This is a genomic window from Streptomyces sp. NPDC054834 (assembly GCF_053611185.1).
Genome location: NZ_JBSGZV010000033.1, coordinates 1 through 56,073, shown reverse-complemented (window position 1 = coordinate 56,073; position 56,073 = coordinate 1). Strand labels below are relative to the sequence as shown.

The window sequence follows — 56,073 nt, the reverse complement described above, 5'->3', positions numbered from 1 at the left end:
GCCATGGCCCAGAGGTTCATCACACCGAACGCGGTGAGCAGCAGCATCAGGGACCAGCAGCATCCCAGGCAGAACGCGCCATGATGTGCTCCGGCCCGTACGTGGCGTGAGGGGCCGCGGTACGACGCGTAGCGCAGCAGCAGGCCGATCGGTGAGCGGCACTTGGTGAGGCAGAAATCCTTGAACGGGGTGAGCTGGTAGAGACCGTTGATCGCGAAAACGGCGGCGGCCACCGCTGTTCCTGCCGTGGGACGCGTGGTCGCGACCTGATTCGCGCCGACGGCCAGGGCGTATGCGGGCAGTCCGGCGGCGGCCCAGACCAGCACGTAGCCGGCGGTGAACGCGATCATGCGCGGCGCCTGGTGAACGGGACCTGTCCGCGCGTACAGCGAGGCGACGGGTGCCGTGGCAGGCAGCATCATCGCGGTCATCATGATCGTCCAGGCCGCCATGAAGGCGAGCAGGTCCCCCGCCATGGCTCCCGGCCCCATGTGGCCCGACCGAAGTGCCACCCATGCCCAGGCCGCGGCCGCCGTGAGCAGTACGAACCCGGTGCAACGCGCCCTGTGGCGGACGGTGATCGTTGTCCTGGTCACGCCGACCATGAGAAGGGCGCCGAGTGCGCGTTGCTGCCGGTGAAGTCCCATGAGCGGCCGTGGACGCCGTCGCCGACGGCCCGCGTCGACCGGGCGATGGTCAAGGTGCTGTTCGCCGGGTGGAACATGCCGGTGAGCCCCATCACGGGACCGTCCTCGCCGAACTGCGGGGCCACCTGGTCCTCGATCGCGATGTCGATGGCGTCCGCCACCCGCACCGTGTGGCGGCGACCGTCGTCGTGGAAGTCGATGGGGACGCGTTCGACGCCGAGGACCTGGCCGATGAGGGGGACGACCGCCGCCATCGGTCCGCCCGCCTGCCCGGAGAAGACCTTGCCCAGTGCGTCCGCCTGGCCGTCGTCGGCGGAGGCGTCGATGTACAGCGCCACCTGCCAGTCGCCGTCGGTCATCACGCGGGGTGCGTCGACGAAGACGACGACGCTGTGGTCCGAGACGTCCATGCCGTCGACCTCTCCCCGTGCGACGTGGAACGCGAAAGTCACCTGGCAGCGCTCGTTGTCGGCGGGTGCCGTGAGGCCCGAGGTGGTGCAGGGACAGACGCTGTCGCAGTTGCAGCTCTCGAAATATGTGCCGTTCACATTCCAAGTCATGGTGGTTCTCCTGCCTGGTGCACAGGCCTGTCAGCGATGCGAAGTGGCGCCAAGCCGGCAGAACGAGAGGCCTGATGCGGGCGCCGGCCTGATGCGGCGCCTCGATCGCACGCGGGAAAGGGGGCCGCGGACGTGAGCCGCGCGCCCGCTCGGCCACGAGATCGACATCGGGAGAGCTCCTTGGCCCGGACGGCCGCCCCGGTACTTCCCAGGCTAGTCCTCAGGCCGACGCCGTGCCCCGGCAGGCCAGAGGGGAAGGGAGGCCTGCGGCTTCCGGTGCCGCCGGGAGTCGGATGGTGAACTCCGTGCGGCCGGGGGCGCTGGTGGCGTCGATGCGGCCGTCGTGGGCCGTCGTGATCGCCGCCGCGATGGCCAGGCCGAGTCCGGAGCCGCCCTCGGTGCCCGAGGAGCGGGCGCGGGAGGCGTCCGCGCGGGTGAAGCGTTCGAAGACGGAGGGGAGGAGGTCGGGCGGGATGCCGGGGCCGTTGTCGCGGACGCGGATGACACGGTGGGTGTCCGTGGACTCGACGGAGGCCACCACCGTCGTGCCCACCGGAGTGTGCACCCGGGCGTTGGCCAGCAGACTGGCCACCACCTGGTGCAGCCGGGCCTCGTCGCCGACGACCAGGGCCGGGGCGTCCAGCCGGAGCTCGAGCTGCCAGACGTGGTCGCCGCCCGCGGCCCGCGCGTCCCACACCGCCTCGGCGACGAGCGCGGCGAGGTCCACCTCGGCGGAGTGCAGAGGGCGTCCCTCGTCCAGGCGGGCGAGCAGGAGGAGGTCCTCCACGAGGCCCGTCATCCGCGCCGACTCGGCCGACACCCGGCGCCAGGCCAGGAGGGGTTCGATCCGCCCCGTGCCGCGGTTCATCAGCTCGGCGTATCCGGCGATGGAGGCGAGCGGGGTGCGCAGTTCGTGGCTGGCGTCGGCCAGGAAGCGCCGCATGCGCTCCTCGCTGCGGCGGCGTTCGGCGAGGGAGGCCTCGACGTGGTCGATCATGCGGTTGAGGGCGGCGCCCACCTGGCCGGCCTCCGTGCCGGGGTCGGTGTCCTGTTCGGGCACCCGGGTCAGGCCGGTGACCTCGCCGCGGCCGAGCGGTGCGCGGGAGACCTCCACGGCCGTGGCGGCGACCCGGCCGAGCGGGCGCAGCTGGCGCCGGATGACCACCGCGCAGACGCAGCCGGCCACCACGAGCCCGACGCCTGCGACCGAGGCCTCGACCTCCACCAGCCCGCCGATGGTGTCGAGTACGTCGTCCATGGGGAGGCCGGTGAGGACCCGGACCCCGTCCGCGTCGAGGGCGGTGACCCGGTACCTGCCGAGTCCGGGCACCGTACGGGTGTGCGTCGAGCCGTCGGCCGTGATGCCGCGCAGGGCGGTGCGCTGGGCGGAGGTGAGGGTGCGCGGCGGCTCGTCGTGACTGACGACGGCGGCGGAGAGGATCGTGCCGTGGGTGTCGAGGCGGGCGGCGAGCATGCCGGCCGGGTGACCGTTCTCGTTGAGGAAGGCCAGGTCGGCGGTGAGCTCCGGGTGGAGCGCGGCGCCGCCCACGCTGCGTTCGGCCGCGTCACTCACCCGGTCGTCCAGATTGCCCATGAGGTAGGCGCGCTGGGCGAAGACGGTGGTGAGGGCCATCGCGGCGCACACGGCGACCAGGGTGACGGTGACGAAGACCAGCATGCGGGTGCGCAGCGAGCGGCCGCCGGGCCGGGTGCGCGGTTCGGCGGTCATCTGCCGTCCTCCCCGGCCCGGATGACGTATCCCATGCCGCGCACCGTGTGGATCATCGGCGCCCGGCCTTTGTCGATCTTCCGGCGCAGGTTGGAGACGTAGACCTCGACGAGGTTGCCGCCGCCGTCGAAGGAGCTGCTCCAGACGTGGTCGAGGATCTGCGCCTTGCTGAGCACCTGGTGCGGGTGGTCGAGGAGCAGGCCGAGCAGGTCGGACTCCTTGGCGGTGAGCCGGATCGGGGTGCCCGCCCGGTTCACCTCGCGGGTCTCCTCGGCCAGGACGAGGTCGCCGAGCACGCGGACACGGTCGTCACCCGGTGTCTGCTCGGTACCGGCCCGGCGCAGCAGTCCGCGCAGCCGCAGTACGACCTCTTCCAGGGAGAAGGGCTTGGTCACGTAGTCGTCGGCGCCGGACTCGGGGCCGTGGAGGCGGTGTTCGAGGGTGTCGCGGGCGGTGAGCATGAGGACGGGCGGCCGCGGCATCTCGTGGCGCAGCCTGCGCAGCACCTGGATCCCGTCGAGGTCGGGCAGCATCCCGTCGAGCACGACGGCGTGCGGGGCGCAGCCGCGGGCGAGCCGCAGCGCGCTGTGCCCGTCGGCCGCCGGGTACGGCCGCCGGCCCGCCTCGGTGACCGCGACGGAGAGCAGCTCGGTGAGGCCGGGCTCGTCGTCGACGATCAGCACGCGGACGCGGCCGGTTCGGGGGCCAGGGGTGCCGGTCATGTACCGATCCTGTCCCGGTCTGCTGAGGGAACGCTGTGTTCACCCTGAGGGTCGGTGATGACCTGGGACGGATACGGCGAAGGGCCGCACCCCCGTGTCCGGGGATGCGGCCCTCGACGGCCGTGCCGCAGTCGCTTACTTGCGGATCAGGCTGCGCAGCACGTACTGCATGATGCCGCCGTTGCGGTAGTAGTCGGCCTCACCGGGGGTGTCGATGCGGACGACCGCGTCGAACTCGACACCCGTGTCGGTGGTGACCTTCACCGTGCGCGGCGTGGTGCCGTTGTTGAGCTCCTCGACACCGGTGAAGGAGAAGGTCTCCTCGCCGGTCAGACCGAGGGACTCGGCCGAGGCGCCCTCCGGGAACTGAAGCGGAAGGACACCCATGCCGATGAGGTTCGAGCGGTGGATGCGCTCGTACGACTCGGCGATGACGGCCTTGACGCCGAGCAGCGCGGTGCCCTTGGCCGCCCAGTCGCGGGACGAGCCGGAGCCGTACTCCTTGCCGGCCAGGACGACCAGCGGGATGCCCTGCTCGATGTAGTTGCGGGAGGCGTCGTAGATGAACGACACCGGCGCGTCGGCCTGGGTGAAGTCGCGGGTGTAGCCGCCCTCGGTGCCCGGCGCGATCTGGTTGCGCAGGCGGATGTTGGCGAACGTGCCGCGGATCATGACCTCGTGGTTGCCTCGGCGGGAGCCGTAGGAGTTGAAGTCGGCGCGCTGGACGCCGTGCTCCGTGAGGTACTTGCCGGCCGGGGTGTCGGCCTTGATGGCGCCGGCCGGGGAGATGTGGTCGGTGGTGACCGAGTCGCCGAGCTTGGCCAGGACGCGGGCGCCGGAGATGTCGGAGACCGGCTCCGGGTCCATGCCCATGCCCTCGAAGTACGGGGGCTTGCGGACGTACGTCGACTCGGCGTCCCACTCGAAGGTGTTGCCGGTCGGGATCGGCAGCGCCTGCCACTGGGCGTCGCCCGCGAAGACGTCGGAGTAGGACTTGTTGAACATGTCCTCGCCGATGGCGTTCGCCACGACGTCGTTGACCTCGGCCTCGGAGGGCCAGATGTCCTTCAGGAAGACCGGGTTGCCGTCCTGGTCGGTGCCCAGGGCGTCACGCGTGATGTCCACCTTCATGGAGCCCGCGAGCGCGTACGCGACGACCAGCGGCGGGGAGGCCAGGTAGTTCATCTTGACGTCGGGGTTGATACGGCCCTCGAAGTTCCGGTTGCCGGAGAGGACCGAGGTGACCGCGAGGTCGTGGTCGTTGACCGCCTTGGAGACCTCCTCCGGCAGCGGGCCGGAGTTGCCGATGCAGGTGGTGCAGCCGTAACCGACCAGGTTGAAGCCGACCTTGTCGAGGTACGGGGTCAGGCCCGCCTTGTCGAAGTAGTCGGTGACGACCTTGGAACCCGGGGCGAGGGTGGTCTTGACCCAGGGCTTGCGGGTCAGGCCCTTCTCGACCGCCTTCTTGGCCACCAGGGCGGCGGCGACCATGACGTACGGGTTCGAGGTGTTGGTGCAGGAGGTGATGGCGGCGACGGTGACCGCGCCGTGGTCCAGCTCGTACTTCGTGCCGTCGGGGCCGGTGACGGTGACCGGGTTCGACGGGACGGCCGCACCGGTGCCGGCAGCGTGCTGCGGTGCGCCGGCCCCGTTCTCCTGGTGGCCGTAGGCCGGGGCGTCGGAGGCCGGGAAGGACTCGTCGCTTGCCTCGTCGACCGGGGAGGTCGTGGCGGCGGCCTGCTGCGCGGGCGCCTCGACGTAGTTGAGGACGTCCTTCGCGAACTGCTGGGCGGCCTCGGCGAGGACGATGCGGTCCTGCGGGCGCTTCGGGCCGGCGATGGACGGGACGACCGTGGAGAGGTCCAGCTCGAGCTTCTCGGAGAAGTCCGGCTCGGCCTTCGGGTCCAGCCAGAGGCCCTGCTCCTTGGCGTAGGCCTCGACGAGCGCGACCTGCTGCTCGGAGCGGCCGGTGAGCTTGAGGTACTTCAGGGTCTCGTCGTCGATCGGGAAGATCGCGGCGGTGGAACCGAACTCCGGCGACATGTTGCCGATGGTGGCCCGGTTGGCCAGGGAGGTGGCGGCGACGCCCTCGCCGTAGAACTCGACGAACTTGCCGACCACACCGTGCTTGCGCAGCATCTCGGTGATGGTGAGCACCAGGTCGGTGGCGGTGGTGCCGGTGGGCAGCTCGCCGGTCAGCTTGAAGCCGACGACGCGCGGGATGAGCATGGAGACCGGCTGGCCGAGCATGGCGGCCTCGGCCTCGATGCCGCCGACGCCCCAGCCGAGGACGCCGAGGCCGTTGACCATGGTGGTGTGCGAGTCGGTGCCGACGAGGGTGTCGGGGTACGCCTGGCCGCCGCGGACCATGACGGTACGGGCCAGGTGCTCGATGTTCACCTGGTGGACGATGCCGGTGCCGGGCGGGACGACCTTGAACTCGTCGAAGGCGGTCTGGCCCCAGCGCAGGAACTGGTAGCGCTCCTTGTTGCGGCCGTACTCGAGCTCGACGTTCGTCTTGAAGGCGTCGTTGGTGCCGAACTTGTCGGCGATCACGGAGTGGTCGATGACCAGCTCGGCCGGGGCGAGCGGGTTGATCTTCGCGGGGTCGCCGCCGAGCTCCTTGACAGCCTCGCGCATGGTGGCGAGGTCCACGACACAGGGCACGCCGGTGAAGTCCTGCATGATCACGCGGGCCGGCGTGAACTGGATCTCCTGGCTGGGCTGCGCCTGCGAGTCCCAGCTGCCGAGGGCACGGATGTGGTCGGCGGTGATGTTCGCGCCGTCCTCCGTGCGGAGCAGGTTCTCCAGCAGGACCTTGAGGCTGTACGGCAGCCGGGCCGAGCCCTCCACCTTGTCCAGCCGGAAGATCTCGTACGACTCGTCGCCCACCTGCAGCGTGCTGCGGGCGTCGAAGCTGTTCGCCGACACGACAGTCTCCTTCATTGATGTGCGCGTACCACCGTCAATCCTGCCGCCACGCCGGCTTGGCCGATCCAATAAGGTAAGGCTAAGTTAGGCATCCCTTACCGGAGTGGCGGCTACGGTGCGCCTCGGCAGATATCTCGATGTCGAGATAACTCTAGTACATGGGGGCCGGATGGTCATGCCCGGACCACCCGGGGGTATCCGGGTTGAGCGGCACTCAGTCCGGCGACCGTCGAAGGAGGCAGACATGCCGCTCACGTTCCGCAAGAGCTTCCGGATCCTGCCCGGGGTGCGACTGAACATCAACCGGCACTCCTGGTCCATCACGACCGGCGGCAGGCACAGCCCGCACCACACGCACAGCAGCAGCGGACGTAGTACGACATCGGTGGATTTGCCGGGGCCTTTCGGGTGGCGTCGCACCCGTTCGCGCAGGGAACATTGACGGGGCATCACCCGAACGGACCCCCCAACAGGCGCCATCTCATATCTGAGATAACCTCAACCCCATGGCAGACGACTACCTCGTACGCATCGGCAAGCTCATCCGTGACGCCCGGCAACACCGAGGCTGGACACAGGCGCAGCTCGCGGAGGCGCTCGGCACCAGTCAGAGCGCCGTCAATCGCATCGAGCGCGGCAATCAAAACATCAGCCTTGAGATGATCGCCCGAATCGGTGAAGCCCTGGACAGCGAGATCGTGTCGCTGGGCTATGCGGGTCCGATGCATCTGCGCGTGGTCGGCGGCCGCCGGCTCTCCGGCGCCATCGACGTGAAGACCAGCAAGAACGCCTGCGTGGCCCTGCTGTGCGCCTCACTGCTCAACAAGGGGCGCACGGTGCTGCGCCGGGTGGCGCGGATCGAGGAGGTGTACCGCCTTCTGGAGGTGCTCAACTCCATCGGGGTGCGCAGCCGCTGGATCAACGACGGCGTCGACCTGGAGCTGGTCCCGCCGGCCGAGCTCGACATCGCGGCGATCGACGCCGAGGCGGCGGTCCGCACGCGGTCCATCATCATGTTCTTCGGTCCCCTGCTGCACCGCATGGACCACTTCAAGCTGCCCTACGCCGGCGGCTGCGACCTGGGCACCCGGACCATCGAGCCGCACATGATCGCGCTGCGCCGGTTCGGGCTGGACATCGCGGCCACCGAGGGCCAGTACCACGCGCAGGTCGACCGCTCGATCCGCCCGGACCGGCCGATCGTGCTGACCGAACGCGGGGACACCGTCACCGAGAACGCGCTGCTGGCCGCCGCCCGGCACGACGGCGTCACGGTCATCCGCAACGCGTCCTCCAACTACATGGTCCAGGACCTCTGCTTCTTCCTGGAGGCCCTGGGCGTCAAGGTCGAGGGCATCGGCACCACCACGCTCACCGTGCACGGCGTGCCGGACATCGACGTCGACGTGGACTACTCCCCCTCCGAGGACCCGGTCGAGGCGATGAGCCTGCTGGCCGCCGCCGTGGTCACCGAGTCGGAGCTGACGGTGCGCCGGGTGCCGATCGAGTTCCTGGAGATCGAGCTCGCCGTACTGGAGGAGATGGGCCTCGACCACGACCGCAGCCCGGAGTACGTCGCCGACAACGGCCGCACCCGCCTGGTGGACCTGACCGTCCGGCCCTCCAAGCTGGAGGCGCCCATCGACAAGATCCACCCCATGCCGTTCCCCGGCCTGAACATCGACAACGTCCCGTTCTTCGCGGCGATCGCGGCGGTCGCCCAGGGCAAGACGCTGATCCACGACTGGGTCTACGACAACCGCGCGATCTACCTGACCGACCTCAACCGCCTCGGCGGACGGCTCCAGTTGCTCGACCCGCACCGCGTCCTGGTCGAGGGCCCGACCCGCTGGCGCGCCGCCGAGATGATGTGCCCGCCCGCACTGCGCCCCGCCGTGGTCGTGCTGCTGGCGATGATGGCCGCCGAGGGCACGTCGGTGCTGCGCAACGTGTATGTCATCAACCGGGGTTACGAGGACCTCGCCGAGCGCCTGAACTCGATCGGGGCGCAGATCGAGATCTTCCGGGACATCTGACGGAGCGGATGCCGCCGCGGGCAAGGGGTGCGTGCGGCGGCGTCCGTCGATGGTCAGCTCGGCCGGCGCAGGCCCGCGATGAGGAGGGCGACCAGCCGGCGTGCGTCGTAGCGGGGATCGCTGTCCGCGCCGATGCAGAGGTTCCCTACGCCCCGCATGAGTTCGACGGCCGCCACCTCGCAGTGGATCTCGCCGGAGGCGGTCGCGGCTTCGAGCAGTTGGGTGCACACGGGCACGAGGCGGTCGAGGAAATAGGCGTGCAGCGTGTCGAAACCGGCGTCGCCGGACTGGAGCACGGCGGCGAGTCCGTGCTTGGTGACCAGGAAGTCGACGAAGAGGTCGATCCATTGCCCCAGTGCGGCGTACGGAGTCGCGCTGGTCGCCAGCAGGGCCGGACCGGCCTCGGCGCAGGCCTCGACCTGGTGCCGGTAGACGGCGATGATGAGATCCGCCCGGGTCTGGAAGTGGCGGTAGATCGTGCCCGTGCCGACGCCGGCCTCGGCGGCGATGTCGCGTACCGGCGCGTTCACGCCCGACGTGACGAAGACCGCGGCGGCCGCGTCGAGCAGCGTCTTCTCGTTGCGGCGGGCGTCCGCCCGCTTGGACCGGGCCGCCCGCCTCGCGCCCTCGTCGCCGTCGTTCACCGCATCGCTCCCTTCGCCGCCGCGCCTGCCACGGAACAGTGTTCCTCATCGCCCTGCCGTCGATTTCGGAACAAGGTTCCGTTTTGCCTCATGATGTCAGAGCGCGGCCGGCCGACCAAACGGCGGGGCGCATTGCCCTCTTGACGCCACGGCGCCCGCTTTATGCCCATACGCCATCCTGTTTCTTAGTAAGGAGGCCGGAGGGATGGCAGGAATCGGGGAAGGGGAACCAGTCAAGCAGGCTCAGCTTCCCGGCCTGCGCCAACGCCTGCGCGCCGAGTTGGGCCGCATCGACGATCAGTTGCGCGCCCTGCTGGACGCCATGGACCGGTTGCAGGGCCTGCTGGACGCGGTGGTGGCCATCAGCCGGGAGGTCGAGCTGCCCGCGGTGCTGCACCGCATCGTGACCACCGCCATGGAACTGGTCGGCGCCCGCTACGGGGCTCTCGGCGTACTCGACGAGTCCGGAGACCACTTGCAGCAGTTCATCTCCGCCGGTCTGTCCGAACAGGAACACACCGCGCTCGCCGAGACCGACTCCCCTCTCGGTCCGGGAGCCCTCGGGCACCCGATCCACGACGCCGGGCCCCTCCGGCTGGAGAACATCCCGGCCCATTCGCCGTCCTCCGGGTTTCCGCCCGGCCACCCGCTCCCGCACGGCCTGCTCGGCGTCGCCATCAGTGTCCGTGGCGAGACCTACGGTGACCTCTATCTCTCCGAGCGGCGCGAGTCGCCGGTCACGACCTGCTCACCGACATGATCACCCTTCAGGCGTTCAACGGCTCCTCGGCGCTGACCGCCCTGCTCCTCGCGGCGGCCGTCAGCGAGCGCAACCAGTCCCAGAGGGAGATCGCGCGAGCCTGCGGACAACTCGCCGAGATGGTGGCCAAGGTCGCCACGGGAGGCCACCTCGCCCCGCTCCCCGACGGTGTCGGCAACAAGGACGGGGAGGAGGAGCACGACGGACGGACCAGACGACCGAGGTAATCACGGTCACTGCTGGACCAGGGTCACGTCCCGCTGCCGGACGGCGTGGAAGTACGGCAGCGGGAGGCCGTTCTGGGGGCGCAGTTCCAGGATGGTGGCCTCCACGTGTGCCACGCCGGGCCGGACCGCGTCCCCCGGGATCCGGCCGGAGTTGTTCCAGCGGTGCTCCGCGCCGTCGCAGCGGGCGACGGTCCCGCCGATGCCGTGTGTGACGGACAGGGCGCTCTGGCCGACGGACGAGCTGACGAAGACCGGACCCGTGCCGGCGGTGCAGCGGTAGGTGCCGGAGAGGCTGACGGTGCCGTCCGCGGCGACGCGGCCCGTCGGGTCGACCGTGACGGTCTCGTACGGGTCGGCGGCCGCGGGGGCGACGGCCGCGGCGAACAGCAGCACCGGGGCGGCGGCCGCGGTGAGCAGCAGCACGGCGGCACCGGCGGCCGCGCCGAGGACAGGGCGTACGGGCATGGGCTGACTCCCGGATCGTGCGGTGGGGTTCCACTGGTACCTGCATCGGGTGGGCCCGGGCGTGACCGTCACCCCATCGGTGGCGCGTCACGACATCGGTGGCGCGTCACGACGGTTGTGGAACGGTCCCGGAGCCGTCCGCGTGTTGACACACTTCGCGGCGGGCCGTTCCGGCCGGGCCCCGGGAGGGCGCATGGTCTCTTCTACCGGGCGAACGGATGTGCCGCCCCGGCACCCGTTCCGTCCGATGCGGAGGTGCGCCATGTGTTCCCACCAGTGCCCGTCCCACGACAGCGGCGCCCCCCATGTGGTGGCCGCACATCCGGAGCAGGGCTGGAGTCTCCTGTGCGACGGGAAGATCGTCTTCGACGACACCGGTGAGCTGCTGCCCGACGGCCGGATCGTCGCGCCCCACCGGGTGTCGGCCGAGCGGCTCACCATGGCGGCCTGACCGGCTCGGTCCCCATCGTCACGGGAGCACGGCGAACCCGTCGAGTTCCACCGTCGCCCGGTCGTCCCACAGTCGTACGACCTCCACGACGGCCATCGCGGGGTAGTCGCGGCCGGCCAGCCTCCGCCAGACGCGTCCCAGTTCGGGCGCGTGGCGGCGGTAGGCGGCGACGTCGGTGGTGTAGACGGTGACGCGGGCGAGGCGGTCGGGGGTGCCGCCGGCCGCGCGCAGGGCGGTGAGCAGGTTGCCGAGGGCCTGCTCGAACTGTTCGGGGAGGGTGTCTCCGAGGACCTTGCCGTCGGGGTCGAGCGCGGTCTGGCCCGCGAGGAAGACGATCCGGGCGCCGGTGGCGACGACCGCGTGGGAGAAGCCGGTGGGCGGGGAGAGCTCGGGCGGGTTGACACGCTCGACGGTCATCGGGCCTCCAGGTGGGCGTACAGCTCCTTGGCGATGATCCCGCGTTGCACCTCGCTGGCGCCCTCGTAGACGCGTGGGGCGCGCACCTCGCGGTAGAGGTGTTCGAGGAGGTGGCCGCGGCGCAGGGCGCGGGCGCCGTGCAGTTGGACGGCCGCGTCGACGACGTACTGCGCGGTCTCGGTGGCGAGCAGCTTCGCCATCGCCGAGCGCTTGGGGACGTCCGGGGCGCCGGCGTCGTACGCGGTCGCCGCCGCGTACACCATCAGGCGTGCCGCGTCCGTGCGCAGCGCCATCTCCGCGACCCGGTGGGCGACGGCCTGGAGATCGCCGAGTTTGCCGCCGAAGGCCTCGCGGCGCGCGGTATGGGCGAGGGTGGCGTCCAGCGCCGCCTGTGCCATGCCGACCGCGAAGGCGCCCACGCTGGGCCGGAAGAGGTTGAGGGTGCCCATGGCCACCCGGAAGCCGCGGTCCGGCTCGCCGAGGACGTCGTCCGCGGTGACGGGTACGGCGTCGAAGTCCAGGCTGCCGATGGGGTGCGGGGAGAGCATCTCCAGCGCGGCGCCGGTCAGTCCGGGGCGGTCCGCGGGCACCAGGAAGGCGGTCACGCCGCGGGCGCCCGCTGCGGGGGTGGTGCGCGCGAACACGGTGTAGAGATCCGCCTCGGGTGCGTTGGAGATCCAGCACTTCTCGCCGGTGAGCCGCCAGCGCCCGGGACCGTCGGGCCGGGCCGTGAGGGACAGCGCCGCCGCGTCCGATCCCGCCCCCGGCTCGCTCAGGGCGAACGCGGCCACCGCGCTGCCGTCGGCCACACGGGGCAGCCAGTGCTCCCGTTGGGCCGGTGTGCCGTGGGCGTGGACGGGGTGGGCGCCCAGGCCCTGGAGGGCCAGGGCGGTCTCGGCCTCGGTGCAGACCTGGGCGAGCGACTCGCGCATCAGGCACAGGTCGAGCGCGCCGGAGGTGAACAGGCGGGCCGGCAGACCGAGGCGGCCGAGTTCGGCGACGAGCGGGCGGTTGACGCGGCCTGGCTCGCCCTTCTCGGCGAGCGGGCGCAGCCGTTCGGCGGCCAGTGTGCGCAGTTCGGCACACCAGGCCGTCTGCTCCGGTTCGAGCGAGAATGCGGGCATTCGCCGGTCTCCTCTCCCGTGTCTCTCCTCGCCTCTCCCCCGACGGTATCGCGTCAGGTTGACTGTCGTCACCAACGCGATACGCTCGCTTGCGCGAGCCCACCGTCAAGGCCTGTCCGGCAAGGGGGCGAACCGCCATGCATGTCTCGGCCCACGTCGACACCTTCGCGCGCGACCACCTCCCGCCGCCCGGCGAATGGCCCGAGCTGCGCTTCGATCTGCCGGAGCTGCGTTACCCCGATCGGGTGAACTGCGCGGCCGAGCTGCTGGATCACGCCGCCCCCGGCCGCCCGGTGTTCCACACCGTCGAGGGCCCGTCGTGGACGTACGGCGACCTCCGCGCCCGCGTCGACCATGTGGCCCACGTCCTGACCCGCGACCTCGGGGTGGTCCCGGGCAACCGCGTCCTGCTGCGCGGCCCGACCACGCCGTGGCTCGCCGCCTGCTGGCTGGCGGTGCTGAAGGCGGGCGCGGTCGCGGTCACCGTGCTGGCCCAGCAGCGGCCGCACGAGCTGGCGACGATGTGCGAGATCGCCCGGGTGGGGCACGCCCTGTGCGACATCCGCGCCGTGGACGACCTGGCGAAGGCCGAGATACCGGGCCTGCGGATCACGACGTACGGCGGAGACGCGCCGGACGACATCCTCCACCGTGCGACGCCCGCGGCGCCGTACCGGGCCGTGGACACCGCCTGCGACGACGTGGCGCTGATCGCGTTCACCTCCGGCACCACCGGTCGCCCCAAGGGATGCATGCACTTCCACCGGGATGTGCTCGCGATCGCCGACACCTTCTCCAGGCATGTGCTCAGACCCCGGGCGGACGACGTCTTCACCGGCAGTCCCCCGCTGGGCTTCACCTTCGGCCTCGGCGGGCTGGTCGTCTTCCCGATGCGGGCCGGGGCCAGCTCCCTGCTCCTCGAACAGGCGGGCCCCAGGCAGCTGCTGCCCGCGATCGCCGGGCACCGCGTGTCGGTGCTGTTCACCGCGCCGACCGCGTACCGGGCGATGCTCCAGGAGCCCGCCGGCCACGACCTGTCGTCCCTGCGGCGCTGTGTCTCCGCCGGCGAGAACCTGCCCGCCGCCACCTGGCGGGCCTGGCAGGAGCGCACCGGCCTGCGCGTCATCAACGGCATCGGCGCCACCGAGCTGCTGCACATCTTCGTCTCGGCCGCCGACGAGCACATCCGGCCCGGGACGACCGGCCTGCCGGTACCGGGCTGGCAAGCACGGGTGCAGGACGAGCACGGCGACCCCGTGCCCGACGGCGAGCCCGGTCTGCTGGCGGTACGCGGACCGATCGGCTGCCGCTATCTCGCCGACCCGCGGCAACGGGAGTACGTGCGTGACGGCTGGAACCTCACCGGTGACACGTATGTCCGGGACGGCGACGGATACTTCCGTTATGTGGCCCGCGCCGACGACATGATCATCTCCGCCGGTTACAACATCGCCGGCCCGGAGGTGGAGGACGCACTGCTGCGTCACCCGGACGTGGTGGAGGCGGCGGTCGTCGGACGGCCGGACGAGGCGCGCGGACAGATCGTGGTGGCGTACGCCGTGGTGCGGGAGGGCGCGGCGCGGGACGCGGAGGCGCTGCGTGCCTTCGTCAGGTCCGAGCTGGCGCCGTACAAGTGCCCGCGCGAGTTCGTCTTCCTGGACGCGCTGCCGCGCACCGCCACCGGCAAGCTACAGCGTTTCCGGCTGCGCACCAAAGGTGACCAGCAGTGATGTCGAAGACCTAAAATGATCAACGTGTCCGAGCAGCACGCCCCCCGGTCCCTCATCGTCACGCTCTACGGCGCGTACGGCCGCTTCATGCCCGGCCCGGTGCCCGTCGCCGAGCTGATCGGACTGCTGGCCGCGGTCGGCGTGGACGCGCCCTCCGTGCGCTCGTCGGTGTCGCGTCTGAAACGGCGAGGACTGCTGCTGCCGGCCCGCACCGCCGGAGGCGCGGCCGGGTACGCGCTCTCACCCGAGGCCGTGCAGCTGCTGGACGACGGCGACCGGCGCATCTACGCCACGGCGGCCCCGCAGGACGAGGGCTGGGTGCTCGCGGTGTTCTCGGTGCCGGAGTCGGAGCGGCAGAAGCGGCACGTGCTGCGCTCCCGGCTGGCCGGCCTGGGCTTCGGCACGGCGGCCCCGGGGGTGTGGATCGCACCGGCCCGGCTGCACGAGGAGACCCGGCACACCCTCCAGCGCCTCGGGCTCGATCCGTACGTCGACTTCTTCCGCGGCGACCACCTGGGCTTCGCGCCCACCGTCGAGGCGGTCGCCCGCTGGTGGGACCTGGCGGCGATCGCCAAGGCGCACGAGGCGTTCCTCGATGTGCACGCGCCCGTGCTGCACGCCTGGGAGCGGCGCTCGGACACCCCGCCCGAGGAGGCCTACCGCGACTACCTCCTCGCCCTCGACGCCTGGCGTCACCTGCCCTACACCGACCCCGGTCTGCCCGCCCGGCTGCTGCCCGCCGACTGGCCGGGGGCGCGCTCCGCGGCGGTGTTCCAGGGGCTGCACGAGCGGCTCAGGGACGCCGGGGCAGCCTTCGCCGCAGTATGACCCTGGTCACATCATGCGCCGCTAACGGAACCCTCAGGTTCCTCTGTCCCTCTTCTCAAGTTTCTTACCTAGCGTTCAACGATCGCCGGCCGGGTAAGAAAGAGGACTGTTGCGCATGACCACCACGGCAAGGGCTCAGGGAGCCACCGTCTGGCTCACGGGGCTGCCGAGCGCGGGCAAGACGACCATCGCCCGTCTCCTCGGCGACCGGCTGAAGGCCGCGGGACACCGCGTGGAGGTCCTCGACGGCGACGAGATACGCCGCTTCCTCTCCGCCGGCCTCGGCTTCTCGCGGGCGGACCGCAACACCAACGTGCAGCGCATCGGCCTGGTCTCCGAGGTGCTGGCGCGCAACGGCGTGCTGTCCGTGGTCCCGGTGATCGCGCCGTACGCCGACAGCCGCGACGCGGTGCGCGCCCGGCACGACAAGAGCGGGACGCCCTACCTGGAGGTGCATGTCGCCACCCCGGTCGAGGTGTGCGGCGAGCGGGACGTGAAGGGCCTGTACGCCAGGCAGGCCGCGGGCGAGCTGACGGGGCTGACGGGGGTCGACGACCCGTACGAGCCGCCGAGCGACCCGGCGTTGGTGCTGCGGACCGAGCGGCAGACGCCCCGGGAGTCCGCGGACGCGGTGTACGCGCTGCTGGCGGAGCGGGGGCTGGTGTGAACCACCCCCTCTCCCACCTGGACGCGCTGGAGTCCGAGGCGGTGCACATCTTCCGCGAGGTGGCGGGCGAGTTCGAGAAGCCGGTGATCCTCTTCTCCGGCGGCAAGGACTCCATCCTCATGCTGCACCTGGCGCTGAAGGCGTTCGCCCCGGCCCGCCTGCCGTTCGCCCTGCTGCACGTGGACACCGGGCACGACTTCCCCGAGGTGCTGGAGTACCGGGACCGGACGGTCGAACGGCACGGACTGCGCCTCCATGTGGCCTCCGTACAGGACTACATCGACCGCGGTGTGCTCAAGGAACGCCCCGACGGCACCCGCAACCCCCTCCAGACGGTGCCGCTCACGGAGAAGATCCATAGTCGATCGGTGTGCGCCTGGCCGGCCGGCGGGACGTCTCGCGCGACGACATGATCACCGCCGGGCCGGACGCGCCCGCACTCTCCCGGGACGTCACGGCGGCCGTGTGCCACCTGGCCGACCGCCCGCTGCGGGTCGGCGACCGGGTACTGCTCAAGCACACCACCCGAACCGTCAAGGCGGTCGTCCGGGAGCTCGCCGGCGCCCCCGAACTGACCGCCGACGACCTGGGCCGGATCACCCTGCGCACCGCCGAACCGCCGGCCCTGGACGACTACGCGGTCTCCCGGCGCACGGGCGCGTTCATCCTGATCGACCCGGCGGACGGCGCCACGCTCACCGCGGGCATGGCGGAGGTCAGCTCCCCAGAGTGAGCCGGGGCTTGGGGGCGTCCGTGCGTCCGGTCTGCGGGCGCCGGCTGCCCGCCCGGTAGGGGGCGGGCCAGACCACGCCCGGGCCCTCGTAGCCCTGCTCGGCCGCCGCGTGCAGCGTCCAGTGCGGGTCGTACAGGTGCGGGCGGGCCAGCGCGCACAGGTCCGTGCGGCCCGCGAGGATCAGGGAGTTGACGTCGTCCCAGGAGGAGATCGCGCCGACGGCGATCACGGGGATGCCCGCCGAGTTCCGGATGCGGTCCGCGAACGGTGTCTGGTACGAGCGCCCGTACTCCGGCCGCTCCTCGGCGACCACCTGCCCGGTCGAGACGTCGATCGCGTCGGCGCCGTGCGCGGCGAAGGCGCGGGCGATCTCGACGGCGTCCTCGGCGGTGTTGCCGCCCTCGGCCCAGTCGGTGGCGGAGATCCGCACGGTCATGGGCTTCTCCCCCGGCCACACCCCGCGTACCGCGTCGAAGACCTCCAGCGGGAAGCGGAGCCGTCTCTCCAGTGAGCCGCCGTAGGCGTCCGTGCGCAGGTTGGTCAGCGGGGAGAGGAAGCCCGAGAGCAGATAGCCGTGCGCGCAGTGCAGTTCGAGCAGGTCGAAACCGGCGCGGGCGGCCCGCAAGGCGGCGGCCGCGAACTGCTCGCGGATGTCGGTCAGCTGGGCGCGGGAGAGCTGGCGCGGGGTCTGGCTGCCCGGTCGGTACGGCAGCGGGGAGGCGGCCACGACCGGCCAGTTGCCGTCGGGCAGCGGTTCGTCGATGCCCTCCCACATCAGCCGGGTCGAGCCCTTGCGGCCGGAGTGGCCGAGCTGCACGCCGACCGCGGTGCCCGGGGCCTGCTCGTGCACGAAGTCGGTGATCCGCCGCCAGGACTCGGCCTGCCTGCCGGTGTACAGGCCGGTGCAGCCGGGGGTGATCCTGCCCTCCTCGCTCACGCACACCATCTCGGTCATCACCAGCCCGGCGCCGCCGAGGGCCCGGGAGCCCAGGTGGACGAGGTGGAAGTCACCGGGGACGCCGTCCTTGGCCGAGTACATGTCCATGGGTGAGACGACCACCCGGTTGCGCAGGGTCAGGCCGCGCAGCCGGAACGGCGTGAACATCGGGGGCGTGCCCGGCGGGCAGCCGAACTCGTGCTCCACGGTCCCGGTGAAGCGGGCGTCGCGCAGCCGTAGGTTGTCGTGGGTGACCCGGCGGCTCCGGGTGAGCAGGTTGAAGGCGAACTGGCGGGGCGGCTGGCCGAGGTACAGCCGGAGGTTCTCGAACCATTCGAGGCTGGCGCGGGCGGCGCGCTGGGTGGAGGCGACGACGGGCCTGCGCTCCGCCTCGTACGCGGTCAGCGCCTCGGCCTGGGTGGGCTGTTCCGTCAGGCAGGCGGCGAGCGCGAGGGCGTCCTCGACGGCGAGCTTCGTGCCGGAGCCGATGGAGAAGTGGGCGGTGTGGGCGGCGTCGCCGAGGAGGACGACGTTGCCGCAGGACCAGCGGTCGTTGACGACCGTGCGGAAGGTGGTCCAGGCGGAGTTGTTGGAGCGCAGCGGGCGGCCGCCGAGTGCGTCGGCGAAGAGCTTGGCGCAGCGCTCGACGGACTGCTGCTCGTCCATCTCCTCGAAACCGGCGGCCCGCCACACCTCCTCACGCATCTCGACGATCACGGTGGAGGCGCCGAATTGATTCTGTGGCCCGGGGGGCCTCGTTGAGGGGTGGTGGTCGGGAGACGGGTGGGCATACGGGTAGCCGTGCAGTTGCATCACGCCGTGCTCGGTCTCGGCGATCTCGAAGCGGAAGGCGTCGAACGCGAAGTCGGCGGCGAGCCATATGTAGCGGCAGCGGTGCGTGGCCACACGGGGCCGGAACACATGGGCGTAGGCCTCGCGGGTGGCGCTGTGCACACCGTCGGCCGCGATGACGAGGTCGTACGCCTCGGAGAGCCAGGCCGGGTAGGGGGCCTCGCTGCGGAAGCGCAGTTCCACGCCGAGGTCACGGCACCGCTTGTGCAGGATTTCGAGGAGGCGCTTCCTGCCGAGGGCGGCGAAGCCGTGTCCTCCGGAGGTCTGGCGGGTGTTGCGGTGGACGATGTCGATGTCGTCCCAGCGGACGAAGTCCCTCTGGAGGGCCTCGTAGACCACCGGGTCGGCGTGTTCTATGCCGCCGAGGGTCTCGTCGGAGAGGACCACGCCGAAGCCGAAGGTGTCGTCGGGGGCGTTGCGTTCCCAGAGGGTGATTTCGCGGGTGGGGTCGAGGCGTTTGAGCAACGCCGCGGCGTACAGGCCGCCGGGGCCACCACCGATCACGGCGACCTTCATGTCACCTCCCGCGCCATTTCGGGGGGCGCTTCTCGGTGAACGCCGCGTGGAACTCCGCGTAGTCCTCGCCGTTCATCAGCAACGCCTGCGTGGAGGCGTCCAGCTCGACCGCTGCCGCCAGGGGCATGTCCAGTTCGGCCGTGAGGAGTGCCTTCGTCTGGGCGTGTGCCAGGGCCGGACCGTCGGCGAGGCGGCGTGCGAGGGCCTGCGCCGCTTCGTCCGCGCGGCCCTCCTCGGTCATCTGGCTGATCAGGCCGATCCGCTCGGCCTCGGGTGCCCGCACGGGCTCGCCCAGCATCAGCAGGCGGGTGGCGTGGCCGAGGCCGACCACGCGGGGCAGCAGATAGGCCGCGCCCATGTCGCCGCCGGACAGGCCGACCCGGGTGAAGAGGAACGCGAACCGGGCGCTCGGGTCGGCCACCCGGAAGTCCGCCGCCAGGGCCAGGACCGCTCCCGCCCCCGCCGCGACCCCGTGCACTGCCGCGATCACCGGGAAGGGGCACTCCCGTACGGCCCGCACGACCTGCCCGGTCATCCGGTTGAAGTCGAGCAGCTGGGCGGTGTCCATGGCGAGGGTGGCGCCGATGATCTCGTCGACGTCGCCGCCGGAGCAGAACCCGCGGCCCTCGCCGGCCAGCACCAGGGCCCGGACCGACCGTTCGCGGGACAGCTCGGCGAGCAGGTCGCGCAGGTCGGCGTAGGCGCCGAAGGTGAGGGCGTTGAGCTTGTCGGGACGGGCCAGGGTGACGGTGGCGACCCCGTCCGCGAGCGCGACGCGCAGGTGCTCCCAGTGGGCGGTGCGGGCGGCGGAGCCGGTGAAGGGACTCATGACGTGCGGCCTCCCTGGGCAGCGGTGCCACGTGACTCATGCTGGCTCTACCCCACGAAGCTATCACCTATTTGTGACTGTCGTCATGAGTGCGCGACAGAGTCGGTGGGCACGACATAGTCGGGTGGGCGCGACAGAGGTGGGCGGCCGAGTCGGGCGGTCCGCATGAGCCCGGTCACATCGGTCACAGGAAGTCGACACTCCGGTAACAGCGGGACCCCGTGTGAGAGGCGGGGCGTCGGCCTGGGTAAGCCGCCCGGTACCGGGAGCCGAAGGCTCCCTGCGGTGCCCGTCGAGGGACTCTGTAGTCGGGCCCCGTACCATGCATACGGTTGAAAGCAGGACAGCCTGCTCCATGAACGGATCCGCCTTGTACGAACGCCCCTCAGCCCCCGCCTCCTGGCGCGTCGCGCTGCCGCACACCGCCGCCGCGGTGCCCGTGGCCCGTGCGCTGGTCCGCACGGCGCTGGCCGAGCAGGAGCACGCGGCCGACTGCGACACCGCGGAGCTGCTCACGGCGGAGCTGGTGGCCAACGCGGTGGAGCACACCGCGGGCACCGGCCCGATCGAGCTGGTGGTGGAGATCGCCCCCACCGGCTGCCGGGTCGAGGTGCACGACCCGGACCCCGCGCCGCCCGGCCATCTCACCCGTGCCGTCATCGAGCCGCCCGATCCCTGGCAGGAGGGCGGGCGCGGTCTGCTGCTGATCCGCGCCCTCAGCTCGGCCTGCGGGCACCGGCCCACCGAGGCGGGCAAGGCGGTGTGGTTCAGACTGCCTGTGGTGCCCGCTCAGCGGCGTCCCGCGTGACCCCGTCCGTGGCATCGGCCTCGGCCCCGCCGGCGGCCAGCCGGGAGTTCCGGCGCCCGTAGCCGGCGTACACCCCGAAGCCCACCGCCAGGAACACCGCGAACTGGACCCAGGTCGTCCAGCCCGTCTCGTACATCAGGTACAGGCAGAAGCCGACGCCGAGCAGCGGGACGACCGGGTACAGCGGCACCCGGAAGCTGCGGGCGAGGCCCGGCTCGCGGCGGCGCAGGGCGATCACCGAGACGTTGACGACGGCCATGACGGCGAGCGTGCCGATGGTGCACAGGTTCATCACGGCGTCCAGCGAGGCGAAGGCCGCCGGGACCGCGAAGACGATCGCGACGATCAGCGTGCCGGCGACCGGGGTGGCGGTCTTCGGCGACACCTTCGCGAAGACGCCCGGGATCAGCCCGTCCCGGGACATCGACATCAGGATGCGGGTCTGGCCGTACATCACGGCGAGCACCACGGAGGCGATGGCGACGACCGCGCCGAAGGCGATCACCCCGCCGCCGACGGCCGAACCGGTGACCTCGCCCACGACGTACGACAGCGCGGCGGGCCGGCCGGCGACCTGGTCGCCGCCGATGGCACCGATCGCGGCGAGCGCGACCGCGCAGTACAGCAGGGTGACCACAGCCATGCAGACGAGGATCGCCACCGGGATGTCCCGGCGGGGGTTCTTCGCCTCCTCACCGGCGGTGGTGATCGCGTCGAAGCCGATGTAGGAGAAGAACGCGGCCGTGGTGCCCGCGCCGATGCCGCCGAGGCCGGCGGGTGCGAACGGGGTGAGGTTGCCGTCCTTGAAGGCGCTGAAGCCGATGACGCAGAAGGCGACGAGGATGGCGATCTTGACGGCCACCATGGCGGCGGTGGCCCCGGCGCTCTCGCGGACGCCGCGCACCAGCAGCACACAGCCCATGGCGATGACGATCACGGCGGGCAGGTTGACCACTCCGCCGTCGCCCGGTCCGGCGCTGAGGGCGGCGGGCAGCTGGAGGCCGGTGAGGCTGTGCAGGAGTTCGTTGACGTACTGGCTCCAGCCGACGGCGACCGCCGAGATGGAGATGCCGTACTCCAGCAGCAGGCACCAGCCGACCAGGAAGGCGGTCGACTCGCCGAGACCGGCGTAGGCGAAGGAGTACGACGATCCGGAGACCGGGATGGCGCCGCCCAGCTCGGCGAAGGAGAAGGCGGTGAAGACGCAGGTGATCGCCGCGAGGACGAAGGAGACGACGACGGCCGGACCGGCCTGGGCGACCGAGTCGGACAGGCCGACGAAGATGCCGGTGCCGACGATCGCGCCGACGCCGAAGCAGATCAGCTGGAAGAGGCCCATGGTGCGCTTGAGTCCGTGGCCTTCACGGTCGGCGCCGGATTCGGCGACGAGGAGCGCGGGGGGCTTGATGCGGGGAGCGGGCATGCGGGTGGTGCTCGTTTCTGATGGTGCGGGTGCGACCGGGTTCGTCGCGGCGGTGGCCCTGGAAGGGGTGGCTCCGGGCCGCCGGTCAGGATAAGGCCTGGTGAGGCGGGTTGGACAAGCCCTGGCGAAGTGGATCAGGCCAGGGTGGCGACGAGGACCGCCTTGATCGTGTGCAGCCGGTTCTCGGCCTCGTCGAAGACGACCGAGTGCTTCGACTCGAAGACCTCGTCCGTCACCTCCAGCGAGGTCAGGCCGTAGGTCTCGTGGATCTCCCGCCCGACCTTGGTGCCGAGGTCGTGGAAGGCCGGCAGGCAGTGCAGGAACCTCACGTCCGGGTTGCCGGTGGCGCGCAGTACGTCCATGGTCACCGCGTACGGCGCCAGCGCGGCGATGCGCTCGGCCCACACCTCCTTGGGCTCGCCCATGGAGACCCAGACGTCGGTGGCGACGAAGTCGGCGCTGGCGACGCCCTCGTCGACCTGCTCGGTGAGGGTGATGCGGGCGCCGCTGCCCTCGGCGAGCTTGCGGGCGTGGGCGACGACGTCCTCGGCGGGCCAGTACTCCCTGGGCGCCACGATCCGCACGTCCATGCCGAGCAGGGCGCCGGTGACCAGGTAGGAGTTGCCCATGTTGAAGCGGGCGTCACCGAGGTAGGCGAAGGCGATCCCGCCGACCGGCTTGGCGCAGTGCTCGGTCATGGTGAGCACGTCGGCGAGCATCTGGGTGGGGTGCCAGTCGTCGGTGAGCCCGTTGTAGACGGGGACCCCGGCGTACGCGGCCAGCTCCTCGACGTCGGCCTGGCTGTCACCCCGGTACTCGATGGCGTCGAACATGCGGCCGAGGACGCGTGCGGTGTCCTTCACGGACTCCTTGTGCCCGATCTGCGAGCCGGACGGGTCGAGATACGTCGTGGAGGCGCCCTGGTCGGCGGCGGCGACCTCGAAGGCGCAGCGGGTGCGCGTCGAGGTCTTCTCGAAGATCAGCGCGATGTTCCTGCCCCGCAGGTGCTGCGGCTCGCTCCCCGCCCTCTTGGCGGCCTTCAGTTCGGCGGCCAGCTCGACCAGACCGCGGAACTCCTCCTCGGTGAAGTCCAGCTCCTTGAGGAAGTGGCGGCCGGCGAGGGCGGTCGGGACTGTCGCCATGGGGCGCTCCGGGGGGACGGGAAACAGGAACCCTGGAAGTCTATACGACATTCCACATTTCTATACAGGCGCCCGTTCGACGGGGCAGCTCATGCAGCGCGGCCCGCCCCTCCCCCGCCCCAGCTCGCTGCCCGGGATCTCGATCACCTCGATGCCCTGCTTGCGCAGGTGGGTGTTGGTGGTGGAGTTGCGCTCGTAGGCGACGACTACCCCGGGCTCGACCGCCAGCACGTTGCAGCCGTCGTCCCACTGCTCGCGCTCGGCCGCGTGCACGTCCTGGGTGGCGGTGAGCACCCGGATCTCACTCAGCCCCAGCGCGGCGGCGATCGCGCGGTGCATGTGCTCGGCAGGATGGTCGGTGACCTTGAGCTCCTTGTCCCCGGCGCCCGGTTCGATGGTGTACGAGCGGAGCATGCCGAGCCCGGCGTACTGGGTGAACGTGTCGCCGTCCACCATGGTCATCACGGTGTCGAGGTGCATGAAGGCGCGCCGCTTGGGCATGTCCAGGGCCACGATCGTGCTCGCCGAGCCGGCCGCGAACAGCTTGTGCGCGAGCATCTCCACGGCCTGCGGGGTGGTGCGCTCGCTCATGCCGATGAGGACCGCGCCGTTGCCGATCACCAGGACGTCGCCGCCCTCGATGGTGGACGGATAGTCGGCCTGACCCTGGGACCAGACGCGGAACGTTTCGTCGCGGAACAGCGGGTGGTGCCGGTAGATCGCCTCGAAGTGCACGGTCTCGCGCTGCCGGGCGGGCAGGCGCATGGCGTTGATGGCGACCCCGTCGTAGATCCAGGCGGAGGTGTCCCGGGTGAACAGGTGGTTGGGCAGGGGGCCCAGGAGGAAGTCGTCGAGTTCCATCACATGGAAGCGGACGGAGGTGGGCTCCGCGTGCGCCTCGAGGAACTCCCGCTTGGTCATGCCGCCGATCAGCGCCTCGGCCAACTCGGGCGCGGGCAGGGTCTCGAACGCGGCGCGGAGGTGGTCGGTGGCGAGGGGGCCGTACTCCTTCTCGTCGAAGACCCGGTCCAGGACGAGCGACCTGGCCTCGGGGACGTCCAGGGTCTCGGCCAGCAGATCGCCGAAGAGATGGACGGTGACCCCGCGGTCGCGCAGCACGTCGGCGAACCCGTCGTGCTCGGCGCGCGCCCGGCGCACCCAGAGCACGTCGTCGAAGAGGAGGGCGTCCTTGTTGCTGGGGGTGAGCCTTTTCAGCTCCAGATCCGGCCGGTGCAGGATGACGCGGCACAGCCGCCCGGCCTCGGAGTCGACATGGAATCCCATGCCTCCATCCTGGCCACCGCCTTCTCGTTTCACCCTCGCATTGCGGTTTCTCGTTCTCGTCCCATTGACGACAAGTGGTTCGATCGCTTATCGTCCTCATGACGAAAAGGAACGAGGGGGTCCGATGGCCGACATCACCCGGCGCCTGGGCTGGCGCCACCTGCGCGGCGCCCCGACGGCGCACATCCGGCACCACCGCTCGGGCAGGCCGGCGCACGACGGGCCGGGGATCAGCTTCTGGTACCGCGCACTGACCGCCGCGCTGTCCGAGGTGCCGGTGGACGACCGGGAGCTGGCGATGACCTTCCACGCCCGCACGGCCGACTTCCAGGACGTGGCGGTGCAGGCGACGGTGACCTACCGGATCAGCGACCCGGCCGTGGCCGCCGCCCGGCTGGACTTCTCCATAGACCCGGACACCGGTGTGTGGCGGGGCGCCCCGCTGGAGCAACTGGGCACGCTGCTGACCGAGACGGCCCAGCAGCACGCCCTGGACGTGCTGGCCCGCACCCCGCTGGCGACCGCGCTCGTGGACGGCGTGACGGCGGTGCGCGAGCGGATCACGGCGGGCCTGGGCGCGGAGCCGCGGCTCCCGGCGACCGGCATCGAGGTCGTCGCCGTCCGGGTGGTGGCGCTGCGGCCCGAGCCGGAGGTGGAGCGGGCACTGCGGACGCCGGCACGCGAGCAGATCCAGCAGGAGGCCGACCGGGCGACCTACGAACGGCGGGCGGTGGCCGTCGAGCGGGAGCGGGCGATCGCCGAGAACGAACTCGCCAGCCAGATCGAACTCGCCCGCCGCGAGGAGCAGTTGGTCGAACAGCGCGGCACCAACGCCCGCCGGGAGGCCGAGGAGCACGCGGCGGCGGACGCGGTACGGGCCCAGGCGGAGGCGGCCCGCACGGTGAAGCTCGCGGAGGCGGAGGCCGCGCGGTCGGTACGGCTGGCCCGTGCCGAGGCCGAGGGCGCGCGGGAGGTCGGCGCGGCGCGGGCCGAGGCGCAGGCGGCCTGGCTGCGGGTGCACGCGGAGGTCGACGTCGAGACGCTGCACGCCCTCACGGGGACCCGGCTGGCCGAGAACCTGCCGCGGATCGACAGCGTGACGGTGTCCCCGGACGTGCTGACGGGTCTGCTCGCGAAGCTGGGGACCGGGGAGCCGGCGTGAGCCTCGCCCCGCGCGCCGTGCTGGTCCACCGGACCACGGAGTACGAGGAGTTGCTGGCCCGCCACGGTACGCACGGGCAGGCCGCCTTCTTCCTCGCCTCCCGGGGCCGGGCCGTCGAGGAGGTGGCCGACCGCCACCACCGCACCCGGCGGGCGCTGGCCGAGGTCGCCTCGGCGGTGCCGCTGACCTGGCGCCGGACCACGGTCGAGCGGGGCGATCTGGACCGTTTCCTCTTCGGACCGGAGGACGTGGTCGTGGTGGTCGGCCAGGACGGGCTGGTGGCGAACGTGGCCAAGTACCTCACGGGCCAGCCGGTGGTGGGCATCGACACCGACCCCGGCCGCAATCCGGGCGTGCTGGTGCGGCACCGGCCCGAGGACGCCGCGGCCCTGCTGCCGGCCGTCCCGGCCCGGGGCACCGGCGCCGAGGAGCTCACGATGGTCGAGGCCGTCGCCGACGACACTCAGCGGCTGGTCGCGCTCAACGAGATCTATCTCGGGGCGGCCGGTCACCAGACGGCCCGCTACCGCCTGGGCCTCGACGGCGACGGGGGTGTCGTCGAGGCCCAGGCCTCCTCCGGGGTGCTGGTGGGCACGGGGACGGGCGCGACCGGGTGGCTGCGGTCGGTGTGGCAGGAGCGGGGCAGCCGCCTCGCCCTGCCCGCGCCGGCCGAGGACCGCCTGGTGTGGTTCGTCCGGGAGGCCTGGCCGTCACCCGCCACCGGGACGTCCCTGGTCGCCGGGGAACTCCGGGCCTCCGCCGCCCTGTCGCTCGCCGTCGAGTCCGACCGCCTCATCGCGTTCGGCGACGGCATCGAGAGCGACGCGCTGGAGCTCACCTGGGGGCAGACCGTCCGGGTGGGCGTCTGCGGGCGGCGGCTGCGGCTGGCGGGCTGACGACGGTCCTCAGACGGCGGTGCAGGGAACGGGCCAGCGCCGGATGCGGGGCGGCAGGGTCACCGCCCAGCCGTCGGTGACCAGGGCCAGCCGCTCGGCGGCCAGCAGGCCGGTGGCCGTCCGCCGGGCGTGGGACAGTTCACCGAGGGGCGTGGGCTCCAGCAACGTGTGGAAGGCGGCGACCAGTTCGGGGTGGTCGAGGGTGAGCCGGGCCGCGCCGCCGGGCTCCCTGCGGTCCAGGACGGTGACGAAGTCCGGGCCGCGCCGGTGGTAGAGCAGCCCGTGGCGGTGACGTGCCCGCCAGTCGGTCAACTCGGGCCGCTCGTCCGGGTGTTCGACCGGCGGGGGCAGGTGGCGCAGGTTGCGGACGTCGTACGGGATCTCCGTGCCGGCCGCCTCCCAGGTGACGGTGAGCCCCAGTCCCTGGCAGTCGCGCAGGAACCGCACCGCCTCCGCGGTCTCCCGGCCGCCCGCGCCCAGCCGCAGCGGCTCGGTCACCTCGACCCGGCGGCCGGTGACGCGGTGCGGGACGGTGGTGGGCGGCCCGGTCATCCGGTCACCCCCGCGCCGTCGGGCAGGCGGACCGGCGCGTCCCAGGTGGGCAGGGAGACGTACGTCCGGCCGTCGCGGAACAACAGGCCCAGGGCGAAGGCCTGTTGGAGCCAGGCGGTGAGCGCGTCGGCGGAGACCTCGTGGCCGTCCGCCGTCAGCAGCCGGTGCAGGGCGGGTTCGGTGCGGCCGTCCTCCAGGTGGCGCAGGGCGGCCGCGGACCAGCCGGTGAAGCGGTGGGTGGTGTGCGGTCGGCCGTGCCGGCGGTCGTGGACCAGGAGGGCTCCCTCCTCCTCGCAGCCCTCCTCGTACTCCAGGCGGGAGTGCGGATGCCCGGCCCGCCACGCGGCGACCGCTTCCTTCAGACGCCGCTCGACCGGACCGCCGATGCCGGCGTCCTCAGTGTCGAACAGGTAGACGAGATCGGTCAGCTCCTCCTCGGGCAGGTCGTAGACGTGCTGGTACATCTGCGCCGGGCGCCGCTTGCCGAAGCCCAGCTCCGGGTCGGTGAAGTGCGGGCTGAACCGCTCCAGCTGGATCCGATGGGCACCGCTGGGAGGCTGGAGGTGGACGAGGGCCGGGAGCTGGTCGATCACCGGGTCGTAGTCCTCGGCGGTCTCGCCCGGGAAGCCGTAGAGGAGGTTCCAGGAGCAGGTGAGCGAGTGGTTCTCGCACTCCCTGAGGGTGCGGACGTTGCGGGCGCCGGTGACACCCTTGTCCATGAGGTCGAGGACCCTGCTGCCCAGGCTCTCGATGCCGGGCTGGATGTGCACCGTGCCGGAGCGGCCCAGGAGGCCGAGCTGGTCGCGGGTGAGGTTGGACTTGACCTCGTAGTGCAGCCGCAGGTCCCAGCCGCTGTCGACGACACGGGGCAGGAAGTCCCGGAAGTAGGCCATGTCGATGATGTTGTCGACCGTGACGACGTCGAGGAGGCGATGGCGCCGGACCAGGTGGTCGACCTCGTCCCACAGCCGCTCCCCCGGCTTGGCGCGGAAGGCCATGGAGGTGCCGTTGAGCCCGCAGAAGGTGCAGTGGTGCTTCTCGCCCCACCAGCAGCCCCGCGCCCCCTCGACGACCAGCTTCGGGTGGACGTACTCCACGACCGGGGAGGCCTCGAGGGCGGCCTGCCACTGGTCGTAGTCCGGCGAGGGTATGTCGGCCGGGGCCACCGTCCGCCGGGTCTCCGGGTTGGCCCGGGACGTGTGACCGTCCCACCAGCACAGGCCGGGGACGTCCACGGGGCGTGTGCCCTCGTCCAGGTGACGTAAGAGGGCGGGGAAGGCGTACTCACCCTCGCCGCGCACCACCTGGTCCACGAACGGATGATTGCGGTGCAGCGCGTGCCCCATGGGGCCGTCGCAGTTGCTGCCGCCGAAGACCACGACGAGCCCGGGGCGGCGGCGCTTGAGCTCACGCGCGAGAGCGAGCGAGGCGACGTTCTGCATGAAGGTGCTGGTGAACCCGACGACATCGGGCTCCGCTGCCAGCACCTCGGTCGCGCACTCCGCGATGAACTCCGCCGCGTACGGACGCATGGCGAGGGCCGTGTCGATGAAGACGCCCCGCGCGGCCGCGTAGCCCCGCAGCCGTGCCGTCCCCCAGCCGGGGTCGTCGTACAGGACACCCGAGAAGACGAAGTCGCCGAGGCCGTGGAAGATCGAGTCGCTGCCGACCTCCACGTAGTCGCCGGGCCGCAGCCGGCCGCCGGAGCGCTCCAGCAGGAACTCCGCCCAGCGCAGCGAGCCGTGGAACTCCGTCACCTCGTCACGCGGCCGGGCCTGCCGCACCAGCCGGTGCAGCAGGCCCAGTTGCAGTGAAGGAAGGTCGATCGGATGCCACGGCATCGTCACCAAGTGAACACGCATGCAGTTTTCCGCCGTCTTCCGTTCAGCGGGTCGGCCGCTTCTCCAGGATCGCCGGCCGGCGGCTGGTGCTCCGGTCCTCGCGCACGACGACCTTCTTGATCTCCATGTCCACTCCCCAGGGACGCGTCACATCGAACACCCTTGCGCCTTACGGGAGTCCACCATATGGACGGGTACCTGTGTGACACAAGGGTGTTCCGGGACACTCACAGCCGGGGGTCCACCGGCTCCGACTCCAGCGCGAGCACGCCGAACACGGCCTCGTGCACCCGCCACAGCGGCTCACCGTCCGCGAGCCGGTCCAGGGCCTCCAGACCCAGCGCGTACTCGCGGACCGCCAGCGACCGCTTGTGGTTGAGGAATCGGTTGCGCAGGCGGGCGAGGTTGTCGGGGCGCGTGTACTCCGGACCGTAGATGATCCGCAGGTACTCACGGCCCCGGCACTTGATGCCGGGCTGGACGAGCCGCCCCTCACTGCTGCGCACCAGCGCACCCACCGGCTTGACGACCATGCCCTCGCCGCCGCGACCGGTCATCTCCAGCCACCAGTCGACGCCCGCCCGCACCGACTCCGGGTCACCGGTGTCGACGTAGAGCCGCCGGGTGGTCTGGAGCAGGCCGCTGCCGTCGTGCTCCACCAGCCGGTCGAGCAGGGCGAGCTGCTCGTCGTGCGGCAGGGCGGCGAGGCTGCGGCCCTGGACGGCGAGGATCTGGAACGGTGCCAGGCGTACGCCGTCCAGGCCCTCGGTGGTCCAGCAGTAGCGCCGGTACGCGTCCGTGAACGCGGCCGCGTTGGAGGCCCGTTCGCGCTGGCGGGCCAGCAGGTCGGTCACCTCGACGCCCCGCGCGGCGGCACCCTCCAGCGCGGCGAGCGCACCCGGGAACACCGCGCCCGAGGCAGCGCCGACCGCCGCGTACTGCGACCGCAGCAGCCCGGACGCCTTCAGCGACCACGGCATCAGCTCGGCGTCGAGCAGCAACCAGTCGGTGGCGAGCTCCTCCCACAGACCGGCCGCGTCGGCGGCCGACCGCAAACGTCCGAGGATCTCCTCGGTCACCTCCTGGTCGTCGAGGAACGGACGGCCGGTACGGGTGTACAGCGAGCCCGTGGGACCTCCCCCACGCTCGGCTTCGCTCGCGCGGGAGGTGCCCCCAGCCCCGAACCTCTTCCGCGCCACGTCCGCGTCCCGGCACACCAGCGCCACCGCCCGCGAGCCCATGTGCTTCTCCTCGCACACGACCCGGGCGACCCCGTCGGCCGCGTACTGCGCGAAGGCCTCGACCGGGTGCTCCAGGTAGCCGTCCACCTGCGACGTCGCCGTCGGTGCCATGGTCGGCGGCAGGTACGGCAGCAGGCGCGGGTCGACCGCGAAGCGGCTCATGACCTCCAGGGCGGCGGCCGCGTTCTCCTCGCGGACGGACACCCGGCCCGAGTGCCGGGTCTCCACCACCCGGCGGCCGTGCACGTCGTTCAGGTCGAGGGGCCGGCCGTCGTGGCCACCGGGGGCCTCGGTCCGCAGCGGCTTCGCCGGCTCGTACCAGACCCGCTCGGCCGGTACGTCCACCAGCTGGCGCTCCGGCCAGCGCAGTGCGGTGAGCTTGCCGCCGAAGACGGCGCCGGTGTCCAGGCAGATGGTGTTGTTGAGCCAGGTGGCCTCGGGGACGGGCGTGTGGCCGTAGACGACCGCGGCCCGGCCCCGGTAGTCCTCCGCCCACGGGTACCGCACCGGCAGCCCGAACTCGTCGGTCTCGCCGGTCGTGTCCCCGTACAGGGCGTGCGAGCGGACCCGGCCGGACGTCCGGCCGTGGTACCTCTCGGGCAGACCCGCGTGGCAGACGACCAGCCGGCCGCCATCGAGGACGTAGTGGCTGACGAGACCGTCGATGAACTCGCGTACCTCCCGCGTGAACTCCTCGCTCTCGCCCTCCATCTGCTCGATGGTCTCGGCGAGTCCGTGGGTGTGCTGGACCTTGCGGCCCTTGAGGTAGCGGCCGTACTTGTTCTCGTGGTTGCCGGGCACGCACAGCGCGTTGCCCGACTTCACCATCGACATCACACGGCGCAGTACACCCGGGCTGTCCGGGCCGCGGTCGACGAGGTCACCGACGAAGACGGCCGTACGGCCCTCCGGGTGGACGCCGTCGGTGTAGCCCAGCTTGCCCAGCAGCGACTCCAGTTCGAAGGCACAGCCGTGGATGTCGCCGATGATGTCGAAGGGGCCCGTGAGGTGGGTGAGGTCGTTGAACCGCTTCTCGGTGACGACGGTGGCGTGCTCCACGTCCTGCACACCGCGCAGGACGTGCACCTTGCGGAAGCCCTCGCGCTCCAGGTGCCGTACGGAACGGCGGAGTTCGCGGATGTGCCGCTGGATGACCCGGCGCGGCATGTCGGCCCGGTCGGTGCGGACCGCGTTGCGCTCGGCGCAGACGTCCTCCGGGACGTCCAGCACGATGGCGATGGGCAGCACGTCGTACCGCTTGGCCAGGTCGATCAGCTGCCGCCGGGCGTCCTGCTGCACGCTGGTCGCGTCGACGACCGTGCGGCGGCCGGCGGCGAGGCGTTTGCCCGCGATGTAGTGCAGGACGTCGAAGGCGTCCCTGGTCGCGCTCTGGTCGTTCTCGTCGTCGCAGACCAGGCCCCGGCAGAAGTCGGAGGAGATCACCTCGGTCGGCTTGAAGTGCCGGCGGGCGAAGGTCGACTTGCCGGAGCCGGAGGCGCCGACGAGCACGACGAGGGAGAGGTCGGTGACGGGGAGAACCCGTCCCTGGGCCCGTGTCCCGTTCTGCGTCTCGGTCATGCTGCCTTCGCCTCCTTCTCGGTCTTCTCGGTCTTCTCGGTCTTCTGGTTCTTCTGGTTCTTCTGGTTCTTCTGGTTCTTCTCGGTGGCTGTGTTCAATTCGAAAACGGCCATCTGCGTGGGCGGCCCGACCTCGGGGTCGTCCGGTCCGACGGGTACGAACTCCACGCCGTAGCCATGCCGTTCGGCCACCGCGTGCGCCCACGCCCGGAACTCCTCCCGCGTCCACTCGAAGCGGTGGTCGCCGTGCCGGACATGCCCGGCCGGGAGGCTCTCCCAGCGGACGTTGTACTCGACGTTCGGGGTGGTCACGAGGACCGTGCGAGGGCGGGCCGCGCCGAACACCGCGTACTCCAGGGCGGGCAGCCGTGGCAGGTCGAGATGCTCGACGACCTCGCTGAGCACGGCGGCGTCGTACCCCTTGAGCCGGTTGTCCGTGTACGCGAGCGAGCTCTGGAAGAGCTTGACGCGCGAGGCCTGCCGCTCCCCCATGCGGTCCAGCTTGAGACGCCGGGAGGCGATGGTCAGCGCGCGCATCGACACGTCGACGCCGACGATCTCGGTGAACCGCGCGTCCTTCAGCAGCGCCTGCACCAGCTGGCCCTGGCCGCAGCCGAGGTCGAGGACGCGGGCGGCACCGGACTGCTTCAGCGCGGCGGTGATCGCGTCCCGTCGCTGCACGGCGAGCGGGGTCGGCTTCTCCTCCGTCTCGGTCTCGGCCTCGACGGCGTTGTCGATGTCCTCGACCTCGCTGTCGTCCGCCTCGGCGAGCCGCACCAGCTCCAGCCGCTCCATCGCCTGACGGGTCAGCGACCAGCGCCGCGACAGATAGCGGCTGGTGATCAGCTTCTGCTCCGGGTGCTCCGGCAGCCAGCCCTCACCGGCGCGCAGCAGCTTGTCGACCTCGTCGGAGGCGGCCCAGTAGTGCTTGGCGTCGTCGAGGACGGGAAGCAGGACGTAGAGGTGACGCAGGGCCTCGGCGAGGGTGAGCCGCGAGGACTCCAGCACGAGACGCACGTAACGCGAGTCGCCCCACTCGGGGAATTCGGCGTCCAGGGCGACCGGATCGGCGGTCACCGCCCAGCCGAGCGGCTCGAAGAGACCGCGCACGAGGTCGGGGCCGCCGCGGGCGGGCAGCGCGGGGACCTCGATGCGCAGCGGCAGCGGCTCGGTGGCCCGCTCGGGCCGGGCGTTGCACACCCCGCGCATCGCGCTGGAGAAGACGCTGCTCAGCGCCACCGCGAGCAGTGAGGAGGCGGCGTACGGCCGGTCGTTGACGTACTGCGCCAGCGCCGCGTCGGGAGCCCCGCCACGCCCCTTGCCCTTCCCACGCCGCACCAGCGCCACCGCGTCCACCTCCAGCAGCAGCGCCGCCGTGCAGCGCTCGGCGTCCGCCTCGGGGTAGAGGACGTGCGCCGTGCCGTAGGAGGTGGAGAACGCCTGTGCCTTCTCGGGATGCTTGTGCAGCAGGAAGCCGAGGTCGGTGGCGGGGCGTTCCGGAGTGCCGGTTGTGCCGATGGTCAGGAACATGTCCCGAGTCTCCCCGTCGGCACCTCCGCTGACCACCTGTTTTCTTGTTTCCGCACGGCAGCGGCCGGCCGCCGCGCTCAGGACTTGTCGACGATCTTCCGGGCGTTGGCCATGGCCCGCTCGTCGGCGGCGCGCCGGTCGTCCAGCGCCTTCTTGTTCTTGGCGATGGCGGTCTTCTGCGCGCGGCTCTCGACGGCGTGCACGGCCTGGATGTAGCCGGTGTCGAGTTTGCACTGTGCGTCGGCGGCCGCGGTCTCCTTCTCCTTGTCCGAAGGCTCGTCCGTGCGGTACCAGTCGGTGTCGGTGGACGCCTCGTCCGGGTCGGGGTAGTGGAGGCCCTTGTCCTTCATGCAGTCCGACCAGGCACGGTCGGCCTTCTTCCAGGCGGGGTCCTTCTTCGCTTGCTTGTGCGCCTCGTACCAGAGCTCCGCGGCGATCGAGTAGTAGCCGCTGAGCTTCACGCCGCCGACCTTCGTCGGCTTGGGCTCGGGGCCGAATATCTTCCGCGTCGCCTCCCCCATGCAGCCTCTCTTGGGGATGGGGTTGCCGTGCGCCTGGCGGCTGTCGCCGGACTCGAAGGTGCCGGTCAGGGCCGTGTACTGGTCGGCGGCCCACTCCATGGGCTGGTCGCCGGACTCCTCCCGCCGCCGGTTGTGGTAGCCGTGCTCGGCCGCCAGGTCGGGATCGTCCACGCCGTACGGGCTGTCGTCGCCGACCTTGCTGCTGCTGGTGAGGGTTCCCTTCCGCACCGGGTACGTCGACTCGACCGTCCTGATGTCGAGCGCCCTGAAGCCGGTGAACCCGAGCCGGACCATGCACTGCTTGGCGAGGATCCACTGCGCCGTGCCGGCGGCCTTTCCGTCACGGGACGTCGAGTCCGGAATGTAGGCGTGCAGTGGGAACGCCTTCATGGCGTTGAGGCGGTGGGCCCCGTCGTCGGTGTCGTCGCCGCCGACGAACTGGCATGCCGACGCGGCGAGCAGGCCGGTGAGAGCGAGAGGGAGGAGTTTACGCACCGGGTCATACGATCAGCCCTGGATCATGCGCGCCGTGATGGAGCCCACAGTTCCGACACAAGGCGTTCACAGAAGAGTCATGTGATCTCCGTTACGGCTGCCGGACCCCGGACCTGATGAAGTGACCCCTCGTCAACTGACCACTGACAGAAGGGGGAACCATGACCATCGGCCAGGGTGCCCGGGTACGCAGAAGAGCCGCCGTCGCGGTGGCGGCCGGTGCCGTCCTGGGCGCGGGGGTCCTCGCGACCGCTCCCGCCCAGGCGGCCACGGCGCCGTCCGTCGCCGCCGTGGCGCGGACCGCCGCGGCGGCGCCGCAGGTGTCGGCCCAGGGCGCGTACGCCGTGAACACGGCCACCGGCAGGCAGCTCTTCGGCAAGGCGCCGGACGGACGGCTGCGGACCGGCTCCACCACGAAGATCATGACGGCGCTCGTGGTGCTGTCGCAACGGAACGTGAATCTCGACAAGAAGATCAAGATCAAGAAGGAGTACACCGACTACGTCATCGACCCGGCGACGGGTGCCCAGCGCTACTCCAGCGCGAGCCTGATCCTCGGCGACTCGATGAAGGCCCGCGACCTGCTGTACGGCCTGCTGCTCCCCTCGGGCTGCGACGCGGCCTACGCGCTGGCGGACACCTACGGCACGGGCTCGACAACGGCCAAGCGGACCAAGTCGTTCATCGGCAAGATGAACAGCAAGGCACGCGAACTGGGCCTGACGAACACCCACTTCGACTCCTTCGACGGGGTGTCCAACGGGAACAACTACTCTTCGCCGCGAGATCTGGCCAAGCTGGCCGGGGTCGCGCTGAAGAACAAGACGTTCAAGAAGGTCGTCGGCACCAAGGTCTACGACGACATGCAGTCGTACCGGCCCGGCGGCGGAACGCACGCCATGACGCCGTGGAACAACTCCAACAAGCTCCTCAGCACGTACCGGGGCGCGTTCGGAGTGAAGACCGGCTCCGGCCCGGAGGCGAAGTTCTGCCTGGTGTTCGCGGCCACCCGCGGCTCCAGGACGGTCGTGGGCACCATCCTCGCGGACACCTCCGCGGACCAGCGGTTCAAGGACGCGACGAAGATCCTCGACTACGGCTTCGCACAGCGCGGCTGAACCCAGGGGGCCGGGGGGATCGAAAAGTCTCCCCGGCGCCCCGTGCGACGGACGACGACGGACGACGGACGACGACGGACGACGGCCACGATGTAGAACTCGCCGGCGCCTACGATCCCGCGCGACGGCGGGGACACCGGCGTCGCCCGGGGCCTGATCGTCCTCATCCGGGGTGGGGAACGTCTCCCGCCCCGGGCCCTGCGACCGGCGCGTCCGGCTCCCGTCCGCGGTCGGACATCCTTGCGGCCGGCACCGCGAGGACCACGGCGGCGAGACCCAGGCCGACGACGAAGGTGTTGATCCAGAAGTAGGCGGGGCTGCTCGGGTGGGTGCTGCCGTCGGCGAGGACACAGTCGAAGCGGAGCGGTACCCAGGAGGCCGTCTGACCCACGAGCACGCCGGGCGGGAAGTCGTCGCGGCACTCGAGGGCCGGTGTGGAGTCCGCGCCGGAGGAGGACTCGTGCACGGAGAACGCGACCGCTCCGGCGCCCAGCAGATAGAGGATGACGGCGGCCCAGCCCGCCATCCACGCCGACCAGCGCAGCAGCTCGAGCCGCCGGTCCGGGCGCCTGCCGGGGAGTGCCACGGACAGGATCTTGACGATGACGGCGATCACCCAGACGGGGACCGCGAGCCAGACCGCGATGCTCAGCAGGCCGAAGAAGGTGCCGAGCGGGGAATCGTCGTCCATCGGGCGATCTCAGCAGGGCCGGCCGGGCGGGGCGGTGACGGAAGCCATAGTTCCGGTCACAGGCTCGTCACAGCCGGCGGCCGGCGGGTCCCGGGACTCGTGAGCCGGGCACCGGGACCGGTCGGCCGGCGCGCTACGACAGCTGGGACTGGACCTGGCTGGAGATCAGCTCCAGGTGGTCCAGGTCGGCGAGGTCGAGAATCTGGAGGTAGATGCGCCGGGAGCCGATCCCGGCGTACCGGCCGATCTTTTCGACGACCTCGGCCGGGGTGCCCGCCAGGCCGTTGGCCTTCAGCTCGTCCACCTCGCGGCCGATCGCGGCGGCCCGGCGGGCGACCTCCCGGTCGTCCTTGCCGACGCAGACGACGAGGGCGTTGGAGTACGTCAGTTCGTCGGGACGACGGCCGGCCGCCTCGGCGGCGGCGCGCACCCGGCCGAACTGCTGCTCGCTGTCCTCGACCGAGGAGAAGGGCATGTTGAACTCGTCGCCGTACTGAGCGGCCAGCTTCGGGGTGCGGGTCGCACCCTGCCCGCCGATCAGCACCGGGATCCTCTGCTGGGCGGGCTTGGGCAGCGCGGGCGAGCCGGTGAGGTCGTAGTACGTGCCGTGGAAGTCGAAGGTGTCGCCGAGCTTGGTCTGCCACAGCCCGGTGACGATCGCCAGCTGCTCCTCGAGGCGGGCGAACTTCTCCTTCGGGAACGGGATGCCGTACGCCTTGTGCTCCTCCTCGAACCAGCCCGCGCCGAGGCCGAGTTCGACCCGGCCGCCGGACATCTGGTCGACCTGGGCGACCTGGATGGCGAGCACGCCCGGCAGCCGGAAGGTGCCGGCGGTCATCAGTGTGCCGAGGCGGATCCGCTTGGTCTCGCGGGCGAGACCGGCCAGGGTGATCCAGGCGTCGGTGGGGCCGGGGAGGCCGTCCACGTCGCCCATGCTGAGGTAGTGGTCGGAGCGGAAGAAGGCGTCGAAGCCGAGGTCCTCGGTGGCCTTCGCCACGGTGAGCAGGGTGTCGTAGGAGGCGCCCTGTTGGGGCTCGGTGAAGATTCGAAGGTCCATGGATCCATCCTGCACGCCGGTGGCCCCGTCAACCTCACCGGTACCCGGCGTCGCCATCCGCCACGGGCGGGTGAAAAGCGTCAACCCGTGCCCGGGGGCTGCCGGGGCCGGTGACCGGCCCCGGCGATGATCGTTGGGCGGTCGGTGCCGGACCGTCCGGCGCCCGCGCCGGACGGACGCGCCGCGCTGCTGCGGTCGCCGCCGTCGCGCGTCAGCCGCACCGGCCTCAGCGGGGCCGGGGGCCGAGGAAGCCGTGGTGTCCGAAGAGTCCGCAGAGTCCGCAGAGTCCGTCCCGCAGCAGGGTGGCTCCGCCGGTCGCCCGAAAGGGCTTCTCCAGCAGATGGAGGAGCTCATGGCGGCACTGAACGCGGACCTGTCCGTGCTGGACGCGGACCTTCAGTCGACGGTCACCCGGCCTCTCTCTCCGACAACGCCGCCTCCCTCGCCGCCAGCTTCCTGAGCATCTCCAGGACGCGGTCCCGGGACTCGTCCGCCGCGTCGATCGCCTCCATGCACTGCCAGTACGTCGCCTCGTCGGCCGCGGCACTGGCGATGCCGACGAGGGCGATACCGACCTCGCCGAGCAGGCCGCCGAGGCAGAGCAGGGCCTGGCGGGCGTCGTCCAGCTCGGTCAGCTGGGCGGCGCGCAGGTCGCCGGGGTCCAGGGCCGGCGTGTCCAGGACGCCGCAGCCCCGGCCCGCCAGCTCGGTCAGGCCCAGGGCCTCGCCCCGCAGTTCGGGCGGGCCGGAGACCGCGAGCCGGCTGCCGATCGCCTGGGCCAGGGCCTGCGCCTGCCACACCTCGGTCAGGGCCTGGGCCACCTCACTGCTGGCCGCCAGGGCACGCCTGCTCGCCACGATGAGTCGCACCGCGTCCATACGCTGCCCCCGTCCGTCCGCCGGAACTCACCTTGTTCACTACCCAGAGTGAGGGCGTGTGAGACGTGAAGCCAGAGGAAGACGGAAATTCCTGGACAACAATTCGGATTCGGCGAGCTTTTTGACTCCGTAGAGTAATAGCGGAGAGCGATCTTCAGCAGGGGTCTTCCGCAGGAGTGCTACGCGTCCCCGTCCCCCGGCACCGGGAACCTCCCCTCGTTCCGGTCGATCTTGGCGTCCAGCGCGGCCAGCGGGTCGATGCCGAGCACCTCGCACAGCTGGAGCAGATAGGCGAGCACGTCGGCGACCTCGTCCGTGACGCGGTGCGCGGTGCCGGGGTCGTCCATGACGCGGGCCGACTCCTCGGGCGTCAGCCACTGAAAGATCTCGACCAGTTCGGAGGCCTCCACGCTGAGGGCGGCCACGAGGTTCTTGGGGGTGTGGTAGGGCTGCCAGTTGCGGGCCGCCGCGAACTCGGCCAGCCGGCGCTGTAGTTTCGCCAGGTCCAGGGGTTCTGTCACGGCTTCAGATGTACCACCGTCACGCCCTCCGCCCCGGCGGTCCACGAGGCGTCCCCGACCGTCCCGAGGAGCCGGATGTGTCCGGCCCCGCAGGTCCACGCCGCCAGCCGCAGCAGCTCCGCCCGCTGCCGGGAGTCCAGCGCCCGGTCCAGACCGTCGGCGAGGACGGTGAGCGAGCGCAGCGCCGCGGGGACCTCGCCGGGCGGGTCGACGTCCAGCACGCTCGGGCCGGTGAGCAGGACCAGGGCCAGCGCCAGGTACCGGAGTTCACCGTCGCCGAGCCGCCCGAGGGCCGTACGGATGCCGTCGCCCCGGTCGAGCACCGCGCGTACGGTTCCGTCGCCCAGCGGTTCGGCCAGCAGGTCGGCGAGGGGGCCCGCGCAGCCGGCGCGCACCGACGCGACCAGCTGCGCGTGCCGTCGGCCGCACTCCGCGCGGGTGCGCCACAGGACGTCGGCGAGATTGCCGCAGCCGGACAGGAGCCGTCCGGAGCCCATGGGGACGGCGGCGCGCATCCCGTCGGGCCGGGGATCGCAGGCGAAGACCGAGCGGAGGGCGACGACCATCTGCTCGGCGGCGGCGAGCACCTGGCGCTGCCCGTCCGTCTTGCCGGCCACCCGCAGCGGGAGGAGCGGGGTACCGAGCCGGTCGTCGGGGAGCGGGGCGCGGGTCACCGGTGACGAGCCGGCCGTGTGCCAGGCGGCCTGCACCGTCCTGCGGCCCGGGTCGCGCAGGGCCGTCTCGAGCAGCACCAGCCCGCCCGCCGTCAACCGCTCGCCCACGATGCGCAACTCCGGCTCCGCCTGCACCGCGACGTCGAGCCGGACCGGGCCCTCGGCACCGTCGGCCGTACAGCCGATACGGAAGCCGCGGCGCCGCTGGGCATCGGGCCGGGCGCGCTCCGGCACGCAGGCGACCGGGTCCCGGAACGCCTCCGCGAGCTCGGCGCCGCCCCCGAGCCGGGCCAGCGCCTCGTACGCCTGGAGCGCCGTCGACTTCCCGCTGCCGCTCGGCCCGGCGAACAGGGTGAGCGGCCCGAGCGGAAACCCGGCCCGCCGGTGCCCGGCGAACGCGGAGAGCCGCAACTCGGTGATCCGCGGCCGCTCCCACGCGGACGACCCGGCGGACGGGACGGATCCCGGCACCGGGACCGGCCGGCCGCTCACGGCGGTCCGGACGGCCCCCGGCGGCGATTCGGGCCCACCGGCCCCGGCGGCAGGACCCGACGGAACGGATCCGGCCCGGTCAACGGCCGGCGAGCCCTGCGGCCGGGCCCCGGCGGACTCCGGCTCGGCGGCGCCGGGCCTGCCGGGCTCGGCGGACCGGGGTGCCCCGGTCCGCGGGTCGGAAGCGACGCTCCCGGACGGCGGGACCGAGGCGGACGGCACGGGTGCCGACGACGCGGATGACGGCTCCGGCTCGGCAGCCCGGACAGACACCGACGACGGCTCCGGCTCGGCGGCGCCTGCCGGTCCCGTCGGTGATTCGCGGCTGCCGGGCTCGGCGGACCGGGGTGCCCCGGTCCGCGGTTCGGGAGCGGCGCTCCCGGACGGCGGGACCGAGGCGGACGGCACGGGTGCCGACGACGCGGATGACGGTGGTACGGACGGCGGCGATGCTGACGGCGACTGCGATACGGGCATGTCCGGACCGTAGGACTGCGCGGGTACGGCGAACCGTTCCCTCCCGCGGACCTTCCTACGATCGGGGGACCGGGCCCGCCCGCGACCGCCGGCCGGGCTCACGTGCCCGACGCGCCCGCGCCCTCCATGAGCCCGCTGACCTCGGTACCGGGCGGGGTGAGCAGGAAGACGTTCCGGTCGACTCGGTGCATCCCGCTGCCCAGGCCGAAGACGACCCCGGTACTGAAGTCCAGGACGCGCTTGGCGACCTCGGTCTCGGCGCCCGACAGGTCGAGCAGCACGGGGGCGCCCGCCATGATCGTCTCGGCCACGTCGCGGGCGTCGGCGAACACATTGACCCGCAGCACCACGAACCGGCGGCGGGTCTCGGTCTCCGCGTCCGGCAGCGAGCGGTGGTTCACCGCGGACGGCCAGGCGTCACGGCCCCGCAGCGGCACGACCTGGGCGAGCCCTTCCCACTGTTCATCGGTGACGTCGTATCGGTTCACCGGCTCCCCCCGACCTGACTCGCACTCGTTGCCTGCACCGGTCAATTCTTACGCCAAGTCACCCGTTCGGCCCAACAGCGACACGAAGCGCGACCGCCTCACCCGTTTCTTTGCGCTCAAAGATAAGATATGTACGACATCACCGGTCGGCGTAGAACTCCACCGATTCCTGCCGGATCAGGGCTTCTTACCGCCCTCACACCGGACTCTTCACCTCCGCCCGCGCCCCGCTCACCGCCCCCCATTAGCGTCCGGTCTCGTGCACTTGGCAGAAACACAACGAGTGACACCCAGCCGGCGGACACAGTCGGCGGTGTCCGCCGTCCTGGACTCACCCGCGCAGTGGCACCGCGTACTGACCGTCCTGGCCGATGTCAGCCTCTTCATCGGCACCCGGGCGGTGTGGACGCAGGCAGCCACGCACCGCCTGGTCCTCGCGGCCGCCATCTCCCTTTGCTATGCCTCGATCCTGGTGACCGGCGTGCTCGCGCTGACGGTCCGCCGGGCCCGCTCACTGGCCCGCCTGGACCTGCTGGTGCTGGTGACGGCGGTGACGCTCACCGTGTGCACCTGGGCGCTGAACCACAACGGCGGCGACGAGGCGGCCCTGACCACGCAGGCCGCCAAGGAACTGGTGCACGGGCACCAGGTCTACGGCCGGCCCTGGCCCTGGCTCTTCGGCCACGGCGTCGCCCTGACCCCGACCATGGACGGCGGCTACGACTACACGTACGGCTATCCCCCGCTGGCCCCGCTGCTGACCGCGCCGCTGCTGTGGCTGGGGCACGCCGGTTCCGCCGCGACGGCCGCGAGCACCGGCGCGCTGATCGCCGGCACGGTCGTGCTGTGGCGCATGCTGCCGGTGCCGTGGCGGTCGGCGGCGACGATGGCCTGTCTGGGCTTCGGCTTCCTGCCGACGTACGCCCGGGTCGGCTACCCGGCGATCATGGGCCTGGCCCTGCTCATCCCGGTCGTGGTGCGCTGGCCCCACATCGGGCGGGGCGGACGGCTCGGCACGGCGGGGATCGCGCGGGCCGCGTGCCTGGGAGCCGCGTGCGCGGCGCAGCAACTGCCCTGGTTCGTCGCGCCGTTCCTGCTGGCCGGGATCTACGCGGTGCGCCGCGGCGAACTGGGCGCCCGGGCGGCGGCGCTGGTGCTGCTGCGCATCGCCGGGGTCGCGGCCACGGTCTGGCTGCTGATCAACACGTACTTCATCGTGCACGAGCCGGGCAGCTGGCTGTCCGGTATCGCGCTGCCGCTGACACAGGGCGCGGTGCTGCACGGGCAGGGCCTGGTGGGCGTCTCGCTGTACTTCACCGACGGCAGCGACCGGCTGGACTGGTACGGCTACGCGAGCATGCTGCTGGCGGCGGCCCTGCTCGCACTGTTCGTGCTGTTCATCAGGCGGCTGGGCCCGGCGGCGACGGTCCTGCCCTGGTGCGCCTTCTACCTGGCGACCCGCTCGCAGGACGGCTACTACCTGATGATGACCCCGCTGTGGCTGGCGGCGGCTGTCACCGTGCCCCTGTCGGACTTCGCGCGCGCCTGGCAGCCCTGGCCCCGGCCGCTGTCAGGGCCGCAGCGGCGCCCCACCCGGGTCGCCGCGGCCGCCCTGCTGCTCACCCCGGCACTGGCGAGCGCGGCCATGGCGGTGACGGGCACGCCTCCGCTGCGGATGGAGCTCGCCTCGGTGCACCGGGCCTCGGCGCGCGCGGTGTCGGCGGTGACCGTGCGGGTGACCAACACGGCGGACGGCGCCCTCACCCCGCACTTCATGTTCACCACGGGGCAGGGGATGAGCAGGTACTGGTCGCAGACAGGAGGCCCGGCCACGATCCCCGCGCACTCCACGGCGACGGTCGAACTCCGGGCGCCCGGCGGACGGTTCCCCCTGCCCCGCCCGAACGTCCGGATCCGGCTGCGCGCGTTCACGGCGAGCCCGCAGACCCTGACCAGCCAGGACGTGCGGCTCACCGGGGCCCGCCGCGCGGGCTGAGGTCAGGCCCCGGCGCGGATGAACCGGAGCGTGGCGGTCACCGTGGTCAGGCCGCGCATCATGCCCAGCTGGTTCCACTCCATGCCGAACTGGTCGCGGTCCACGGTGAACTCGGCCTCCAGCGTGAGCGCGTCGGCGGCCACGCCCGTCAGGCGGGCGGTGAGGGTCTGCGGCCGGCTGATGCCGCGGACCGTCAGCTGACCGGTGACGTGCGCGGTGTCGCCGGCGCGGAGTTCGGCGCCGCGCACGGCGAAGGTGACCTCCGGGTGGTGGTCGGCGTCGAAGAAGTCGGCGGAGCGCAGGTGGGTGTCGCGTTTGGCGTTCCCGGTGTCGAGGGAAGCGGCGTCCAGGGTGACGGTCCCGGTGGCGGAGCCGTCGGCCGCGACCTCACCCCGGCCGGCGACGGCGGCGAAGGTTCCCTTGACGGTGACCAGGCCCCAGAAGGTCTTGTGCCGTACGGCCACGGCGGAGGCGGTCGGGTCGAGCTGCCAGAGGCCTGTTTCCACGGCGACGGTCATGGTCGTACTCCCCATACAGTGATTCAAATTTGGATGACACCACGCTAGCCCCTCATCCAAATTTGAACAACAGGTAGACTCAAAAGCATGGCAGCCTCCGCCGAGCACCCCGCCGACCAGCCCGAATGTCCGTCCATGACCGGCACCGGACTACTCCCGCCGGAGCTGCGCGCCTGGATGGTCCTGCTGGCCGCGACCGGCACGGTGGAACAGCGCCTGCGCACCGTCGTGAAGGACACCCTCGACGTCTCCCACGACGAGTTCCTGATCCTGTGCCTGCTGGCCGAGCAGCCCGGCGGCCTGCGCATGACCCGGGTGGCCGACCTCCTGGGCCGCCCGAAGACCCGGCTGACCTACCAGATCGCCTGCCTCCAGCACGCCGGCCTGGTCACGCGCAAGTCCGTCTGCGGCGACAAGCGGGGCGTCGAGGTCGCCCTCACCGAGAAGGCCCGCGAACGGCTGCGGGAGACCTCCACCCTGCTGGCCGGGACCGTGAGACAGGCCCTCGCCGACTCCATGGGCACCGACCAGCGCGCGGCCATGTGCGCGCTGGTCCCGGACCTCGAGGACGACCCCTCCGGGGGCTGAGAGGCGCAGGTCACAGCCGCCGCGAGGGAAACGTCACAGCCCCCGCTCTGCTACCACTTGAGCGCCCTGCCCTAGCATCCGAGCATGACGGTCCTGCCTGACGACGGGCTCTCACTGGCCGCCGAGTTCCCTGACGCGACACACGAGCAGTGGCAACGCCTGGTCGAGGGTGTGCTGCGCAAGTCGGGCAAGGAAGTCTCGGGCGCGGCAGCTGAGGACGCTCTGTCCACGACGCTGGAGGACGGGCTGCGCACCCGGCCCCTGTACACGGCGCGCGATGCCGCGCCCGATCCCGGCCTGCCCGGTTTCGCCCCGTTCGTACGCGGCGGCCGCCCCGAAGGCAACACCGGGGGCGGCTGGGACGTGCGCCAACGGCACGCGGCGGCCGAGGACGGCGCGGTCCTGACCGACCTGGAGAACGGCGTCACCTCGCTCTGGCTCGTGGTGGGCGAGGGCGGAATCCCGGTGGCCTCGCTCGGCCGCGTGCTCGACGGCGTCTACCTCGACCTGGCGCCGGTCGTGCTCGACGCGGGCCGGGACGTGGAGGCCGCGGCCGAGGCACTGCTGCGGCTGTACGAGGAGCGGGGCGTGGACCCCAAGGCGGTGCGCGGCAGCCTCGGCGCCGACCCGCTCGGGTACCGGGCCCGCACCGGCTCGTCCCTGGACTTCGCGCCGGTCGCCGCGCTCGCCGCGCGCTGCGCCGAGTCGTACCCCGGGCTCCGCGCGCTGACCGTGGACGCGCTGCCGTACCACGAGGCGGGCGGCTCGGCCGCGCAGGAGCTGGGCCTGTCCCTGGCCACCGGCGTGGCCTACCTGCGGGAGCTCACCGAGGCGGGCCTCACCGTGGAACAGGCCGCGGGACAGCTGGAGTTCCGGTACGCGGCCACCGCCGACCAGTTCCTGACGATCGCCAAGCTGCGCGCGGCACGCCGGCTGTGGGCGCGGGTGGCCGAGGTGTGCGGGGCGCCGGGCGCGGGCGCGCAGGTGCAGCACGCCGTGACCTCGCCGGTGATGATGACCCGCCGCGACCCGTGGGTGAACATGCTGCGCACGACGGTGGCCACGCTGGCCGCCGGGGTCGGCGGCGCGGACGCCGTCACCGTGCTGCCGTTCGACCACGACCTCGGCCTGCCGGACGCGTTCGCCCGCCGTATCGCGCGCAACACCTCCACGATCCTGGTCGAGGAGTCGCACCTGGCCCGGGTGATCGACCCGGCGGGCGGCTCCTGGTACGTGGAGCGGCTGACCGACGAACTCGCCGAGGCGAGCTGGAAGTACTTCCGTTCGATCGAGGGCGACGGCGGCCCGGCGGCCGCCCTGCGCTCCGGCCGGATCCGCACGGACCTGGCGACGACCTGGGCGGAGCGCTCCAAGAAGCTGGCCAAGCGGCGCGAACCCATCACCGGCGTCAGCGAGTTCCCGCTCCTGGCGGAGAAGCCGGTGGAGCGCGAGCCCGCCCCCGAGCCGCCGTCCGGCGGGCTGCCGCGGGTGCGCCGCGACGAGGCGTACGAAACCCTGCGCGCCCGCTCGGACGCCCACCTCGCGGCGACCGGCGCCCGCCCCCGGATCTTCCTCGCCACGATCGGACCGGCCGCCGCGTACACCGCGCGCTCGACCTTCGCCGCCAACCTCTTCCAGGCGGGCGGCATCGAGCCGGTCACCGAAGGCCGCTTCGAGGACAGCGGCGCCACCGAGGCCGTGCTGTGCTCCAGTGACGCGCTGTACGGGGAGCAGGCCGAGCAGGCCGCCGAGTTCCTCAAGGCCTCCGGCGCCCGGCACGTGTTCCTCGCGGGCCGCCCCGCCGAGTACGCGGGCGTCGACAGTTATGTCTTCGCGGGCTGCGACGCCGTCACCGTCCTGTCCGCGACCCTGGACCGCATGGGAGTGTCCTGATGGGAATCCCCGACTTCTCCGGCATCGAGCTGGGGACACCCGTCGCCGGCGGCAGTGCCGAGGAGTGGCGTACGGCCGTCAAGCGGGCGACCGGGAGCGAAGAGCCGCTGTGGGAGACCCCGGAGGGCATCGGGGTCAAGCCGCTGTACACCGGGCGTGACCTGGAGGGCCTGGACTTCCTGGAGACGTACCCGGGCATCGCCCCGTATCTGCGCGGCCCGTACCCGACGATGTACGTCAACCAGCCCTGGACGATCCGCCAGTACGCGGGCTTCTCCACCGCCGAGGAGTCCAACGCGTTCTACCGGCGCAACCTGGCGGCCGGTCAGAAGGGCCTGTCGGTCGCCTTCGACCTGCCCACGCACCGGGGTTACGACAGCGACCACCCGCGCGTGACCGGTGACGTCGGCATGGCGGGCGTGGCCATCGACTCGATCTACGACATGCGGCAGCTGTTCGACGGCATCCCGCTGGACAAGATGACCGTGTCGATGACGATGAACGGCGCCGTGCTGCCGATCCTGGCGCTGTACATCGTGGCGGCGGAGGAACAGGGCGTACCGCCCGAGAAGCTGGCCGGGACCATTCAGAACGACATTCTGAAGGAGTTCATGGTCCGCAACACCTACATCTATCCGCCGAAGCCGTCGATGCGGATCATCTCCGACATCTTCGCGTACACCTCGCAGCGGATGCCCCGTTACAACTCGATCTCCATCTCCGGCTACCACATCCAGGAGGCGGGCGCGACGGCCGACCTGGAGCTGGCGTACACCCTCGCCGACGGCGTGGAGTACATCCGGGCCGGGCGGGAGGCGGGCCTGGACGTGGACGCGTTCGCGCCGCGGCTGTCCTTCTTCTGGGCGATCGGCATGAACTTCTTCATGGAGATCGCGAAGCTCAGGGCGGCCCGTCTGCTGTGGTCCAGGCTGGTCTCGCAGTTCGAGCCGAAGAACTCCAAGTCCCTCTCGCTGCGCACCCACTCGCAGACCTCCGGCTGGTCGCTGACCGCACAGGACGTGTTCAACAACGTCACGCGCACCTGCGTGGAGGCGATGGCGGCGACCCAGGGCCACACCCAGTCGCTGCACACCAACGCCCTCGACGAGGCCCTCGCGCTGCCCACCGACTTCTCGGCGCGCATCGCCCGCAACACGCAGCTGCTGATCCAGCAGGAGTCCGGCACCACCCGGGTCATCGACCCGTGGGGCGGCAGCGCGTACGTGGAGAAGCTGACGTACGACCTGGCGCGCAAGGCCTGGCAGCACATCCAGGAGGTCGAGCAGGCGGGCGGCATGGCGCAGGCCATCGACGCGGGCATCCCCAAGCTGCGCGTGGAGGAGGCCGCGGCCCGCACCCAGGCCCGGATCGACTCCGGACGGCAGCCGGTGATCGGCGTCAACAAGTACCGCGTGGACAGCGACGAGCAGATCGAGGTCCTCAAGGTCGACAACTCCTCGGTGCGGGCCCAGCAGATCGAGAAGCTGCGCCGGCTGCGCGAGGAGCGGGACGAGACCGCCTGCCGGGACGCTCTGGACGCGCTCACCCGGGCCGCCGACGGCAAGGACAACCTGCTGGAGCTGGCCGTGCACGCGGCCCGCGCCAAGGCGACCGTGGGCGAGATCTCCGACGCCCTGGAGAAGGTGTACGGCCGGCACGCGAGCCAGATCCGTACGATCTCCGGGGTGTACCGCAACGAAGCAGGGGAGTCCCCGAACGTGGACCGCACCCGTGCCCTGGTGGACGCCTTCGAGGAGGCCGAGGGACGCCGGCCGCGCATCCTGGTCGCCAAGATGGGCCAGGACGGCCACGACCGCGGCCAGAAGGTGATCGCGACCGGCTTCGCCGACCTCGGCTTCGACGTCGACGTCGGCCCGCTGTTCCAGACGCCGGAGGAGGTCGCCCGCCAGGCGGTCGAGGCGGACGTGCACGTGGTCGGCGTGTCCTCGCTGGCCGCCGGTCACCTCACGCTTGTACCGGCGCTGCGCGAGAAGCTCGCCGAGGAGGGCCGTGAGGACATCACGATCGTGGTCGGCGGGGTGATCCCGCCGCAGGACGTGCCGGTGCTGCTGGAGATGGGTGCGGCGGCCGTGTTCCTGCCCGGGACGGTGATCCCGGACGCGGCCCACGACCTGCTGAAGCGGCTGTCGGCCGACCTCGGCCACGATCTGTAGTCCCCATGGCAGCGATCGATCTCGACACGTATGTGAAGGGTGTGCTCGACGGGAAGCGGGCGATCGTGGCCCGCGCGATCACGCTCGTCGAGTCCACCCGTCCGCAGCACCGGGCGCTGGCGCAGGAGTTGCTCACCGAGCTGCTCCCGCACAGCGGCCGGGCGCGGCGGATCGGCATCAGCGGGGTGCCGGGCGTGGGCAAGTCGACGTTCATCGACGCGTTCGGCACGCTGCTGACCTCGCTGGGGCACCGGGTGGCGGTGCTGGCCGTGGACCCGTCCTCGACCCGCACCGGGGGCTCGATCCTGGGCGACAAGACCCGGATGGAGCGGCTGGCGGTGGACCCGGCGGCGTTCGTGCGGCCCTCCCCCAGCGCGGGCACGCTGGGCGGGGTGGCGAAGGCGACCCGCGAGTCCATGGTCGTGATGGAGGCGGCGGGCTACGACGTGATCCTGGTGGAGACCGTCGGCGTGGGCCAGTCGGAGACGGCGGTGGCCGACATGGTCGACTCCTTCCTCCTGCTGACCCTGGCCCGTACCGGCGACCAGTTGCAGGGCATCAAGAAGGGCGTTCTGGAGCTGGCCGACGTGATCGCCGTCAACAAGGCGGACGGCCCGCACGAGCGCGACGCCCGCGCCGCCGCCCGTGAACTGGCGGGCGCGCTCAGGCTGATGCACGGCAAGGACGCCTTCTGGACGCCGCCCGTGCTCAGTTGCAGCGCGCGTGAGTCGGCCGGCCTGGACACCGTCTGGGAGCGGCTCGAGCAGCACCGCACGCTGCTGGACTCCACCGGACGGCTCACAGCCAAGCGCCGTGACCAGCAGGTCGACTGGACCTGGGCGATGGTCCGCGACGAACTCCTCGGCCGGCTGGCGGCGGATCCCGCGGTGCGCGAGATGGCGCCCGGCCTGGAACAGGCGGTCAGAGACGGCTCCTTGACGGCCACGCTGGCTGCCGAACGAATCCTGGCGGCGTTCGAAGGGACGCCCGGCGACTCCTGACAACGGCCGGATCGTGAGCAGTACGTGGCACCCGGCCCGCGAGCGGTGTACGTCGCCCCACGACCTGGTCGGCCGCTTCGCGTGACCCGCCTGGCGTTGGCGGCCCACGCGAGTCCCGTCAGCGGCCGTGAACTCGACCGTGACGCCGTACGTCGACGCCTCCGGGCTGTGGTTGTGGGTCTCAGGTCCGGCCGACGGGATCCGTGCTGTCGCATCCACAGCGCTCGACGTGACCTTCACGTCCTTTGGAAGAGCCTGCGGGGTAGCGGTCCCGCTGTCCGTCGGCGGTGTTGTCCTGGGCGTGGACTCCCCGTGAGGCTTCCCGTCGGCGGGCCGGAGAGGTGACCCGCGGGGCGTGGCGGGGCGAACGGACGACCGGGCGGCGCAGACGCCGTCGGCTGACCAGCGGCACGCCGTGCGGTACGTGGGCATACGCTGGGAGGATGATGACCGGCATGTTGTCGGGGCCCGTGCGCTTCAGCACGATCGGACTGCCCGAGGCCCAGCGGGTCGCGCTGTGGGAGCATCACAACGCGACCGCGTTGATCGGTCTGCGCTGCCGGTCGCTGGACGACGAGGCCTTGGAGGCGACGGAGATCAACCTCCAGCTCCCCAGGGTGCATGTGGCCCGGGTGACGGGGAACCCCCACGTCGTCGAACGTACCCGCGCGGTCGTCCGGCGGCTGCCGTCCGAGGCCGTCGCCTGTTATCTGACGCTGGTGGGAGAGGCGTTCTTCTATCACGACGACGGCGTACAGGTGGTCCGGCCGGGGCAGTTGATCGTGTGCGACGCGGACCGGCCCTTCATGCGTGGCTTCTCCCAGGGCCTTGAGGAGCTGGCCGTGAAGGTGCCACGTCAGGTGTGGCGGGAGATCGCCGGGCCGGAGCCACTGGCCCGCCCCCGGGTGTTCGACTTCGGTGACGGCGACCTTCAGGCCAGGACGCTGGCGCGGCTGGCCGGCCGCGCCGTGCACCCCGAGACGTCCCGGCCGGTCGACGAGGACACCCTGCTGGATCTGCTCGCCGGCGTGGTGACCGGCCGACCGGCCGCGCTCTCCGCAGTGCATCTGGCGATGGCCAAGGCCTACGCCGAGGACCACCTGGGCGACAGCGGGCTCAACGCGGCCCGGATCGCCAGGGGCATCGGGATCAGCGAGCGGCATCTGTCGCGGGTGTTCGCGGCGGGCGGTACGACGGTCCCGCGGTACCTGCTGGCACGCCGGCTGGAGGGAGCGCGGGCGCTGCTGGCCGGGGGCGGGAACCCGACCGTCGCCGAGGTGGCCGCGCGCTGCGGCTTCGGTTCGCCCTCCCGCTTCTCGCACCGGTTCAAGGAGCGGTACGGGGTGCGCGCCACCGATGTGCTGCGGGAGGCCCGGGCGGGCGGCTGACGGCTGCCGGCCTGAGAAGGAGCCTGCCGGCCTGAGAAGAGCCTGACCCGCCGCCCGCCCTGGGCGGTCAGGCGCCGTCCGGTGCGAGCACGATGTCGAACCCGACCCGGGACCAGGCGCGCCCCGCCAGGTCCCGCCCGTCGGGTGCCGGTGTGTCCGGGCGCTGCCGCCGGAATTCCTTGACCAGGGACTCCTTGACGCCGAACACCGCGTCGTGTTCCAGGAGTTCGTCGCCCCGCACGAAGATGTGCGTGACCAGGGTGCGCAGGCCGGGCGCGCTGACCATGAAGTGCAGATGCGAGGCCCGCATCGGCGAACGCCCGGTCGCCGCCAGCAGCTCACCCACCGGTCCGTCGTGCGGGATCGGGTACGGAGTCGGGGTCAGGGCCCAGAAGCGGTAGCCGCCGTCCGCCCCGGTGAACAGGTGCCCACGGGCGGCCGTGCGGTCGTCACCGTACTGCGTGTCGTAGAAGCCGTCCTCGTCGGCCTCCCACACCTCGACGCGCGCGCCGGGGACCGGCTTGCCGGTGCTGTCGGTGACAGTGCCCTCCACCCAGCAGGGCTCACCGGCGGCGCCGAACGCGAGGTCCCCGCCGCTCGCGATCTCCGGGCTGTCCTCGACGAAGAAGGGCCCGAAGACGGTGGCCTCGGTGGCGTCGCCGTACGCCTGGTTGTTGACGGCGACGGTCTGCATGGAGGCACCGAGCACGTCCGAGAGGAGGATGAACTCCTGTCGCCGGTCGTCGGTGATGTGCCCGGCCCGGGTGAGGAACTCGATCCCCTTGCTCCACTCGTCCTCCGTCAGCCGCACCTCCCGGACGAACGCGTGCAGATGGCGCACCAGGGCCTCCATGACCTCCTTGAGACGTGGATCGGTGCAATCGCCGAACGAGTCGAGGACCTGCCCGGTGATCTCGGCCTCCCGCGCCTGCTGCTCAGCGGGGACGGCGGCCCGGGTCTCGCTGGTCATGGCCGTGCTCCTTCCCAGGCCGCGCGCACCAGCCGGAGGACCGGTCCGAGCGTGACGGCCCGCGGGTTGTCGGGCGGGGCGGCGGCGACGATCGCCTCCGCCGCCGGGGCGATGCCGTCCTCGGGCATACCGAGGTCGCGCAGGGCGCGCGGCGGGTCCAACTCGTCGTACAGCAGGGCCAGTCCGGCGGTCGCCGTCGGCGCGTCGAAGGCCGCCGCGAGCCGTCGCTCGGCCTCGGGGGCGTGCGGTGCGTTGAAGGCGAGGACGTGGGGGAGGACGACGGCGTGGGTCTGGGCGTGCGGCAGGTCGAACATGCCGCCGAGGACGTGGCAGATCTTGTGGTGGAGTCCCGAGCCGGCGGACGCGAAGGCGGTCGCGGAGAGGTACGCGCCGTACAGCGCCCGCTCCCGGCCGTCCAGCCCCTGCGGCTCCTCGGCGATCAGCGGCAGTCCGGTGCGCAGGGCCCGGACCCCCTCGGCCGCCAGGGCCTGGTCGATCGGGTCGGTACGGGGTGCCCACATCGAGTCGACGCAGTGGGCGAGGGCGTTGAGCCCCGAGGCCACGCTCATGCCGACCGGGAGGGACAGGGTCAGAGCGGCGTCGTAGACGACGGCGCGGGGCAGCACCCGCGGGTCCGTGCCGGTCGTCTTGCGGGCGTCCTCGGTCAGGCCCCAGACCGCGGTGGCCTCGGAGCCGGCGTAGGTGGTCGGCACCGCGACCACCGGGATCCCGGAGGTCAGGGCGACCGCCTTGGCGAGACCGGTCGTCGAACCGCCGCCGACGGCGACCACGACGTCCACGTCGTGCTCCGTGGCCGCCGCACGGGCCCGCTCGGCCACCGCGACCGGGACGTGCATGACGACATCGCCGTCCCGGTCGTGCCAGTGCACGACGGCCAGCCCGTCCGCGATCTCGCGGGCTACGGCGCGTGCGGCCGGATCCGCGATCACCATCGGCCGCAGGCCGCCGAGGAACCCGACTTCGGCGGCCAGGCCGGCGGCCGCCCCACCGGAGGCGAACCGGACGCGCTGCGGCAGGGTCTCATGGTCGAAGCGCACCGGCTCAGGCCCTTCCCAGTACGGCGGTCAGGGCGTCGCGCAGCCGGCCCTCCGGATCGTCCGGCAGGGTCATCGCACGCCAGGCGATGTGCTTGTCAGGGCGGACCAGCAGCACCCCGCTCTCCTCGACCTCGCGCAGCTTGGCCCAGTCGTAGTAGAGGTCGGTGACCTCGCGGCCCGGGCCGATGACGACCGTGGCCAGCGGCACACCGAGTTCCGGGCCGACCTTCTCGGCCGCGCGCTCCCACGCCTCGCCCGCGATGCCGGTGATGAGCGTCCAGCGGTCGTACGGCGCCAGGTCCATCAGCGCCTTCCGGTGCGCGCTGTCCCCGACCCAGGCGTGCGGCAGATGCGAGCCCGGCACCGTGGACATCTCGTAGAAGAGGTCGGGGTCGCGCAACGGGACAGGCGGCGCGCTGCCGTCGGAGAGGATCGCCTGCGAGGTGTAGAACTGGCCGAGTTCGACGCCGTGCGCGTTGAACTCGTAGTTCTTCAGGTCCATCGCGCGCACGAGCGCGGCCCGTTTGGCGGCGCCCTCGGGGGTGTTGGCCTTGCGTTCCTCGATCGCGGCCGTCATCTCGGCCTCCGTCGTGGCGTCGAGGACACCGAGGGCCTTGAAGATGTCCACGAACTCACGGCTCGACCTGTTGGCCCGCTTCACGATCCGCTCGGCCACCTGCGCCCGCTCGGCGGAGTAGGTGTCGAGCAGCGTGGGATCCGCCTGGCCCTTGAGGACGGCGGCCAGCTTCCACACGAGGTTGTAGGCGTCCTGCACCGAGGTGTTGGAGCCGAGGCCGTTGCTCGGCGGGTGCCGGTGGACGGCGTCGCCCGCGCAGAACACCCGGCCGCTGTGCAGGCGGGTGGCGTACATCTCGTTGTTGCCCCACAGGCTGGTGCCGGTGATCTCGACCTCCAGATCGGGCATGCCGAGGAGGTTGCGGACGATCTGGACCGCCGCCGCCTCGTCGACCTGCGGGGGTTCCTCGGCGATGTCGTAGCCCCACACGATCAGCCACTCGTTCCAGGGACGGACCATCCGGACCAGCCCCGCACCGATCCCGCCGACGTTCGAGCCGGGCTGGATCACCCAGTAGAGGACCGAGGGCCGGTGGGAGACGTAACGGCTGAGGTCGGCCTTGAACGTGATGTTCATCGAGCCGGCGACGTCCATCGCCCCCTCGAAGGGCAGACCGATGTCGGCGGCGACCATGGAACGGGCACCGTCGGCGCCGATCAGGTACTTGGCACGGATCAGGTGCGCCTTCCCCGTCAGCCGGTCGAGGACGTCGACGGTGACGCCCTCGGCGTCCTGCGTGTGGGAGAGGTACTCGGTGGAGAACCGCACCTGGGTGCCGCGCCGCGCGGCGTTGCGGACCAGGATCGGTTCCAGGTAGGTCTGCGGGATGTCAACGGTGAGACAAGGCGAGGCGAGCCGGTAGTCCGCCTCGCGGTCCGGGCGGGTGCCCCAGGTGTGGATCCGGCCGATCTCCTCCCCGGCGATGCTGGTGCAGAACACCGTGTCGCCGACGAGGTCGTGTTCCGTGGCGTCGGCGAGCACCTGGTCCTCGATGCCCAGGTCGCGGAAGACCTCCATGGCCCGCTGGTTGGTGATGTGGGCCCGCGGGGTGTTCGCCGTCCAGCGGTACTTGGTGATCATGGTGTTGTCCACGCCGAGCGTGGAGAGCAGCAGGGCCGCGGCGGCGCCCGCCGGTCCGGATCCCACGACCACGACGTCCGTGGTCATGACCGGACCGGCCGGGAGTTCGGTCTCCGCGGTCCCGTCGTTGAATTCCGGCATCCTGGGCACCTTTCGTCCGTCCGGCATCGTCGCCGGTGGCTTCACTGTGCGGCCGGCGACGCCTGGTGACAGCGGTCACACGCGTTCTCGGCGGAAACCGCAAGACATGGCGGATCCGGGAAGATCGGTGGGCCACTACTGCGCGGGACGGTGACCGGGCGCGTCCGCGGGGTCGGCCACGGACGCACCCAGCGCATCGAACTCGGCGATGAACCGTTGCCGCAGCGCGGCCTTGTCGGCGTCGGGCAGCCAGCAGGCGTCGACGCCGGCGAGTGACATGGCGCGCAGCGCCGACCGGCTCAGACCCAGGTCGTCGGCGGCGATCCGGTACTCGTCGGCCAGCGTCGTCGGGAACAGACCAGGGTCGTCGTCGGCGATGATCACATTCAGCCCGGCGTCGACCATCGCCGCGACGGACGCCCGGCGCCAGGGCCGCCAGGAGCGGCGTGAAGTGGTGAACGCGACGACGAACGGCACACGTTCGGCGCGGCACCGGGCCACCACCTCGTCGTCCTCCAGCACGTAGTAGCCGTGATCGATGCGGTCACAGCCGAGCAGGTCCAGGCAGGTGACGGTGTTGACCGCCACCGGCGCGTGCTCGGACGAGTGCGCGGTGCGGCGCAGCCCCGCCTGCCCCGCCAGCCGGAAGGCGTCCGCGAACCGCTCCGGAGGGCCGACCGTCTCCAGGTTGTCCAGACCGATCCCGGCGACGTACTCGTGGGGGTTGTCCACCACCTCGCGCACCCGCGCCAGGGCCTGCTCGGCTGTGGTGCTGCGGTCGACGGCGGCGATGAGCCGGCCGCTCATGCCGAAGTCCCGCTCGGCCAGCCGGACTCCCTCCGCGTACGCTTCCACCGCGCCCCGGTAGCCGAGAGAACGCAAGTGCGGCGGCACGCCGTCGAACGACAGCTCCAAGTGGCGTACGGAACTGGTGCGGTGGGCCGCCTCGAACGCCTCGTAGGTGATCCGCGTCAGGTCCTCGGCGTCCCGAAGCGCTTCGGTGACCCACCCTGACACCTGGAAGAGCGAGTAGGACACTTCCGGCTCGTCGGCGGCTCGCCCGCGCGGCACCGGGATGCGGGTGTTCTCGTACAGTTCCGGGTCCGGCGGAAGCGAGTTGACGTCCCGGAAGATCGTCTCGGGAGCCGCCGGAAGGTCGAGCCGGTGACGCCGGGCGAGTTCGGCGAACGTCTCGGACCGTACGGTGCCGATCAGATGGCAGTGCAGGTCCGTCTTCGGCATCCGCCAACGCACCTCGGTCGTCGTTCTTCTCGGCAGTGCGGACGCGCTGCCGGCCGACGGATGCGGACGGTCGGTGTGCCACGAGGTCATCGACTGCCGTGCGGGGCCGAAGTGCCTCTGGTGGTTCCCTGCCGCATCCGTGACCAAGATCTTCGCTACGAGGTTCTCGGCATCGCGTCCACATGGATCGACTCTTTCTCGCCAGGGACGAGTGGCGCCGTGAGACCGGAGCTCGCCCCCCACGTGCCCTTCCCGAAGGCCGGGCCCTGCTCACTGGCACCATGACGAGCAGCGCGAAGGGCCGGTCCCGCTCGCGTCCGGCGGACGCCGGCGGCGAGCGGCCTCCCAAGGCTGAGAAGTGCGCGTCGGATTGCCGCTGGAGCGGGTCCGTCGAGCGGGACCCCCGCGGGCGCATCTCGTCTGCGGTCTGCTGGTGCCTCCAGGTTTCACCGTGGTCGAGTCGCTGATTTCTGCACCCTGTCGATCCTCCACGCGCTGGGCGCGGGCTCCCTGTACCTGCAATGCGCCGCGTTGCTCGCCCTGATGAGCATGGCGGTCGCCGTTCTCGGCCCCAAGACCAACGCGGTCCGTCTGAAAGGAATCTGACCTCCTGCACCGCACTCGTCATCGACGGCTGCGGGCGCACCCACCGGACCAGAAAGGCATGCACGTGAACGGCACCGTTCCTAATCAGTGAGCAGGAGTGAGTCTTGGACCCAAACCTGGTCACTGCGGACATCCCGAACGGTTTTGGGTGTCCTGGTCGCCCGCGTA

General features: G+C 71.7%; 49 protein-coding genes and 2 pseudogenes (1 of these 51 only partly in view). 21 read left to right on the top strand and 30 right to left on the bottom strand.

Features of this window, described 5'->3' with window-relative positions; all coding sequences use genetic code 11:
• The 5 genes from ACWGJM_RS33705 to ACWGJM_RS33685 form a co-directional block, all read right to left on the bottom strand.
• Positions 1 to 596: the 5' portion of a DUF2182 domain-containing protein gene (locus ACWGJM_RS33705; RefSeq protein WP_453415555.1), read on the bottom strand. It extends 181 nt beyond the left edge of the window; only the first 596 of its 777 coding nucleotides appear in the window; the start codon lies at positions 594 to 596; its stop codon lies beyond the left edge, outside the window.
• Entirely contained in the window at positions 593 to 1,207 is a 615-nt protein-coding gene (locus tag ACWGJM_RS33700; protein ID WP_453415554.1) for a DUF1326 domain-containing protein, read from the bottom strand. Before ACWGJM_RS33700 ends, ACWGJM_RS33705 begins: the two co-directional genes overlap by 4 nt.
• A gap of 220 nt (positions 1,208 to 1,427) precedes the next feature.
• Positions 1,428 to 2,936 (bottom strand): HAMP domain-containing sensor histidine kinase, encoded by a 1,509-nt coding sequence (locus ACWGJM_RS33695; RefSeq protein ID WP_453415553.1) that lies wholly within the window; start codon positions 2,934 to 2,936, stop codon positions 1,428 to 1,430.
• Positions 2,933 to 3,658 (bottom strand): response regulator transcription factor, encoded by a 726-nt coding sequence (locus ACWGJM_RS33690; RefSeq protein WP_453415552.1) that lies wholly within the window; start codon positions 3,656 to 3,658, stop codon positions 2,933 to 2,935. Before ACWGJM_RS33690 ends, ACWGJM_RS33695 begins: the two co-directional genes overlap by 4 nt.
• A gap of 135 nt (positions 3,659 to 3,793) precedes the next feature.
• Positions 3,794 to 6,589, bottom strand: a complete 2,796-nt coding sequence (locus ACWGJM_RS33685; protein WP_453415551.1) for an aconitate hydratase — start codon at positions 6,587 to 6,589, stop codon at positions 3,794 to 3,796.
• Positions 6,590 to 6,833: 244 nt separating this feature from the next.
• Here ACWGJM_RS33685 and ACWGJM_RS33680 point away from each other — a divergent pair, with 244 nt between their 5' ends.
• Together ACWGJM_RS33680 and ACWGJM_RS33675 are read left to right on the top strand one after the other, a co-directional pair.
• The gene (locus ACWGJM_RS33680; protein ID WP_453415550.1) at positions 6,834 to 7,031 is read left to right on the top strand and encodes a DUF4236 domain-containing protein; all 198 of its coding nucleotides are present in this window, start codon (positions 6,834 to 6,836) and stop codon (positions 7,029 to 7,031) included.
• 64 nt (positions 7,032 to 7,095) lie between these two features.
• A complete protein-coding gene (locus tag ACWGJM_RS33675) occupies positions 7,096 to 8,625 on the top strand; it encodes a helix-turn-helix domain-containing protein (protein ID WP_453415549.1) in 1,530 nt (509 codons plus the stop codon).
• Between the two features lie 53 nt (positions 8,626 to 8,678).
• Here the strand turns inward: ACWGJM_RS33675 and ACWGJM_RS33670 are convergent, their stop codons facing one another.
• Positions 8,679 to 9,269, bottom strand: a complete 591-nt coding sequence (locus ACWGJM_RS33670) for a TetR/AcrR family transcriptional regulator (protein WP_453415548.1) — start codon at positions 9,267 to 9,269, stop codon at positions 8,679 to 8,681.
• A gap of 205 nt (positions 9,270 to 9,474) precedes the next feature.
• Here ACWGJM_RS33670 and ACWGJM_RS33665 point away from each other — a divergent pair, with 205 nt between their 5' ends.
• Both ACWGJM_RS33665 and ACWGJM_RS33660 read left to right on the top strand, forming a co-directional pair.
• Positions 9,475 to 10,029 (top strand): GAF domain-containing protein, encoded by a 555-nt coding sequence (locus ACWGJM_RS33665; RefSeq protein WP_453415547.1) that lies wholly within the window; start codon positions 9,475 to 9,477, stop codon positions 10,027 to 10,029.
• Positions 10,026 to 10,256, top strand: coding sequence for a hypothetical protein (locus ACWGJM_RS33660; RefSeq protein ID WP_453415546.1), 231 nt, complete (start codon positions 10,026 to 10,028; stop codon positions 10,254 to 10,256). The genes ACWGJM_RS33665 and ACWGJM_RS33660 overlap by 4 nt, the downstream gene beginning before the upstream one ends.
• Positions 10,257 to 10,262: 6 nt before the next feature.
• Here the strand turns inward: ACWGJM_RS33660 and ACWGJM_RS33655 are convergent, their stop codons facing one another.
• Entirely contained in the window at positions 10,263 to 10,721 is a 459-nt protein-coding gene (locus ACWGJM_RS33655; protein WP_453415545.1) for a DUF6299 family protein, read from the bottom strand.
• Positions 10,722 to 10,983: 262 nt separating this feature from the next.
• Here ACWGJM_RS33655 and ACWGJM_RS33650 point away from each other — a divergent pair, with 262 nt between their 5' ends.
• Positions 10,984 to 11,172: a DUF5999 family protein gene (locus ACWGJM_RS33650; RefSeq protein WP_453415544.1), complete on the top strand. Its 189-nt coding sequence runs from the start codon at positions 10,984 to 10,986 to the stop codon at positions 11,170 to 11,172.
• 18 nt (positions 11,173 to 11,190) lie between these two features.
• Here ACWGJM_RS33650 and ACWGJM_RS33645 read toward each other — a convergent pair whose 3' ends face one another.
• Positions 11,191 to 11,589, bottom strand: a complete 399-nt coding sequence (locus tag ACWGJM_RS33645) for a RidA family protein (RefSeq protein WP_453415543.1) — start codon at positions 11,587 to 11,589, stop codon at positions 11,191 to 11,193.
• The gene (locus tag ACWGJM_RS33640) at positions 11,586 to 12,713 is read right to left on the bottom strand and encodes an acyl-CoA dehydrogenase family protein (RefSeq protein WP_453415542.1); all 1,128 of its coding nucleotides are present in this window, start codon (positions 12,711 to 12,713) and stop codon (positions 11,586 to 11,588) included. The genes ACWGJM_RS33645 and ACWGJM_RS33640 overlap by 4 nt, the downstream gene beginning before the upstream one ends.
• 137 nt (positions 12,714 to 12,850) lie before the next feature.
• On the opposite strand from ACWGJM_RS33640, the gene ACWGJM_RS33635 reads away from it, so the two are divergent.
• The 5 genes and pseudogenes from ACWGJM_RS33635 to ACWGJM_RS33615 form a co-directional block, all read left to right on the top strand.
• Positions 12,851 to 14,443 (top strand): AMP-binding protein, encoded by a 1,593-nt coding sequence (locus ACWGJM_RS33635; RefSeq protein WP_453415541.1) that lies wholly within the window; start codon positions 12,851 to 12,853, stop codon positions 14,441 to 14,443.
• 15 nt (positions 14,444 to 14,458) lie between these two features.
• Positions 14,459 to 15,271, top strand: coding sequence for a PaaX family transcriptional regulator (locus ACWGJM_RS33630; RefSeq protein WP_453415540.1), 813 nt, complete (start codon positions 14,459 to 14,461; stop codon positions 15,269 to 15,271).
• A 115-nt stretch (positions 15,272 to 15,386) separates the two neighbouring features.
• Positions 15,387 to 15,938, top strand: coding sequence for an adenylyl-sulfate kinase (gene cysC, locus ACWGJM_RS33625; RefSeq protein WP_453415539.1), 552 nt, complete (start codon positions 15,387 to 15,389; stop codon positions 15,936 to 15,938).
• A pseudogene (locus tag ACWGJM_RS33620) lies at positions 15,935 to 16,330 on the top strand (phosphoadenosine phosphosulfate reductase domain-containing protein); the annotation flags it as partial. The gene cysC and the pseudogene ACWGJM_RS33620, both read left to right, overlap by 4 nt.
• Positions 16,300 to 16,671, top strand: a pseudogene (locus ACWGJM_RS33615) (elongation factor 1-alpha C-terminal domain-related protein); the annotation flags it as partial. The pseudogenes ACWGJM_RS33620 and ACWGJM_RS33615, both read left to right, overlap by 31 nt.
• Here ACWGJM_RS33615 and ACWGJM_RS33610 read toward each other — a convergent pair.
• Together ACWGJM_RS33610 and ACWGJM_RS33605 are read right to left on the bottom strand one after the other, a co-directional pair.
• Positions 16,655 to 18,976, bottom strand: coding sequence for a bifunctional salicylyl-CoA 5-hydroxylase/oxidoreductase (locus ACWGJM_RS33610; protein ID WP_453415538.1), 2,322 nt, complete (start codon positions 18,974 to 18,976; stop codon positions 16,655 to 16,657). The pseudogene ACWGJM_RS33615 and the gene ACWGJM_RS33610 sit on opposite strands and share 17 nt — an antisense overlap.
• A gap of 1 nt (position 18,977) precedes the next feature.
• Entirely contained in the window at positions 18,978 to 19,805 is an 828-nt protein-coding gene (locus tag ACWGJM_RS33605) for an enoyl-CoA hydratase family protein (protein WP_453415537.1), read from the bottom strand.
• A gap of 355 nt (positions 19,806 to 20,160) precedes the next feature.
• Between ACWGJM_RS33605 and ACWGJM_RS33600 the strand changes: the two genes are divergently transcribed.
• Positions 20,161 to 20,613, top strand: coding sequence for an ATP-binding protein (locus ACWGJM_RS33600; protein WP_453415536.1), 453 nt, complete (start codon positions 20,161 to 20,163; stop codon positions 20,611 to 20,613).
• Here the strand turns inward: ACWGJM_RS33600 and ACWGJM_RS33595 are convergent.
• The 3 genes from ACWGJM_RS33595 to ACWGJM_RS33585 form a co-directional block, all read right to left on the bottom strand.
• Complete coding sequence (locus ACWGJM_RS33595) at positions 20,573 to 22,036, bottom strand: amino acid permease (protein WP_453415535.1); 1,464 nt, start codon at positions 22,034 to 22,036, stop codon at positions 20,573 to 20,575. The genes ACWGJM_RS33600 and ACWGJM_RS33595 overlap by 41 nt on opposite strands.
• Positions 22,037 to 22,170: 134 nt before the next feature.
• Complete coding sequence (argF, locus tag ACWGJM_RS33590) at positions 22,171 to 23,178, bottom strand: ornithine carbamoyltransferase (RefSeq protein WP_453415534.1); 1,008 nt, start codon at positions 23,176 to 23,178, stop codon at positions 22,171 to 22,173.
• 60 nt (positions 23,179 to 23,238) lie between these two features.
• On the bottom strand, positions 23,239 to 24,462 hold the full coding sequence (locus ACWGJM_RS33585) for an arginine deiminase (RefSeq protein WP_453415533.1): 1,224 nt from the start codon (positions 24,460 to 24,462) through the stop codon (positions 23,239 to 23,241).
• Between the two features lie 124 nt (positions 24,463 to 24,586).
• Between ACWGJM_RS33585 and ACWGJM_RS33580 the strand changes: the two genes are divergently transcribed.
• Positions 24,587 to 25,624: an SPFH domain-containing protein gene (locus ACWGJM_RS33580; protein ID WP_453415532.1), complete on the top strand. Its 1,038-nt coding sequence runs from the start codon at positions 24,587 to 24,589 to the stop codon at positions 25,622 to 25,624.
• Complete coding sequence (locus tag ACWGJM_RS33575) at positions 25,621 to 26,520, top strand: hypothetical protein (protein ID WP_453415531.1); 900 nt, start codon at positions 25,621 to 25,623, stop codon at positions 26,518 to 26,520. The genes ACWGJM_RS33580 and ACWGJM_RS33575 overlap by 4 nt, the downstream gene beginning before the upstream one ends.
• Positions 26,521 to 26,529: 9 nt before the next feature.
• Here the strand turns inward: ACWGJM_RS33575 and ACWGJM_RS33570 are convergent, their stop codons facing one another.
• The 5 genes from ACWGJM_RS33570 to ACWGJM_RS33550 form a co-directional block, all read right to left on the bottom strand.
• Complete coding sequence (locus ACWGJM_RS33570) at positions 26,530 to 27,072, bottom strand: DUF5825 family protein (protein ID WP_453415530.1); 543 nt, start codon at positions 27,070 to 27,072, stop codon at positions 26,530 to 26,532.
• Complete coding sequence (locus tag ACWGJM_RS33565) at positions 27,069 to 28,934, bottom strand: RiPP maturation radical SAM C-methyltransferase (RefSeq protein WP_453415529.1); 1,866 nt, start codon at positions 28,932 to 28,934, stop codon at positions 27,069 to 27,071. The genes ACWGJM_RS33570 and ACWGJM_RS33565 overlap by 4 nt, the downstream gene beginning before the upstream one ends.
• 206 nt (positions 28,935 to 29,140) lie before the next feature.
• Positions 29,141 to 31,732, bottom strand: coding sequence for a polynucleotide kinase-phosphatase (locus ACWGJM_RS33560; protein ID WP_453415528.1), 2,592 nt, complete (start codon positions 31,730 to 31,732; stop codon positions 29,141 to 29,143).
• A complete protein-coding gene (locus ACWGJM_RS33555) occupies positions 31,729 to 33,261 on the bottom strand; it encodes a 3' terminal RNA ribose 2'-O-methyltransferase Hen1 (protein ID WP_453415527.1) in 1,533 nt (510 codons plus the stop codon). The genes ACWGJM_RS33560 and ACWGJM_RS33555 overlap by 4 nt, the downstream gene beginning before the upstream one ends.
• A 77-nt stretch (positions 33,262 to 33,338) precedes the next feature.
• Entirely contained in the window at positions 33,339 to 34,277 is a 939-nt protein-coding gene (locus tag ACWGJM_RS33550; protein ID WP_453415526.1) for a hypothetical protein, read from the bottom strand.
• Between the two features lie 161 nt (positions 34,278 to 34,438).
• On the opposite strand from ACWGJM_RS33550, the gene ACWGJM_RS33545 reads away from it, so the two are divergent.
• Positions 34,439 to 35,395 carry a D-alanyl-D-alanine carboxypeptidase family protein gene (locus ACWGJM_RS33545; protein ID WP_453415525.1) on the top strand — a complete coding sequence of 319 codons (957 nt, stop codon included), beginning with the start codon at positions 34,439 to 34,441 and terminating at the stop codon, positions 35,393 to 35,395.
• A gap of 163 nt (positions 35,396 to 35,558) precedes the next feature.
• Here ACWGJM_RS33545 and ACWGJM_RS33540 read toward each other — a convergent pair whose 3' ends face one another.
• Positions 35,559 to 36,086 carry a hypothetical protein gene (locus ACWGJM_RS33540; protein ID WP_453415524.1) on the bottom strand — a complete coding sequence of 176 codons (528 nt, stop codon included), beginning with the start codon at positions 36,084 to 36,086 and terminating at the stop codon, positions 35,559 to 35,561.
• A gap of 133 nt (positions 36,087 to 36,219) precedes the next feature.
• Positions 36,220 to 37,143: an LLM class F420-dependent oxidoreductase gene (locus tag ACWGJM_RS33535; RefSeq protein WP_453415523.1), complete on the bottom strand. Its 924-nt coding sequence runs from the start codon at positions 37,141 to 37,143 to the stop codon at positions 36,220 to 36,222.
• 256 nt (positions 37,144 to 37,399) lie between these two features.
• Here ACWGJM_RS33535 and ACWGJM_RS33530 point away from each other — a divergent pair, with 256 nt between their 5' ends.
• Positions 37,400 to 37,603 (top strand): hypothetical protein, encoded by a 204-nt coding sequence (locus ACWGJM_RS33530; RefSeq protein ID WP_453415522.1) that lies wholly within the window; start codon positions 37,400 to 37,402, stop codon positions 37,601 to 37,603.
• Here the strand turns inward: ACWGJM_RS33530 and ACWGJM_RS33525 are convergent.
• From ACWGJM_RS33525 to ACWGJM_RS33510, 4 genes are all read right to left on the bottom strand, one after another.
• Positions 37,551 to 38,021 carry a DUF6099 family protein gene (locus ACWGJM_RS33525; protein ID WP_453415521.1) on the bottom strand — a complete coding sequence of 157 codons (471 nt, stop codon included), beginning with the start codon at positions 38,019 to 38,021 and terminating at the stop codon, positions 37,551 to 37,553. The two genes, ACWGJM_RS33530 and ACWGJM_RS33525, sit on opposite strands and share 53 nt — an antisense overlap.
• A 179-nt stretch (positions 38,022 to 38,200) precedes the next feature.
• Entirely contained in the window at positions 38,201 to 38,542 is a 342-nt protein-coding gene (locus tag ACWGJM_RS33520; protein ID WP_453415520.1) for a nucleotide pyrophosphohydrolase, read from the bottom strand.
• Positions 38,539 to 39,708 (bottom strand): AAA family ATPase, encoded by a 1,170-nt coding sequence (locus ACWGJM_RS33515; protein WP_453415519.1) that lies wholly within the window; start codon positions 39,706 to 39,708, stop codon positions 38,539 to 38,541. The genes ACWGJM_RS33520 and ACWGJM_RS33515 overlap by 4 nt, the downstream gene beginning before the upstream one ends.
• 575 nt (positions 39,709 to 40,283) lie before the next feature.
• Entirely contained in the window at positions 40,284 to 40,673 is a 390-nt protein-coding gene (locus tag ACWGJM_RS33510) for a cell division protein SepF (RefSeq protein ID WP_453415518.1), read from the bottom strand.
• Between the two features lie 313 nt (positions 40,674 to 40,986).
• Here ACWGJM_RS33510 and ACWGJM_RS33505 point away from each other — a divergent pair, with 313 nt between their 5' ends.
• Entirely contained in the window at positions 40,987 to 42,669 is a 1,683-nt protein-coding gene (locus ACWGJM_RS33505; protein WP_453415517.1) for a hypothetical protein, read from the top strand.
• A gap of 2 nt (positions 42,670 to 42,671) precedes the next feature.
• On the opposite strand, the gene ACWGJM_RS33500 is transcribed toward ACWGJM_RS33505, so the two are convergent.
• On the bottom strand, positions 42,672 to 43,187 hold the full coding sequence (locus tag ACWGJM_RS33500; protein ID WP_453415516.1) for a YceI family protein: 516 nt from the start codon (positions 43,185 to 43,187) through the stop codon (positions 42,672 to 42,674).
• An 87-nt stretch (positions 43,188 to 43,274) separates the two neighbouring features.
• Between ACWGJM_RS33500 and ACWGJM_RS33495 the strand changes: the two genes are divergently transcribed.
• The 5 genes from ACWGJM_RS33495 to ACWGJM_RS33475 all read left to right on the top strand — a co-directional run bounded on the left by ACWGJM_RS33495 (position 43,275) and on the right by ACWGJM_RS33475 (position 50,231).
• On the top strand, positions 43,275 to 43,775 hold the full coding sequence (locus ACWGJM_RS33495) for a MarR family winged helix-turn-helix transcriptional regulator (protein WP_453415515.1): 501 nt from the start codon (positions 43,275 to 43,277) through the stop codon (positions 43,773 to 43,775).
• Positions 43,776 to 43,859: 84 nt separating this feature from the next.
• Positions 43,860 to 45,668 (top strand): methylmalonyl-CoA mutase family protein, encoded by a 1,809-nt coding sequence (locus tag ACWGJM_RS33490; RefSeq protein WP_453415514.1) that lies wholly within the window; start codon positions 43,860 to 43,862, stop codon positions 45,666 to 45,668.
• On the top strand, positions 45,668 to 47,842 hold the full coding sequence (scpA, locus tag ACWGJM_RS33485; RefSeq protein WP_453415513.1) for a methylmalonyl-CoA mutase: 2,175 nt from the start codon (positions 45,668 to 45,670) through the stop codon (positions 47,840 to 47,842). Before ACWGJM_RS33490 ends, scpA begins: the two co-directional genes overlap by 1 nt.
• Positions 47,843 to 47,847: 5 nt before the next feature.
• Positions 47,848 to 48,843 carry a methylmalonyl Co-A mutase-associated GTPase MeaB gene (gene meaB / locus ACWGJM_RS33480; RefSeq protein ID WP_453415512.1) on the top strand — a complete coding sequence of 332 codons (996 nt, stop codon included), beginning with the start codon at positions 47,848 to 47,850 and terminating at the stop codon, positions 48,841 to 48,843.
• Between the two features lie 455 nt (positions 48,844 to 49,298).
• The gene (locus tag ACWGJM_RS33475; protein WP_453415511.1) at positions 49,299 to 50,231 is read left to right on the top strand and encodes an AraC family transcriptional regulator; all 933 of its coding nucleotides are present in this window, start codon (positions 49,299 to 49,301) and stop codon (positions 50,229 to 50,231) included.
• Positions 50,232 to 50,298: 67 nt separating this feature from the next.
• On the opposite strand, the gene ACWGJM_RS33470 is transcribed toward ACWGJM_RS33475, so the two are convergent.
• The 4 genes from ACWGJM_RS33470 to ACWGJM_RS33455 all read right to left on the bottom strand — a co-directional run bounded on the left by ACWGJM_RS33470 (position 50,299) and on the right by ACWGJM_RS33455 (position 55,299).
• On the bottom strand, positions 50,299 to 51,201 hold the full coding sequence (locus tag ACWGJM_RS33470) for an intradiol ring-cleavage dioxygenase (protein WP_453415510.1): 903 nt from the start codon (positions 51,199 to 51,201) through the stop codon (positions 50,299 to 50,301).
• Positions 51,198 to 52,259 (bottom strand): maleylacetate reductase, encoded by a 1,062-nt coding sequence (locus ACWGJM_RS33465; RefSeq protein WP_453415509.1) that lies wholly within the window; start codon positions 52,257 to 52,259, stop codon positions 51,198 to 51,200. Before ACWGJM_RS33465 ends, ACWGJM_RS33470 begins: the two co-directional genes overlap by 4 nt.
• 4 nt (positions 52,260 to 52,263) lie before the next feature.
• Entirely contained in the window at positions 52,264 to 54,057 is a 1,794-nt protein-coding gene (locus ACWGJM_RS33460; protein WP_453415508.1) for an FAD-dependent oxidoreductase, read from the bottom strand.
• 135 nt (positions 54,058 to 54,192) lie between these two features.
• Positions 54,193 to 55,299, bottom strand: coding sequence for an adenosine deaminase family protein (locus ACWGJM_RS33455; RefSeq protein ID WP_453415507.1), 1,107 nt, complete (start codon positions 55,297 to 55,299; stop codon positions 54,193 to 54,195).
• Positions 55,300 to 56,073 lie beyond the last annotated feature (774 nt).

Bases quoted from the DNA above. Each gene is read 5' to 3' on its own strand.
- ACWGJM_RS33525 (WP_453415521.1), bottom strand. From the start codon at position 38,021: ATGGACGCGGTGCGACTCATCGTGGCGAGCAGGCGTGCCCTGGCGGCC.
- ACWGJM_RS33580 (WP_453415532.1), top strand. From the start codon at position 24,587: ATGGCCGACATCACCCGGCGCCTGGGCTGGCGCCACCTGCGCGGCGCC.
- ACWGJM_RS33680 (WP_453415550.1), top strand. From the start codon at position 6,834: ATGCCGCTCACGTTCCGCAAGAGCTTCCGGATCCTGCCCGGGGTGCGA.
- cysC (WP_453415539.1), top strand. From the start codon at position 15,387: ATGACCACCACGGCAAGGGCTCAGGGAGCCACCGTCTGGCTCACGGGG.
- ACWGJM_RS33665 (WP_453415547.1), top strand. From the start codon at position 9,475: ATGGCAGGAATCGGGGAAGGGGAACCAGTCAAGCAGGCTCAGCTTCCC.
- ACWGJM_RS33585 (WP_453415533.1), bottom strand. From the start codon at position 24,462: ATGGGATTCCATGTCGACTCCGAGGCCGGGCGGCTGTGCCGCGTCATC.
- ACWGJM_RS33475 (WP_453415511.1), top strand. From the start codon at position 49,299: ATGTTGTCGGGGCCCGTGCGCTTCAGCACGATCGGACTGCCCGAGGCC.
- ACWGJM_RS33675 (WP_453415549.1), top strand. From the start codon at position 7,096: ATGGCAGACGACTACCTCGTACGCATCGGCAAGCTCATCCGTGACGCC.
- scpA (WP_453415513.1), top strand. From the start codon at position 45,668: ATGGGAATCCCCGACTTCTCCGGCATCGAGCTGGGGACACCCGTCGCC.
- ACWGJM_RS33600 (WP_453415536.1), top strand. From the start codon at position 20,161: ATGAACGGATCCGCCTTGTACGAACGCCCCTCAGCCCCCGCCTCCTGG.
- ACWGJM_RS33645 (WP_453415543.1), bottom strand. From the start codon at position 11,589: ATGACCGTCGAGCGTGTCAACCCGCCCGAGCTCTCCCCGCCCACCGGC.
- ACWGJM_RS33630 (WP_453415540.1), top strand. From the start codon at position 14,459: ATGATCAACGTGTCCGAGCAGCACGCCCCCCGGTCCCTCATCGTCACG.
- ACWGJM_RS33635 (WP_453415541.1), top strand. From the start codon at position 12,851: ATGCATGTCTCGGCCCACGTCGACACCTTCGCGCGCGACCACCTCCCG.
- ACWGJM_RS33700 (WP_453415554.1), bottom strand. From the start codon at position 1,207: ATGACTTGGAATGTGAACGGCACATATTTCGAGAGCTGCAACTGCGAC.
- ACWGJM_RS33695 (WP_453415553.1), bottom strand. From the start codon at position 2,936: ATGACCGCCGAACCGCGCACCCGGCCCGGCGGCCGCTCGCTGCGCACC.
- ACWGJM_RS33565 (WP_453415529.1), bottom strand. From the start codon at position 28,934: ATGCGTGTTCACTTGGTGACGATGCCGTGGCATCCGATCGACCTTCCT.
- ACWGJM_RS33470 (WP_453415510.1), bottom strand. From the start codon at position 51,201: ATGACCAGCGAGACCCGGGCCGCCGTCCCCGCTGAGCAGCAGGCGCGG.
- ACWGJM_RS33605 (WP_453415537.1), bottom strand. From the start codon at position 19,805: ATGAGTCCCTTCACCGGCTCCGCCGCCCGCACCGCCCACTGGGAGCAC.
- ACWGJM_RS33540 (WP_453415524.1), bottom strand. From the start codon at position 36,086: ATGGACGACGATTCCCCGCTCGGCACCTTCTTCGGCCTGCTGAGCATC.
- ACWGJM_RS33650 (WP_453415544.1), top strand. From the start codon at position 10,984: ATGTGTTCCCACCAGTGCCCGTCCCACGACAGCGGCGCCCCCCATGTG.
- ACWGJM_RS33660 (WP_453415546.1), top strand. From the start codon at position 10,026: ATGATCACCCTTCAGGCGTTCAACGGCTCCTCGGCGCTGACCGCCCTG.
- argF (WP_453415534.1), bottom strand. From the start codon at position 23,178: ATGGCGACAGTCCCGACCGCCCTCGCCGGCCGCCACTTCCTCAAGGAG.
- ACWGJM_RS33500 (WP_453415516.1), bottom strand. From the start codon at position 43,187: ATGACCGTCGCCGTGGAAACAGGCCTCTGGCAGCTCGACCCGACCGCC.
- ACWGJM_RS33570 (WP_453415530.1), bottom strand. From the start codon at position 27,072: ATGACCGGGCCGCCCACCACCGTCCCGCACCGCGTCACCGGCCGCCGG.
- ACWGJM_RS33490 (WP_453415514.1), top strand. From the start codon at position 43,860: ATGACGGTCCTGCCTGACGACGGGCTCTCACTGGCCGCCGAGTTCCCT.
- ACWGJM_RS33690 (WP_453415552.1), bottom strand. From the start codon at position 3,658: ATGACCGGCACCCCTGGCCCCCGAACCGGCCGCGTCCGCGTGCTGATC.
- meaB (WP_453415512.1), top strand. From the start codon at position 47,848: ATGGCAGCGATCGATCTCGACACGTATGTGAAGGGTGTGCTCGACGGG.
- ACWGJM_RS33655 (WP_453415545.1), bottom strand. From the start codon at position 10,721: ATGCCCGTACGCCCTGTCCTCGGCGCGGCCGCCGGTGCCGCCGTGCTG.
- ACWGJM_RS33545 (WP_453415525.1), top strand. From the start codon at position 34,439: ATGACCATCGGCCAGGGTGCCCGGGTACGCAGAAGAGCCGCCGTCGCG.
- ACWGJM_RS33560 (WP_453415528.1), bottom strand. From the start codon at position 31,732: ATGACCGAGACGCAGAACGGGACACGGGCCCAGGGACGGGTTCTCCCC.
- ACWGJM_RS33595 (WP_453415535.1), bottom strand. From the start codon at position 22,036: ATGCCCGCTCCCCGCATCAAGCCCCCCGCGCTCCTCGTCGCCGAATCC.
- ACWGJM_RS33640 (WP_453415542.1), bottom strand. From the start codon at position 12,713: ATGCCCGCATTCTCGCTCGAACCGGAGCAGACGGCCTGGTGTGCCGAA.
- ACWGJM_RS33495 (WP_453415515.1), top strand. From the start codon at position 43,275: ATGGCAGCCTCCGCCGAGCACCCCGCCGACCAGCCCGAATGTCCGTCC.
- ACWGJM_RS33460 (WP_453415508.1), bottom strand. From the start codon at position 54,057: ATGCCGGAATTCAACGACGGGACCGCGGAGACCGAACTCCCGGCCGGT.
- ACWGJM_RS33535 (WP_453415523.1), bottom strand. From the start codon at position 37,143: ATGGACCTTCGAATCTTCACCGAGCCCCAACAGGGCGCCTCCTACGAC.
- ACWGJM_RS33610 (WP_453415538.1), bottom strand. From the start codon at position 18,976: ATGAAGGTCGCCGTGATCGGTGGTGGCCCCGGCGGCCTGTACGCCGCG.
- ACWGJM_RS33455 (WP_453415507.1), bottom strand. From the start codon at position 55,299: ATGCCGAAGACGGACCTGCACTGCCATCTGATCGGCACCGTACGGTCC.
- ACWGJM_RS33555 (WP_453415527.1), bottom strand. From the start codon at position 33,261: ATGTTCCTGACCATCGGCACAACCGGCACTCCGGAACGCCCCGCCACC.